At 68.9% G+C, this 57,671-nt stretch carries 50 protein-coding genes and 1 pseudogene (1 of these 51 only partly in view); 37 read left to right on the top strand and 14 right to left on the bottom strand.

Translation table 11 applies throughout. The features are described from left to right. Together J7E25_RS10165 and J7E25_RS10160 are read left to right on the top strand one after the other, a co-directional pair. Positions 1 to 199: the final stretch of a sugar phosphate isomerase/epimerase gene (locus tag J7E25_RS10165; RefSeq protein ID WP_214869993.1), read on the top strand. The gene continues 671 nt to the left of window position 1, outside the view; 199 of the gene's 870 nt are visible here — the last part of the coding sequence; its start codon lies off the left edge, out of view; it ends in the stop codon at positions 197 to 199. Further along, the gene (locus J7E25_RS10160) at positions 196 to 1,233 is read left to right on the top strand and encodes a sugar phosphate isomerase/epimerase (protein ID WP_214869992.1); all 1,038 of its coding nucleotides are present in this window, start codon (positions 196 to 198) and stop codon (positions 1,231 to 1,233) included. The genes J7E25_RS10165 and J7E25_RS10160 overlap by 4 nt, the downstream gene beginning before the upstream one ends. A gap of 31 nt (positions 1,234 to 1,264) precedes the next feature. On the opposite strand, the gene J7E25_RS10155 is transcribed toward J7E25_RS10160, so the two are convergent. After that, complete coding sequence (locus J7E25_RS10155; protein WP_214869991.1) at positions 1,265 to 1,987, bottom strand: amidase domain-containing protein; 723 nt, start codon at positions 1,985 to 1,987, stop codon at positions 1,265 to 1,267. 72 nt (positions 1,988 to 2,059) lie between these two features. Here J7E25_RS10155 and J7E25_RS10150 point away from each other — a divergent pair, with 72 nt between their 5' ends. After that, positions 2,060 to 2,398 carry a cupin domain-containing protein gene (locus tag J7E25_RS10150; protein WP_214869990.1) on the top strand — a complete coding sequence of 113 codons (339 nt, stop codon included), beginning with the start codon at positions 2,060 to 2,062 and terminating at the stop codon, positions 2,396 to 2,398. A gap of 28 nt (positions 2,399 to 2,426) precedes the next feature. Here the strand turns inward: J7E25_RS10150 and J7E25_RS10145 are convergent, their stop codons facing one another. The 4 genes from J7E25_RS10145 to J7E25_RS10130 all read right to left on the bottom strand — a co-directional run bounded on the left by J7E25_RS10145 (position 2,427) and on the right by J7E25_RS10130 (position 6,766). Further along, on the bottom strand, positions 2,427 to 3,185 hold the full coding sequence (locus J7E25_RS10145) for a class I SAM-dependent methyltransferase (RefSeq protein ID WP_214869989.1): 759 nt from the start codon (positions 3,183 to 3,185) through the stop codon (positions 2,427 to 2,429). Positions 3,186 to 3,431: 246 nt separating this feature from the next. After that, complete coding sequence (locus J7E25_RS10140) at positions 3,432 to 4,100, bottom strand: ABC transporter ATP-binding protein (RefSeq protein ID WP_214869988.1); 669 nt, start codon at positions 4,098 to 4,100, stop codon at positions 3,432 to 3,434. 28 nt (positions 4,101 to 4,128) lie between these two features. Further along, entirely contained in the window at positions 4,129 to 5,634 is a 1,506-nt protein-coding gene (locus tag J7E25_RS10135) for an ABC transporter permease (RefSeq protein WP_214869987.1), read from the bottom strand. 199 nt (positions 5,635 to 5,833) lie between these two features. Then, on the bottom strand, positions 5,834 to 6,766 hold the full coding sequence (locus tag J7E25_RS10130; RefSeq protein WP_214869986.1) for a hypothetical protein: 933 nt from the start codon (positions 6,764 to 6,766) through the stop codon (positions 5,834 to 5,836). Between the two features lie 433 nt (positions 6,767 to 7,199). Here J7E25_RS10130 and J7E25_RS10125 point away from each other — a divergent pair, with 433 nt between their 5' ends. The 3 genes from J7E25_RS10125 (at position 7,200) to J7E25_RS10115 (ending at position 10,036) form a co-directional block, all read left to right on the top strand. Continuing rightward, a complete protein-coding gene (locus J7E25_RS10125) occupies positions 7,200 to 7,535 on the top strand; it encodes a hypothetical protein (RefSeq protein WP_214869985.1) in 336 nt (111 codons plus the stop codon). 186 nt (positions 7,536 to 7,721) lie between these two features. Beyond that, positions 7,722 to 8,468 carry a response regulator transcription factor gene (locus J7E25_RS10120; RefSeq protein WP_214869984.1) on the top strand — a complete coding sequence of 249 codons (747 nt, stop codon included), beginning with the start codon at positions 7,722 to 7,724 and terminating at the stop codon, positions 8,466 to 8,468. Then, the gene (locus J7E25_RS10115) at positions 8,465 to 10,036 is read left to right on the top strand and encodes a cell wall metabolism sensor histidine kinase WalK (protein ID WP_214869983.1); all 1,572 of its coding nucleotides are present in this window, start codon (positions 8,465 to 8,467) and stop codon (positions 10,034 to 10,036) included. Before J7E25_RS10120 ends, J7E25_RS10115 begins: the two co-directional genes overlap by 4 nt. Before the next feature lie 48 nt (positions 10,037 to 10,084). On the opposite strand, the gene J7E25_RS10110 is transcribed toward J7E25_RS10115, so the two are convergent. Further along, on the bottom strand, positions 10,085 to 10,594 hold the full coding sequence (locus J7E25_RS10110) for a MarR family winged helix-turn-helix transcriptional regulator (RefSeq protein WP_214869982.1): 510 nt from the start codon (positions 10,592 to 10,594) through the stop codon (positions 10,085 to 10,087). A gap of 9 nt (positions 10,595 to 10,603) precedes the next feature. Next, a complete protein-coding gene (locus tag J7E25_RS10105; RefSeq protein ID WP_214869981.1) occupies positions 10,604 to 12,448 on the bottom strand; it encodes an MDR family MFS transporter in 1,845 nt (614 codons plus the stop codon). Between the two features lie 206 nt (positions 12,449 to 12,654). Here J7E25_RS10105 and J7E25_RS18335 point away from each other — a divergent pair, with 206 nt between their 5' ends. From J7E25_RS18335 to add, 6 genes are all read left to right on the top strand, one after another. Further along, positions 12,655 to 13,422, top strand: coding sequence for a response regulator transcription factor (locus J7E25_RS18335; protein WP_214869980.1), 768 nt, complete (start codon positions 12,655 to 12,657; stop codon positions 13,420 to 13,422). Between the two features lie 285 nt (positions 13,423 to 13,707). After that, a complete protein-coding gene (rplJ, locus tag J7E25_RS10095; RefSeq protein ID WP_130351776.1) occupies positions 13,708 to 14,223 on the top strand; it encodes a 50S ribosomal protein L10 in 516 nt (171 codons plus the stop codon). Between the two features lie 50 nt (positions 14,224 to 14,273). Further along, positions 14,274 to 14,657, top strand: a complete 384-nt coding sequence (gene rplL, locus J7E25_RS10090) for a 50S ribosomal protein L7/L12 (RefSeq protein ID WP_022891542.1) — start codon at positions 14,274 to 14,276, stop codon at positions 14,655 to 14,657. A gap of 214 nt (positions 14,658 to 14,871) precedes the next feature. Further along, positions 14,872 to 15,987 carry a BMP family protein gene (locus J7E25_RS10085; RefSeq protein ID WP_251038905.1) on the top strand — a complete coding sequence of 372 codons (1,116 nt, stop codon included), beginning with the start codon at positions 14,872 to 14,874 and terminating at the stop codon, positions 15,985 to 15,987. Positions 15,988 to 16,059: 72 nt separating this feature from the next. Continuing rightward, positions 16,060 to 16,830: a nucleoside phosphorylase gene (locus J7E25_RS10080; RefSeq protein WP_214869979.1), complete on the top strand. Its 771-nt coding sequence runs from the start codon at positions 16,060 to 16,062 to the stop codon at positions 16,828 to 16,830. A 17-nt stretch (positions 16,831 to 16,847) separates the two neighbouring features. After that, a complete protein-coding gene (add, locus tag J7E25_RS10075; protein WP_214869978.1) occupies positions 16,848 to 17,810 on the top strand; it encodes an adenosine deaminase in 963 nt (320 codons plus the stop codon). Positions 17,811 to 17,844: 34 nt separating this feature from the next. Here the strand turns inward: add and J7E25_RS10070 are convergent, their stop codons facing one another. The 3 genes and pseudogenes from J7E25_RS10070 to J7E25_RS10060 form a co-directional block, all read right to left on the bottom strand. After that, entirely contained in the window at positions 17,845 to 18,624 is a 780-nt protein-coding gene (locus J7E25_RS10070) for a GntR family transcriptional regulator (RefSeq protein ID WP_214869977.1), read from the bottom strand. A 238-nt stretch (positions 18,625 to 18,862) separates the two neighbouring features. Beyond that, positions 18,863 to 19,063: pseudogene (locus tag J7E25_RS18445) on the bottom strand (AbfB domain-containing protein); the annotation flags it as partial. Between the two features lie 291 nt (positions 19,064 to 19,354). Next, a complete protein-coding gene (locus J7E25_RS10060; protein ID WP_214869976.1) occupies positions 19,355 to 20,380 on the bottom strand; it encodes a LacI family DNA-binding transcriptional regulator in 1,026 nt (341 codons plus the stop codon). A gap of 275 nt (positions 20,381 to 20,655) precedes the next feature. On the opposite strand from J7E25_RS10060, the gene J7E25_RS10055 reads away from it, so the two are divergent. From J7E25_RS10055 to J7E25_RS10045, 3 genes are all read left to right on the top strand, one after another. Beyond that, positions 20,656 to 21,996, top strand: coding sequence for an ABC transporter substrate-binding protein (locus J7E25_RS10055; protein WP_214869975.1), 1,341 nt, complete (start codon positions 20,656 to 20,658; stop codon positions 21,994 to 21,996). A 95-nt stretch (positions 21,997 to 22,091) separates the two neighbouring features. Further along, positions 22,092 to 23,063 carry a carbohydrate ABC transporter permease gene (locus J7E25_RS10050; RefSeq protein ID WP_214869974.1) on the top strand — a complete coding sequence of 324 codons (972 nt, stop codon included), beginning with the start codon at positions 22,092 to 22,094 and terminating at the stop codon, positions 23,061 to 23,063. Continuing rightward, complete coding sequence (locus tag J7E25_RS10045; RefSeq protein WP_214869973.1) at positions 23,060 to 24,046, top strand: carbohydrate ABC transporter permease; 987 nt, start codon at positions 23,060 to 23,062, stop codon at positions 24,044 to 24,046. The genes J7E25_RS10050 and J7E25_RS10045 overlap by 4 nt, the downstream gene beginning before the upstream one ends. A gap of 63 nt (positions 24,047 to 24,109) precedes the next feature. Here the strand turns inward: J7E25_RS10045 and J7E25_RS10040 are convergent, their stop codons facing one another. After that, entirely contained in the window at positions 24,110 to 25,348 is a 1,239-nt protein-coding gene (locus tag J7E25_RS10040) for an LPXTG cell wall anchor domain-containing protein (RefSeq protein ID WP_214869972.1), read from the bottom strand. Positions 25,349 to 25,541: 193 nt separating this feature from the next. Continuing rightward, entirely contained in the window at positions 25,542 to 27,065 is a 1,524-nt protein-coding gene (locus J7E25_RS10035) for a LuxR C-terminal-related transcriptional regulator (protein ID WP_214869971.1), read from the bottom strand. Positions 27,066 to 27,277: 212 nt separating this feature from the next. On the opposite strand from J7E25_RS10035, the gene J7E25_RS10030 reads away from it, so the two are divergent. Next, positions 27,278 to 29,215, top strand: a complete 1,938-nt coding sequence (locus J7E25_RS10030) for an ABC transporter ATP-binding protein (RefSeq protein ID WP_214869970.1) — start codon at positions 27,278 to 27,280, stop codon at positions 29,213 to 29,215. A gap of 37 nt (positions 29,216 to 29,252) precedes the next feature. Here the strand turns inward: J7E25_RS10030 and J7E25_RS18195 are convergent, their stop codons facing one another. Together J7E25_RS18195 and J7E25_RS10020 are read right to left on the bottom strand one after the other, a co-directional pair. Then, on the bottom strand, positions 29,253 to 29,912 hold the full coding sequence (locus J7E25_RS18195) for a DUF305 domain-containing protein (RefSeq protein ID WP_308164484.1): 660 nt from the start codon (positions 29,910 to 29,912) through the stop codon (positions 29,253 to 29,255). Then, on the bottom strand, positions 29,909 to 30,586 hold the full coding sequence (locus J7E25_RS10020; protein ID WP_215008836.1) for a DUF3105 domain-containing protein: 678 nt from the start codon (positions 30,584 to 30,586) through the stop codon (positions 29,909 to 29,911). Before J7E25_RS10020 ends, J7E25_RS18195 begins: the two co-directional genes overlap by 4 nt. Positions 30,587 to 30,863: 277 nt before the next feature. Between J7E25_RS10020 and J7E25_RS10015 the strand changes: the two genes are divergently transcribed. From J7E25_RS10015 to J7E25_RS09915, 21 genes are all read left to right on the top strand, one after another. Beyond that, positions 30,864 to 32,231: a cystathionine beta-synthase gene (locus tag J7E25_RS10015; RefSeq protein ID WP_214869969.1), complete on the top strand. Its 1,368-nt coding sequence runs from the start codon at positions 30,864 to 30,866 to the stop codon at positions 32,229 to 32,231. Positions 32,232 to 32,331: 100 nt separating this feature from the next. Further along, a complete protein-coding gene (locus J7E25_RS10010; protein ID WP_214869968.1) occupies positions 32,332 to 33,501 on the top strand; it encodes a cystathionine gamma-synthase in 1,170 nt (389 codons plus the stop codon). Positions 33,502 to 33,643: 142 nt separating this feature from the next. After that, positions 33,644 to 34,435, top strand: coding sequence for a slipin family protein (locus J7E25_RS10005; RefSeq protein WP_214869967.1), 792 nt, complete (start codon positions 33,644 to 33,646; stop codon positions 34,433 to 34,435). Between the two features lie 76 nt (positions 34,436 to 34,511). Further along, positions 34,512 to 36,119: an amino acid permease gene (locus tag J7E25_RS10000; RefSeq protein WP_308164483.1), complete on the top strand. Its 1,608-nt coding sequence runs from the start codon at positions 34,512 to 34,514 to the stop codon at positions 36,117 to 36,119. Continuing rightward, positions 36,116 to 37,054, top strand: coding sequence for a cyclase family protein (locus J7E25_RS09995; protein ID WP_214869965.1), 939 nt, complete (start codon positions 36,116 to 36,118; stop codon positions 37,052 to 37,054). The genes J7E25_RS10000 and J7E25_RS09995 overlap by 4 nt, the downstream gene beginning before the upstream one ends. Positions 37,055 to 37,114: 60 nt before the next feature. Beyond that, positions 37,115 to 37,945: an aldo/keto reductase gene (locus J7E25_RS09990; protein ID WP_214869964.1), complete on the top strand. Its 831-nt coding sequence runs from the start codon at positions 37,115 to 37,117 to the stop codon at positions 37,943 to 37,945. A 67-nt stretch (positions 37,946 to 38,012) separates the two neighbouring features. Continuing rightward, positions 38,013 to 39,479 carry an MFS transporter gene (locus J7E25_RS09985; RefSeq protein ID WP_214869963.1) on the top strand — a complete coding sequence of 489 codons (1,467 nt, stop codon included), beginning with the start codon at positions 38,013 to 38,015 and terminating at the stop codon, positions 39,477 to 39,479. A 109-nt stretch (positions 39,480 to 39,588) separates the two neighbouring features. After that, positions 39,589 to 40,608 carry a LacI family DNA-binding transcriptional regulator gene (locus J7E25_RS09980; protein WP_214869962.1) on the top strand — a complete coding sequence of 340 codons (1,020 nt, stop codon included), beginning with the start codon at positions 39,589 to 39,591 and terminating at the stop codon, positions 40,606 to 40,608. A 240-nt stretch (positions 40,609 to 40,848) separates the two neighbouring features. Next, positions 40,849 to 41,610, top strand: a complete 762-nt coding sequence (locus J7E25_RS09975) for an L-ribulose-5-phosphate 4-epimerase (protein WP_214869961.1) — start codon at positions 40,849 to 40,851, stop codon at positions 41,608 to 41,610. Between the two features lie 184 nt (positions 41,611 to 41,794). Beyond that, entirely contained in the window at positions 41,795 to 42,871 is a 1,077-nt protein-coding gene (gene chvE / locus J7E25_RS09970; protein WP_251038978.1) for a multiple monosaccharide ABC transporter substrate-binding protein, read from the top strand. A gap of 139 nt (positions 42,872 to 43,010) precedes the next feature. Next, the gene (mmsA, locus tag J7E25_RS09965) at positions 43,011 to 44,540 is read left to right on the top strand and encodes a multiple monosaccharide ABC transporter ATP-binding protein (RefSeq protein ID WP_214869959.1); all 1,530 of its coding nucleotides are present in this window, start codon (positions 43,011 to 43,013) and stop codon (positions 44,538 to 44,540) included. A 32-nt stretch (positions 44,541 to 44,572) separates the two neighbouring features. Continuing rightward, complete coding sequence (gene mmsB, locus J7E25_RS09960; RefSeq protein WP_214870067.1) at positions 44,573 to 45,817, top strand: multiple monosaccharide ABC transporter permease; 1,245 nt, start codon at positions 44,573 to 44,575, stop codon at positions 45,815 to 45,817. Between the two features lie 200 nt (positions 45,818 to 46,017). After that, positions 46,018 to 46,773 carry an L-ribulose-5-phosphate 4-epimerase gene (locus tag J7E25_RS09955; RefSeq protein ID WP_214869958.1) on the top strand — a complete coding sequence of 252 codons (756 nt, stop codon included), beginning with the start codon at positions 46,018 to 46,020 and terminating at the stop codon, positions 46,771 to 46,773. Next, complete coding sequence (locus J7E25_RS09950) at positions 46,770 to 48,380, top strand: xylulokinase (RefSeq protein ID WP_214869957.1); 1,611 nt, start codon at positions 46,770 to 46,772, stop codon at positions 48,378 to 48,380. Before J7E25_RS09955 ends, J7E25_RS09950 begins: the two co-directional genes overlap by 4 nt. Before the next feature lie 69 nt (positions 48,381 to 48,449). Further along, positions 48,450 to 49,973 carry an L-arabinose isomerase gene (gene araA, locus J7E25_RS09945; RefSeq protein WP_214869956.1) on the top strand — a complete coding sequence of 508 codons (1,524 nt, stop codon included), beginning with the start codon at positions 48,450 to 48,452 and terminating at the stop codon, positions 49,971 to 49,973. 11 nt (positions 49,974 to 49,984) lie between these two features. Next, on the top strand, positions 49,985 to 51,175 hold the full coding sequence (locus tag J7E25_RS09940; protein ID WP_214869955.1) for a LacI family DNA-binding transcriptional regulator: 1,191 nt from the start codon (positions 49,985 to 49,987) through the stop codon (positions 51,173 to 51,175). Positions 51,176 to 51,449: 274 nt separating this feature from the next. After that, on the top strand, positions 51,450 to 52,427 hold the full coding sequence (locus tag J7E25_RS09935; RefSeq protein ID WP_214869954.1) for an ABC transporter substrate-binding protein: 978 nt from the start codon (positions 51,450 to 51,452) through the stop codon (positions 52,425 to 52,427). 160 nt (positions 52,428 to 52,587) lie between these two features. Then, the gene (locus J7E25_RS09930; RefSeq protein WP_214870066.1) at positions 52,588 to 54,246 is read left to right on the top strand and encodes a sugar ABC transporter ATP-binding protein; all 1,659 of its coding nucleotides are present in this window, start codon (positions 52,588 to 52,590) and stop codon (positions 54,244 to 54,246) included. Further along, complete coding sequence (locus J7E25_RS09925; protein ID WP_214869953.1) at positions 54,243 to 55,289, top strand: ABC transporter permease; 1,047 nt, start codon at positions 54,243 to 54,245, stop codon at positions 55,287 to 55,289. Before J7E25_RS09930 ends, J7E25_RS09925 begins: the two co-directional genes overlap by 4 nt. Before the next feature lie 92 nt (positions 55,290 to 55,381). After that, positions 55,382 to 56,332 (top strand): galactofuranose ABC transporter, permease protein YjfF, encoded by a 951-nt coding sequence (gene yjfF, locus J7E25_RS09920; RefSeq protein ID WP_251007072.1) that lies wholly within the window; start codon positions 55,382 to 55,384, stop codon positions 56,330 to 56,332. Between the two features lie 83 nt (positions 56,333 to 56,415). Beyond that, positions 56,416 to 57,456: a LacI family DNA-binding transcriptional regulator gene (locus J7E25_RS09915; protein WP_214869952.1), complete on the top strand. Its 1,041-nt coding sequence runs from the start codon at positions 56,416 to 56,418 to the stop codon at positions 57,454 to 57,456. Positions 57,457 to 57,671 lie beyond the last annotated feature (215 nt).

Here is a 57,671-nt window from a genome sequence, read left to right as displayed (position 1 = left end):
CGACTGGCCGGCGTTCCTCGACGCGCTCGACGACATCGGATACCCGGGTCCGCTCGGCCTCGAGAGCTTCACCGGCGACAACGACACCATCGCGGTGGCCGGCTCGGTGTGGCGGCCGCTCGCGCCAAGCCAAGACGAACTCGCGGAGCGCAGCATCCGCTATCTCTCTGCTCTGCAAGACGAAAGGGAACGACCATGACGGATGCCGCAGCGCCCGCCACCCCGGCCCCAACTCACCCCGTCACGCTCTTCACGGGCCAGTGGGCCGACCTGCCGTTCGAGGAGGTCGCGCGCCTCGCCGCCGGCTGGGGCTACGACGGCCTCGAGATCGCGGCGTCGGGCGACCACCTCGACCTGAAGCTCGCCGAGGAGGAGCCCGGCTATCTCGACGAGCGCCGCGAGATCCTGAAGCGGCACGGGTTGTCGGTGTTCGCGATCTCGAACCACCTCGCGGGGCAGGCCGTGTGCGACGACCCGATCGACTTCCGTCACCAGGGCATCCTGCGCTCCTACACGTGGGGCGACGGCGACGGCGAGGGGGTCAGGCAGCGGGCGGCCGACGACATGAAGCGCGCCGCGCGAGTGGCCCGCGCGCTCGGTGTCGACACCGTGGTGGGTTTCACGGGTTCGAAGATCTGGCCGTACGTCGCGCAGTTCCCGCCCGTGCCTGCTTCGGTCATCGACGAGGGCTTCGAGGACTTCGCGACCCGCTGGAACCCGATCCTCGACGTGTTCGACGACGAGGGCGTGCGGTTCGCGCACGAGGTGCACCCGAGCGAGATCGCGTACGACTACTGGAGCTCGGTGCGCACGCTCGAGGCGATCGGCCGCCGCCCGGCGTTCGGCTTCAACTGGGACCCGAGCCACATGATGTGGCAGAACATCGACCCGGTCGGCTTCATCCTCGACTTCCAGGACCGCATCTACCACGTGGATTGCAAGGACACGCGGATGCGTCCGGCCAACGGCCGCGCCGGCGTGCTCGGCTCGCACCTGCCGTGGGGCGACCCGCGCCGCGGCTGGGACTTCGTCTCGACGGGGCACGGTGACGTGCCCTGGGAGGACGCATTCCGTGCCCTCGAGTCGATCGGCTACACCGGCCCGATCTCGGTCGAATGGGAGGACGCCGGCATGGACCGCCTGCACGGCGCCGCCGAGGCGGTGGGCTACATCCGCTCGAAGCTGTGGCCGCTGCCGAGCGCGTCGTTCGACGCCGCCTTCTCGAACCAGTAGAGCCGGTAGGGCGGATGCCGCGGGGCCGGCGCTACTCGGGGATGCTCCAGTAGTACGCGGTGCCGCCCGGGTGCAGCTCGGTGATCGCGGTGTCGACGGAGCGGTCGAACGTGGCATCCGTGTGACCCGCGTAGAGGATGGTCGTGGTGCCGTCGGCGTTCGTGGTCACCGAGGTGACGATGCCGGTGTGGTCGCGGTCGCCCGAGTCGTCCCAGTCGAACTGCACGAGGTCGCCGACCTTCACCGAGGCGCGCTCGTCGTCGGTGAGCGCGGTGGCGCGCTCGGGGTGCTCATCGAGGTACTCCATGAGCGCGGTGGAGCTGAGCCACGCGTCGGAGTGGTCGTAGGCGTTGCCCGAATCGGAGTACCACCACTCGTCGTCGGTCGCCCAGCCGCGAGCGAGCAGGGACTGGCTCGCGAAGTTCACGCAATCGGTGTCGCCGAGCACGCCGAACTCTTCGCTCTCGGTGTCGTCCCAGTGCTCACGCACGTAATCGAGCTGCGCTTGCACGGCGGGGGAGGTGGTGACGGCGGCGGGCGCCGCGGATGCCGCGGTGTCGGATGCCGGTGCGTCGGCCTCGGGCGCCCGAGTCGCCGTGTCGGCGTTCGCTGTCGTGACCGGCTCGTCACCGCCGGACGAGGCGACGGCGACGCTGGTCGCGACACCGCCGGCCACCAGGGCGCCGGCGAGGGAGAGAGCGACGAGGCGGACTCGGCGCGCTCGGGGGACGGGGAGTCGGTGCGAGGGGGACATCCATACGACACTATGGAACGAATCTCTGCGCAACCTTGGCGGAAGCTGGGTGCCCGCGGCCTACCATGTGGCATGGACCTCGATCCGGTAGCCACCAATCCCGCCCACTACAAGGTGATTCTCGAGAACGCGTCGGTGCGTGTGCTGGAGTACACCGACCAGCCGGGAGACGCGACCACACCGCACGCGCATCCCGACAGCGTCATGTACACGCTGAGCTCGTTCCGCCGCCGGCTCACGTCGGGAAGCGTGACCCGCGAGGTCGACCTCGCTGCCGGCATGACGATGTGGCTGCCCGCCCAGGAGCACTTCGGCGAGAACATCGGTGACTCGCCGACGCATGTGCTCTTCGTCGAGCTCCGCACGAGCGGCGGCGGCGCGGGGTGGCCCCTCGGCCCAGTCGGCGGGTAACGGCCGGCGGAGCTTCGCACACGCGTGCTCACATCACGCGATCGTGCCCGACGGCGTAGCGGAAGGCATTGCGCAGCAGGTAGCCGCCCTCGGCCGTGCGGAAGGGGTGCGCCGCTTCGATCACGACGTTGCGAACTGCTGCCACCCTCTCCGGAGCGTCGCCCAGGAGCACGCCGCGAACGAGCGTGTCCTCGTCTCGCGCTCGCCACAGCGTCTCGACGAGGCCCGTGGCGGTGACCTCGAGGCCGGCCCTCGCGAAGAGTGATTGCAGGCCGCCCGCCCGCCGGTAGTCGCCACCCGGCACGCGCTTCTCGCCTGCGGCGTCGGCCACGGCGTCCTCGATGGTGTCGAGGTCGTTGAGGCCGGCCTCGGCCCAGTTGGCGATTCCGATGCGACCGCCCGGCTGCAGCACGCGGGTCGCCTCGCGAAGCGCCGCGACCATGTCGTCGGCGAACTGCAGTGCGTTCACGGCGGTGACGACGTCGAAGGTTCCGTCGGGCCAGGGGAGTGCGCTGAAGTCTCCCTCGCGGATGTCGGCGTTCGGAAGTGACCGTCGTGCGATCGCGACCATTCCCGGCGCCGGATCGACCCCGACCGCCTCGGCGCCGAGGTCGGCGAGGAGGGTCAGGAACTCGCCGCTGCCGCAGCCGACATCGAGCACTCGCGTGCCAGGGCGCACGTCGGCATGCTCGATCAGCGCCCGGCGCGCCGGGTCGGCGAAGCCGCCCCAGAGCTCGGCCCAGTTCGCGGCGACGCCCGACCACCGGTCGGGATCAGCCCCGTTCATGCCGCTGATTCATCCGTGTGCCCATGCCGGAAATCTAGCGCGGCCTCGCCTGCATGCGTGGCATCCCATGTCAAGGGGTTTCATGGCTCGAGAAGCACGAGTTACAACTGTTGTGGGTCGTGGGGGACCCATGGCAGACCGGCACTGAGTGGCGCTTTTCGGGCGTCGATCCCAATCGCTCAGGTGCCGGTCTGCCGCTTCTGCGAACGGCGGACCGCGGGCGCGGTCGAGGAAGCGAGAGCGAACTCAGCGCTCCGTCACCGTGCCGTTCTTGATGTGCAGCCGCCGCTCGGCGCGCTTCGCGATCGCGGAGTCGTGCGTCACGATCACGAGCGTGAGGCCCCGGTCGCGCCAGAGTCCCTCGAGCAGGTCCATGATCTCGTCACGGGTCTCCTCGTCGAGGTTGCCGGTGGGCTCGTCGGCGAGCAGCACCTCGGGCTCCTTCACGAGCGCGCGTGCGATCGCGACCCGTTGCTGCTGCCCGCCCGAGAGCTCGCCGGGCACATGGCCGGCGCGATCGGCAAGGCTCACCGAGGCGAGCGCCGCGAGTGCGCGTCGCCGTCGCTCCTCCCCGCTCACGCCGAGCGGCTCGAGGGCCGTCTCCACGTTCTCCTGGGCGGTGAGCGTGGGGATGAGGTTGAAGCCCTGGAAGACGAAGCCGATCTCCTTCGCACGGATGCCGCCGAGCTTCCGGTCGGGCAGGTGCGAGAGCTCCGACTCACCGAGCGTGATGCTCCCGGTGCTCGGCCGGTCGAGCGCGCCGAGCATCTGCAGCAGCGTCGACTTGCCGCCGCCGGTGGGCCCCTGGATCGCGACGAGCTGCCCCGACGGGATCGTGAGGCTCACGTCCTTCAGTGCGGCGACCTGCCGCTTCGATTGCGTGTAGGTCTTCGAGACGTGTTCGAGCCTGTACATGGTGGTTCCTTTCGAGGAGTGGTGGTTCTCAGGCGACGCTGCGGAGCGCCTCGGCCGGGCGGAGCCGTGCGGCGCGCCATCCGCCGATGGCGCCGGCGAGCAGTCCGCCGAGAACGGCGAGTCCGATCGCGATCGCGATGACGCTCACCGTTACCGGTGCGTTCAGCACGACCTCGGTGGCGGCCGCGGTGTCGAGCCGCCCGCCGAAAGGTCCGCCGGCGGTCGCGCCGTCGCCGCCCTGCGGCCCTGCTGCGAGGACGCCGGGCGCTGCGCCGTCGCCGGCGCTGCCGCCGAGCGTCGGCGCGATGAAATTCACGACCCAGATGCCGGCGAGGCCGAGCGCAAGGCCCGCCGCGCCGCCGATGAGGCCCTGCACGAGGGATTCGCCCGTGACCTGGCCGACGATGCGCCGGTTCGACCAGCCGATCGCCTTCAGCGTGCCGAACTCTCGCGTGCGGCGCGTGACGCCCTGGATCGTGAAGAGGATCGCGATGAGGAAGGCCGCGACGAGCACGGCGAGCGAGAGCCAGAGTCCGAGGTTCGCGATGAGGCTCGAGGCCGTCGCGAGCGACCCCGACACCGATGCGGCGAGGTCGGCTTGCGTCGACACCGTGGCATCCGGCAGCGCCTCCTCGAGGTCGGCCTGCACGGCGTCGATCCGGTCTGCCGACTCGGCCTGCACGTAGATGTCGCTCACCTGGCCATCGAGGCCGGCGATCTGCTGCGCGAGGTCGAGCGGGATGTACACGTCGGCCGCGGTTGCCGCGTCGGCCGACGTCGAGGTGACGGTGCCGACGATCTCGAACTCGGTGCCGCCCACGTCGATCGTGTCGCCGACGGCGAGCTCAGCGCTCGTCGCGTAGCTCGCGTCGAGCACGGCAACGGCCTGGCCTGCGTCGGATGCCTCGAGCCCGCGCCCTTCGTCGAGCTCCACCGACGAGAGCGGGCCGACCGCAGCGGCCGCGGGGTCGAGGCCGAGCACCGAGAAGCTGTTCACGTCGAAGGCGCTGCCGCCCGCACCGTCGAAGCCACCGGCCGGCGGGCCCCCGGCCTCGCCGCCCTCGGCGACCTCGTCGCTCGGCCCGCCCTCGACCCGCTGCGCGAAGTCGGGCAGCTCGCCCTCGAAGGTCGTGTTGGTGAGCGCGAGAGTGGCGGATGCCGCGGAAACGCCGTCGATGCCCTGCACGGTCTCGAGCGCCGACGCGTCGAACGTCGATGCGCCGAACCCCGCCGTGAGCCGGGACTGGCTGATCGCGGTGGAGTCGCCCTCGGTGGTGCCGGCGTCGGCGCCGAATTCGAAGCGTCCTGGGCCGGCGGCCTCGCCCTCGGCCGGCGCTGCCGGTTCCTCGGACACGGTGAGGTCGGTGCCCACGCCGTAGACGGAGTCGAGCACGGAGGCCTGCGCGTCGCGCACGCCGCTCGAGACGGAGCTCACGATCATGACGAGCGCGATCGCGAGCGCCATGCCGATCGCGATGATCGCGGTCTGCCTGCGCCGCCCGGCGAGCTCGCGCCGGAGGTAGGTGATGAACATGGTGGTCCTCTTGGTCGGTGGCGGCTCACCCGGCGGTGGGCCGATTGCGACGGTAGGCTCGCGGGCTTTGGGTACGCCATGTCCACCCCATGAGCTCGCCATGAGCGGTTCAAGGAGCTCGCACGGTCGTCTCACGACCGTGCCGACATGCCGACGAGCGGGCGGCGCCCGCGGATGTCGCGCGCGAGGATCGTGCGCGCTATGCGACGTCGCGGTCGTCGTCGGCGACCCCTGCGACCATGTCGACCCAGCGCGAGAGGAACGCGGCACCGGCCTCGTCATGGATGAGCTCGTCGGCGGTCAGCACCGGGTACGGCTTCTCGGGAACGCCGTCGGCCGGTCGCACGTCGACGTGCGCGACGTCGAAGCCGTGCTCGTGCAGCCAGTCGGCCATTGCATAGTCGGTGCGTGAATCGCCCACGGTGCGCCACGCGACCGGCAGGGTGCCGTGCCGTTCGAGCCACTCGATCGCCCGGTGCGCGCCGAGGTCCTTGCCGAGCAGCACGGACTCGATGTCGGTCGAGATGATCGTCGCGTCGATGCGGAAGTCGACGGAGCCGTCGGATGCCGCCGCCTTGCGCTCGCCGTCGGTCACACCGAGTCCGTGCCGCTCGAACTCGGCGAATGCGAGCGCGTCGAACTCGCGCTGCACGGGCCGGTACTGCTCGCTCGTGATCTCGGTACGCTGCTCGACCGAGACCATCGCGTGCTTCGTCTCGTCGAAGAAGACCTGCCCCGCGAAGCGCTCGGTGACGAGCGTCTCGATCGCGCGGCCGTACGCGGCCGGCACGGCGAGTTCCTCGGCGACGTGCACCTCGCCCATGCCCGCAGCGGTGATCTCGAACCAGACGGCGCCCTTCTCGCAGACTGCGAAGACCCTTGCATGCTCGGGAAGCCCGGCCTCGAGGAGCGGGCCGACGACCTGCTCGCGCAGGAACGCCTCCGAGCGGCCCGTGTTGAAGACGATCGGCACGCCGGCCGCGGCGAGCCGAACGAGGTCGCGCGTGATCGTCGGAATCGCGATCGAGCGGCTGACCGGGCTTGCGATGGGTCCGTCGACATCGAGCAGCAGTCCGAGCGCCGGTGCGTTCGGCTGCGTGTGCGGGCGCGCGGTTTCACTCGGCCGGGTCATCCGTCAAGGGTAGCGACGGACGGATGCCTCGGATGACGCGGTCGTCATCGGGCGCCAGCGATTTCAATAGGTGCCGTCCTGGCCACGACGAGAGGATTCGATTGATCACGCCCGCTTGGGCCGCGATGATGCCCGGGCGGCGGCGAGTGAGTAGGTAGGCTCCGCTGGGGCGGGGCGAGCAGCGAAGGAGATGCGGTGGGGTCGTTGGAGTTACATCACTACTACGAGCGACGCGGCGGACCCTTTCGGAACCTCTCGGACCTGCCGGCCGAGGTTGCCGAGACGGTCTTGGAGCGCCTCCGTGATCGAGGTGATGTCTTCGCAAGTCGCCGTTCCGACGACTATCTGACCGTGCGATGCGAACTTGAGGATCGAGCGCGGGACTTGTTCGTCCGCAAGGGGCGGCAGACCGGTCAGGGCCCGGCCGCACTACATGACCCTCGGGGCATGCGACTGGCTCGTGGAGTGGTACCGCGAGGGGCGCGAGCTGGCGATCGGGCTCGATCAGTTCGATCCATCGACGATCAACTTCACCTACGGTGACCTGTTCCCCGCGTTGCGCCTAGCTGACGAGCGGCCCTACTGGGGGCAGGCCTTCACGCTCGACGAAATCCTGGCCCTCATCGACCAGTACGGGCTGCCCCAGGTGTGGAACGCCGATGGTTCCCGGGGCCCCGAGCGCTACATCGAAGCGCAGATCTGGGACGACGCGCCGCTGGCCGGACACCGCAAAATAGACCTCATCGATGACATGGACGGACGACTCTAGGTCGTCGCCTACCGCCTCTGCAAGGTTCGGCTTGCCGGTCTTGAGGTTCACGCCGGCGGCGGGTCCAGGCTTCCGGCGGCGCTGCGGGTTCGGCGCCGCGGTCGCGGCTGCGGCGCCGCACCCGTGCGCGGCATCCGCTCATCTCAGTCATAGGAAACGCAAAGGCAGCTGCGGATACTTGGAGATATGAGCACCACGTCGACCACCGCGCACCGGGCCCCGCAGATCACGAAGGGCGACGGCTCGATGGTGCGCGTGCTCGTCGTCGACGACGAGCACTCGCTGACCGAGCTGCTGAAGATGGCCCTGCGCTACGAGGGCTGGGACGTGCGCACGGCCGCCGACGGGTTCAGCGCCGTGAAGGTCGCGCGTGAGTTCCGCCCCGACGCGATCGTGCTCGACATCATGCTCCCCGACATCGACGGCCTCGAGGTGCTCCAGCGGGTGCGCGCCGACGGCACGGAGACGCCTGTGCTCTTCCTCACCGCGAAGGACTCGCTCGACGATCGCATCTCGGGGCTCACGGCGGGCGGCGACGACTACGTGACCAAGCCCTTCAGTCTCGAGGAGGTCGTGGCGCGCTTGCGCGGACTCATCCGCCGCTCGACCCTCACCCTTGTTCATGCGAAGGACCCGGTGCTCACCGTCGGCGACCTCACCCTCGACGAGGACTCCTACGAGGTCGCCCGCGACGGCACGCCGATCGAGCTCACCGCGACCGAGTTCGAGCTGCTGCGCTTCCTCATGCGCAATCCGCGCCGCGTACTCTCGAAGGCGCAGATCCTCGATCGCGTCTGGAGCTACGACTTCGGCGGCAAGGAGTCGGTCGTCGAGCTCTACATCTCCTACCTGCGCAAGAAGATCGACGCGGGCCGCGAGCCCATGATCCACACCGTGCGCGGCGCCGGCTACATGCTGAAGGCCACCGGATGACGCGGCCGGGCGACCCCGGCTACGCCGCGGCGGCGCGCGAGGAGGCGCGGGTGCACGAGACCGAGTCGGTCGCGCCGGACGGTGCGGTTGCTCCGGATGCCACGAGCCGTCGCCGACCGTGGACGCTCCGCCGCCGCCTGCTCGTCATCGTCGCGGGGCTCCTCGTGGCGGTGAGCGCCGTCATCGGCATCGCCACCGTGCTCGTCTTCCACACGTCGTCGGTGGAGCGGCTCGACTCGAGCCTTCGCGCCACGGCCGCCCGGGCCACCGACGTCGCGCCGCCCGGTGTCCCCGCTGATCCTGAGGCGGCCGTGGTCCAGTTCCTGCGCGTTCCCGGCCAGCCCGTCGGCACCATCGGCGTGGTCGTTGTGGGCGACGTCGTCGGCGGGGGGTACATCAGCGAGACCGGCGAGCTCCTGCAGCCCAGCGGCGATGCGATGGCGGCGCTCGCGGCCGTGCCGCCCGACGGCAGACCGCACACCGTGTCCGCCGGATCCCTCGGCGACTATCGGGCACTCGCCCTCCAGACCCAGCCGCAGGTGCGCAGCGTGCTCGCGCTCCCGCAGGCCGACGTGAACGCACAGACGGCGCAGCTCGCCTGGACGGTTGCGATCGTCGCCGTCGCGGGGCTGTTGCTCGCCATCGGGGTCGGATGGTTCGTCGTCGGCAGAGCGCTCGCCCCGCTCGCCCGCGTGACGGCAACCGCGAAGGCAGTCTCGGAGCGTCCGCTCGACCGTGGCGACGTCGATCTCACCGAGCGCGTCGCCGAGGCCGACGAGGTCACCGAGGTCGGCCGGCTCGGCACGGCGTTCAACCGCATGCTCGGCCACGTGGCATCCGCCCTCACCGCCCGTGAGCACAGCGAGCAGAAGGTGCGCCGCTTCGTCGCCGACGCGAGCCACGAGTTGCGCACGCCGCTCGCCTCGATCCGCGGCTATGCCGAGCTCACGAGGATGCACGGCGGCGACCTGCCGCCAGATGTGATCCACGCGATCGGCCGCATCGAGTCGGAGTCGGTGCGCATGACCGAGCTCGTCGAGGACCTGCTGCTGCTCGCCCGGCTCGACGAGGGGCGCGAGCTCGCGTCGCAGTCAGTCGACCTCGGCCGGGTCGTCGGCGAGGCGGTCGGCGACGCGCAGGCCGCCGGCCCCGATCACGATTGGGAGGTGCGGATGCCGGATGCCGCCCCGCTCGTGATGGGCGACGAGCCCCGCTTGCGGCAGGTCGTGTCGAACCTGCTCGCGAACGCGCGCATCCACACGCCCGAGGGCACCGAGGTGGTCGCGACCCTCAATCGTGACGGCGACGAGGTCGTGCTCACGGTCGAGGACGACGGTCCCGGCATCCCGCCGCCCCTGGCCGAGTCGCTCTTCGAGCGCTTCGCGCGCGGCGACTCCTCGCGCTCGCGTCTCGCGGGCAGCACCGGGCTCGGCCTCGCGATCGTACGGGCGGTCGTGGAAGCGCACCACGGCACCGTCGACGTCGAGAGCGAGCCGGGTTCCACTCGCTTCACGGTGCGGCTGCCCGCCGCCGCAGACGACGGCGCCGGCCCGATCGCGCTGGAGTGACGGTGTTCCGGCTGAGTGCCGCGGTTCACATCCTCCGCGCGAACACGGTCACTCCAGCGTGTCGGCGGGAGTCGGCGGCGAGCTCGCGGCGGGCCCGACGACCTCGGACGTGAGGCGGCCGAGCAGTCGCGCGAGCTCGTCGACGTCGTGCCCGGGCCACGTGCGCAACTGTGCGTAGAGCTGCTGCTGCATCCGCGATCCCCGCTGGCTCATTGTCTCGACCGCCGCCGGCGTCGCCTCGAGGATGCGGGCGCGTCCGTCGGCGGGGTCGACGCGCACCTCGGCGAGGCCGAGGGTCTCGAGGTGCTTCAGCTGGCGGCTGACGACGCTCTTGTCGATGCCGAGCATGTCGGCGAGAGCGCCGGCCTGCATGGGGCCACGGCGCACGACGGCCGCGAGGATCTTGTAGCCCACGGGCTGCAGGTCGGGGTGCACCGCCGCCGCGGCCTCCTTCCACACCGCTCGCACGCGCACGAAGAGCAATCGGAGCTGCTCCTCGACCGCGGCGATCTCGGTGTCGGTGGCCGTACGCGCGGCCGGCGCTGCGGTGGCGGTCATGCGGGCATCCTATTCGTCGCGCGATCCGGCGGAAGGGCCGGAGTCGCGGTTCGCGCCCACGCGCTCGCCGTCGGCGCCGTCGGGGTGCGCGAGGCCGACCGGAGCGAGGGCGACGGATGCCGCGGCGACATCGATCGCGGCATCCTCCGCGTCCTCGACCTCGCGGTGATGGCGCGCCTCGGCGTCGGACCGGGCGTCATCGGACGACGGGCTCGCTGCGGCATCCGCGCCATCCGCTCGTTCCGTTCGGACCCGCTCGGCCTTCGCGCGCTGGATGGCGCTCAGGGTGCCGAGGTCGGTGTTGGGCAGGAGGATCACGGCGATGAGCGTGACGATCGCGAGTGGCACGGCCACGAGGAAGACGTTGCCCACGCCGGTGCCGTACGCCGACTCGACGACGACGCGCAGGTAGTCGGGAAGCGCGCTGATCGTCGGGATCGTGCCCGAGCCGAGCGTCTGCGCGGCGACGGCCTGCTGCTCGGGTGCGAGCCCCCCGATGCCGGTCTTGATCTGCTCGGCGACGACCGTGCCGAGCACCGACCCCATCACGGCGACGCCGACCGTGCCGCCGAGGCTGCGGAAGAAGGTGACGGCGCTCGTGGCGACGCCGAGGTTCTTCACCTCGGTGGTGTTCTGCACGACGAGCACGAGGTTCTGCATGACCATGCCGACGCCAGCGCCGAGCACGAACATCGAGACGCCCACGTACCAGAAGTCGGTGTCGTAGTGCAGCCGCGACAGCAGCAGGCTGCCGGCGACGATCAGCGCGCCGCCGGTGACCATGAAGGCCTTCCACTTGCCGCGCCGGCTGATGAGCCCGCCGACCACGGTGGAGGCGATGAGCAGCCCGCCCATCATCGGGATGGTGAGCAGGCCCGACTCGGTGGGCGTCGCGCCGCGAGCGAGCTGCATGTACTGGCTGAGGAACACAGCCGTGCCGAACATCGCGACGCCCACTGAAATGCTCGCGATGACCGCGAGCGTGAACGTGCGGTTCTTGAACAGCCCGAGCGGGATGACGGGCTCCTTCGCCTTGAGCTCGACGAAGACCGCCACGAGCAGCAGCAGGGCGGCGCCGCCGACCATGAGGTAGCTCTCGAGTGAGTTCCACTCGAACTGGTTTCCTGCGAAGCTCACCCAGAGCAGCAGCAGCGAGACGCCCGCCGTGATGAGCACGATGCCGAGGTAGTCGATCGAGACCTTGGTCGTCGGGCGCTTCGGCAGGTGCAGGGTGCGCTGCAGCAGGATGAGGGCGACGATCGCGATGGGGAGCCCGACGAAGAAGTTCCAGCGCCAGCCGAGCGTGTCGGTGATGACGCCGCCGAGCAGCGGGCCGCCGACGGTGGCCACGGCCATGACCGCGCCGAAGAGGCCGGCGTACTTGCCGCGCTCACGCGGGCTGATGATGTCGGCCATCACGATCTGGCTGAGCGCGGCGAGGCCGCCGGCGCCGAGGCCCTGGAACACGCGCATCGTGATGAGCATGCCGGGGTCTTGCGAGAAGCCGGCGATGGCCGACGCCGCGACGAAGATCACGAGCGCGAGCTGCAGCAGCAGCTTGCGGTTGAAGAGGTCGGCGAGCTTGCCCCAGATGGGCGTCGACACCGTGGTCGCGAGCAGGGTCGCCGTGACCACCCACGTGAACGAGGCCTGGTCGCCCTCGAGGTCGGCGATGATGAGCGGCAGCGATGTGCCGACCACCGTCGTGGCGATCATCGAGACGAACATGCCGAGCAGCAGGCCCGAGAGTGCGGAGAGCACCTGACGGTGCGTCATGCCGCTTTCCGTGAGCTCGACGGATGCCGCGGCATCCGGCTTCTTCGTGCGCGTGGTCGTGCTTGGGGCGGTGGCCATGGAACTCCCGTTATTGATTGACGATGGTCAACTATATTCGGATAGTGGACTTTCGTCAACTAATGGAATGCCCCGCATTCGATGGGGAGCAGAAAGCCGCCGTTCACGTCGAGTTCATCGAGACGTCCTTCTATGGATAGGTCGGCGCACGCCGGCAGCACATTCGTCTGAACGAGGCGATCGTCTCGCGGGAGGGATCACACGGCGTGCTCGTCGAGTCCGGCAACACGGCGGCCGCGGGCGACCGTGCCCACGCGCACGACGGAGCGCCGAAGATCGCCCTCGCGGCGCCTCGCTGGCCCGCGCGAGTGCTCTTCATCGAGTCGCGATCCGCCCCGGGGCATCCGGTCGACTCGTTCGAGACCCACGGATTCGAGATCCACGGATACCGCGACGCGATCGGTGCGCTGCTCGCGGCAAGGTCGGCTGAGCCGGCGGCGATCGTGGCTCCGACCGACATGGTCAATGTGGACTTCCTCAGCTTCATCGAGGCGATGGCCGCATCGAGCGACGTGCCGGTGATCGTCGGCCTCGCGACGCACGAGAACGCCACCGAGCTCGCGTACCAGGCCATCGCGCGGGGCGCGCGATCGATCCTCGCCCTCCCGTGCCGAGCCGAGCAGCTGATCGCGGCGGTTCGAGCCTGCGGCATCCGGATGGAGCCCTCCGCACGCCCGCTCAGAGTGGGCGAGCTCATCCTCGACCCGCAGGCGTTCAAGGTGTCCATCGGCGACGCGACCGTGACGCTCACGCCGCGCGAGTTCCTGCTCGTGCACTGCCTGATGCGGGCCAGCCCGCGCGTCGTGGGCGTCGAGGAGCTCGCGAGCGCGCTGGCCGTCCACGACGACGGAAGTGTCGCCGCGACGCGAGTGCTCGTCACTCGCGTGCGCAAGAAGTTCGAGACCGCTGCGCCGGAGTCGAGCCACCTCCTCGAGACCGTTCGCGGCATCGGCTATCGCATCAACGACGGCTGAGGCCCTCGGCGACGGTCGCGCCGATTTGCGAGGGGGCGAGGCATCCGTTAGCCTTGTTGGAGCCGAAGACCGCTGGTTGTTCGTGCGCGCGCTGTGAAAGCAGGGCGAACACGACCGAAGTCTTGCGAAAGCAAGGGCCCGCGCAGGTGTGACGAAGACTTCCCGAGGTATCCGGGCCGAGCTCCGCGCAACTGCGCCGGAGCTTTTTTCTTTCTCCCCAGGTTTCCAGCGGCTCCAGGCCGTGCACCGCTTCCGCGATGCACGTTGAAGACACAAGGAGTGGCCATGGCGAACAAGGAAGCCTCGGTTGCCGAACTCACGAACCTGTTCGAGAGCTCGACCGCCGTTCTGCTGACCGAATACCGCGGCCTCACTGTTGCCCAGCTCAAGACGCTGCGCAAGTCCATCAGTGAGGACGCGAGCTACGCCGTGGTGAAGAACACGCTGACCAAGATCGCGGCGAACAACGCCGGCATCTCGTCGTTCGATGACGAGCTCGCCGGTCCCTCCGCGATCGCATTCGTGCACGGTGACCCGGTCGCCGTCGCGAAGGCACTGCGTGACTTCGCCAAGGCGAACCCCCTCCTCGTGGTCAAGGGCGGCTATTTCGATGGCAAGCCCCTGACCGCAGAAGAGGTAGGCAAGCTCGCCGACCTCGAGTCCCGCGAAGTGCTGCTGGCGAAGCTCGCCGGCGCATTCAAGGCCTCGCTGTTCGGAGCCGCATATCTGTTCAACGCACCGCTGTCGAAGGCCGTTCGCACGGTCGACGCGCTGCGTGAGAAGCAGGAGTCCGCTGCGTAGGCGAGAGCCTCTCAAGCGGTGAGTAACCACAGAATCTAAGGAGAAGAATCATGGCGAAGCTGTCCACTGAAGAACTGCTCGAGCAGTTCAAGGGCCTGACCCTCATCGAGCTCTCGGAGTTCGTCAAGGCGTTCGAGGAGACCTTCGAGGTCACCGCGGCTGCCCCTGTCGCCGTTGCCGGCGTTGCCGGCCCCGCGGCTGCTGCTGAAGAGGTCGAGGAGCAGACGGCGTTCGACGTCGTGCTCGAGGCCGCTGGCGAGAAGAAGATCCAGGTCATCAAGGTCGTGCGCGAGCTCACCTCGCTCGGCCTCGGCGAGGCCAAGGCCGTCGTCGACGGCGCTCCCAAGGCTGTGCTCGAGGGCGCAACCAAGGAAGCCGCTGACAAGGCGAAGGCCGCTCTCGAAGAGGCCGGCGCCACCGTCACCCTCAAGTAATCGCGGCCCTCGCGAGAGGGTCTCAGCTTGAGGTGACCTGCGTCACCTGAAACGCACGGATGCCCCGTGGCTCACGAGCCACGGGGCATCCGTCGTTTCCGGCGAGCGCGGCCGACTCCGTTGACGTTTGCTGTCCCGGGTCACGAGGTATAATGTCATACTGCACGCGTTTGGGAGTCCGAAGCGTGCGACTCCGCCCACAGACAAGGACGTCATGATGCGAAGCAGTTCCCAACCCGCGCTCGCGACCGGCCTCACCGGCGTCACCGTCGTCGCCTCGAGCCTCCTGCTCGCGGGATGCGCCGCGGCACCCGCCGCGCCCGCAGGCGCCTCATCGGACGCGAGCAATTTCACCCCGTGCGCCGTCTCCGACATCACCGGCTTCGATGACAAGGATTTCAACCAGCTCACCTACGAGGGGGTGCAAGCCGCTGCAGATCAGCTCGGCACCGAGACCTTCACGGCTGACTCCGCTTCCGAAGACCAGTACGCCGGCAACATCCAGGGACTCGTCGAGCAGGACTGCGACCTCATCGTCACCGTTGGTTTCGCCCTCGCCAACGCCACGCGCGATGCCGCCGAGCGTTCGCCCGACGTGGACTTCGCGCTCATCGATAGCATCGTCACCGACTCCGAGGGCGCGCCGATCGAAGTCGGCAACGTCAAGCCGGTGCTGTTCGACACGGCACAGGCCGCGGCCTTGGCCGGCTATCTGGCGGCCGGGGTGTCGAAGACAGGCGCGGTCGGCACTTACGGCGGCATGCCGTTCCCCTCGGTCACCGTGTTCATGGATGGCTTCACCGACGGCGTCGCCCACTACAACGAGGTTCACAGCGCGGACGTGAAGGTGCTCGGCTGGGACAAGGCGGCCCAGAACGGGCTCTTCGTCGGCGGGTTCGATGACCAGATCAAGGCCCGCACGCTCACCTCGGGGCTACTCGATCAGGGCGTCGACGTGATCATGCCCGTCGCCGGTCGGTTGTTCGAGGCATCCGCTGCCGTCGCCGATGAGCAAGGTGCAGATCTCGCGATCATCGGCGTCAACGGCGATGTGTACGACGCCGTGCCGACGTACCGCTCGTACTGCCTGACCTCGGTGCTGAAGAATCTCACGACCGCCGCCGAAGAGGTTACCCTCGCGGCCGCCGAGGGCGACTTCTCGAGCACCCCCTACGTCGGCACTCTCGAGAACGACGGCGTCGGCATCGCGCCGACGCACGACTGGGAGTCACGGATCGATCCCGCCCTTCTCGACGAGGTCGAGGACCTGCGCCTGCAGATCATCTCGGGCGACTTCGTCGTCGAGTCGCCCTCATCGCCGAAGGCGTGACGCGCCGCGACCGAGCCCGGCGCCGCGCGTCGAAACGAACCGAACCAACGCTCCAGAAGGGGTCAGCATCAGATGACGATCAACGCCGTCGACAAGTCCAGCGCCGGAATCGGCGAACGCCAGTACCACATCGGCGTCGCGCCGGGCGAGGTCTCGACCGTGGCACTGCTGCCGGGCGACCCGTTCCGGGTGCCGATGATCGCCGAGTTCCTGAGCGACGTGCAGACCATCGCGCACCAGCGCGAGCATCTCACGATGACCGGCAGGTACAAGGGACGGCTGATCACGGCGACCTCGACCGGCATGGGGTGCCCCTCGGCCGCGATCGCGGCCGAGGAGCTGATCCGCGTCGGCGTGACATCCTTGATCCGGGTGGGGTCCTCGGCTGCGCTGCAAGCCGGGATCAAACCCGGCGACCTGCTCGTGAGCGAGGGCTCGCTCCGCAACGACGGCACGACCGCGGCGTACGCTCTGCCGGGGTATCCCGCGGTGCCCGACTTCGCGATCACCTCTGAGCTCACGAAGGTGGCCCGGGAACTCACCGCGGGCAGCGAGACGGACGTGCACGCGGGCTTCAGCGTGAGCGACGATGCGTTCTATGCAGAGACGCCGGAGTGGATCGCGCAGCTGCACGACCTCGGCATCACCAACGTCGAGATGGAGGCATCGGCGATCTTCGTCGTCGCGCGCATTCGAGGTGTGCGGGCCGGCATGATCTGCTCGACCTCGAGCAACCTCTACGACGGCACCAGCCTGTACTCGGGAGTCAAGGATGCGCTCAAGGAAGGCTGGATGCTCAGCATCGAGGCCGCGCTCGAGACCGCAGTCCGCCTCGAGCTCTGAGCCACGCCGGAGCGTCGATGCTAATCAACCTGCACAGCCATCTCGAGGGCCGGGTGCGACCGTCGACCGCGGCCGAGCTTGCGAGTGGGTTCGGTCTGCCCGAGCCGCCGGAAGGCTGGAAGCGTGCCTTCCGACTTGATCGGCCGGGGGATCTCACCGTATATCTCGCGAAGGTCGCCGCCAGCTATCCGTTCTTCCGGCGGCTCGACACGCTCGAACGCATCGCCCGCGAGGCCGTGGAGGACGCGGCGGCCGCCGGACAGGACTACCTCGAGTTGCGCTTTGGTCCTGCCACCCATGCTGACGACGAACGCGGACTGGCCGAAGTGATCGCCGCGGTCTGCCGGGGAATGGCGGCCGGCAGTGTCGCGAGCGGGATGCCGTCTGGTGCGGTGGTTGCAGCGCTGCGCCACCATGACGCCGACACCAACCTCGCGCTTGCACGAGCGGCGGCCGGGGCCGGGGTCTGTGGCTTCGATCTCGCCGGCGACGAGTCTCGATTCCCACGGCTCGACGTGCACGTGCCGGCGTTCGCTGTGGCACGGGCCGCCGGGCTCGGCATCACCTGCCATGCAGCCGAGGCCGGACCTGCCTCGGCTGTGCAGGACGCGGTCCGGCTGCTGGGCGCGACTCGGATCGGCCACGGCGCTCACCTCGTCGACGCCGCCGAGGTGCTGGCCTGGGCCGCGGCAGAGGGTGTGTTCGTCGAGGTGTGCCCGACTTCTAACTGGTACACAGGCGCGATCCCGGCGATCGCCCGCCATCCGGCGCCGACGATGCGCGAAGCGGGGGTGCGCGTGGTGCTCGGCGACGACAACCCCATGCAAACCGGAAGCGATCTCGCCGGTGAACGCGCGGTGCTCGTCGCCCAGCTCGGCTGGGGCGCCCCGGCGCTCGCGGCGCTCGACCGTGCGGGCGTCGATGCGGCCTTCCTCGAACCCGAGGTGCGCCGCGGGCTCCTCGCCCGACTCGACGACTGATTCGCCGGGTCGCTGCGAGCTGCGACGACCGGGGCTACCCGCCGCTCGACTGCCGCACCGAAAGGTGGCCGACGGATGGCGCCACCGCGACCTTGGCGAGATACGCAGGTCGGCCGTCGAGATCGGCGGTCTGCGTGAGCAGCATGACGGGATCGGCGGCCTTCAGGTCGAGCTGCCTCGCGCGGGTGGCGCCGGCCACGCTCACGCTGATGCGACAGATGCCGGAAATGAATGCGAGCCCGGTGCGATCGACGATGCGCATCAGCACGGTCGAGTCTGCCTCGGCCACGTCGGAGAGCACATCGGCGACCGCGCCCCCGAAGCCCGCACGGTCATCATCGGCCGGCAGGTACTCCTGCACGACCGCGATCGGCTCGCCGTCGCGGAACGCGATCGCCTCACGAAACCAGAATCGGGCGTCCTCAGGGACCTGGAGGTACGTCGTGACGAAGTCGGTCGCCGCCTGCCGCGTGAGTTCGACGTGACGGAACGTGATGGCCGCCCCCGGCTCGGCGAGCACGAGGTCGAATGGCCGAAACTCTTCGAGTCCTGCGTGAGGCACCGCCTCGGCGACGAATCGCCCGACGCCTCGGCGGGTGCTGATCAGTCCGTCTTCCTCGAGCAGCATGAGGGCCTCGCGAACGACCGTGCGGCTCACCCTGAGCGCGACGCCGAGCTCAGTCTCACGCGGCAGTGCTGTGCCGAGTGGGAAGACTCCGGTGCGGATCCCGTGGGCGATGCGCGAGTACACGGCCACGCGAAGGGGCTGACCGGGGGAGGTGAGCAGGGGTTGCTCGAGATAGCTGGTGCTCACCTGTGTCCCTTCATCCCGTCCGGCGCCGACGGGCGCAACAGACCCATTCTCCAAGCTCCGGCGGGTCGCGGCGTCATGCGAGACATCCGATTCGAGTCATAGCTAGGCTATCCATTCTCTACTCAGCCACATCGTGGCGTCGATGTCGTGCATTCGGCTCGGCGGCGCGCCGGGACACAGCATTCGGACGCCTCGTGCCGCACGCTCGGCAGGAGGCATTCGGCGCCTGCATTGCGTGTCAGTCGACCATTCGGAACGTCGCGTCGGCGCGGTCGAGGTCGCTCGAGACCGCGTCGAGCCGGAGGCCGTAGTTGTGGTGGCGGATGTAGCGGTCGGGGAAGTTGTGCGCCCGGAACGACGTGAATCGCGAGTGCGCGACCCCGGTGACCGGAAGGAAGCTGGAATCAGCAGCGAACTGCGTCGAGCCGTCGTTCCGGACGAGGCCGAGCGCGCCTTGGCGGGCGCCGTGCCCTTGATGCGCGGAGCTCGCCGAGCGCGCTCATCGGGCGGTTCTCCGGCGCACGGGCCCGGGGTCGCCCGAACCGTACGTCATCGGCACGAATGCCATGTGCTGCCTCCAGTCATCCGCGTTGATCACCGTGCTGAGAAAGCGCTATCTCGCCTGCCCGCACCTTTTGTAGCAGTCCATGGAGGCGCGCGCAAGCGAATCCCGGAAATCCAACGATCGCAGCTCCCTGTGACGTGAGAAAGGGGTTTCTCGAGAAGGGGTTCAATGCGGCGCAGAAGTCGTGCTCGAACGCACCACGAGCCGCGTCGGGAGGGGAGCCCCGGAATCGGGGAGCGGGTCGGCCTCTTCCCCCTCGCCGAGCAGGCGCAGCACGACGTCGACCGCCAGCCTGCCCTGCTCGCCCGGGTACTGCTCCACCGTCGTGAGACCGAACATCTCGCTGTACTCGTGGCCGTCGATGCCGATGATCGACAGTTCGCCCGGAATCGTGATGCCCAGGTGCTCGGCCGCGCGGAACGCGCCGAAGGCGACCTCGTCGGACACGGCGAAGAGCGCGGTCGGTCGCCGCCCGGGGTGGCCGAGGAGCTGCAGCGTGCCCGTGTACCCGCCGGGCATGGTCATCTCGGTCTCGTGGATGTGCGCCCGCCCGCCGGGCGCGAGCCCTGCCGCGGTCATCGCCTCGAGGAATCCGTGCCGTCGTCGCCCGTGAACGCTGTTCGGCATCGGCGCCGCACCCGTGCCCGCGAGGTGCGCGATCCTCGTGTGCCCGAGGTGCAGGAGGTGCTCGGTCGCGAGCAACCCGACCGCCCGGTCGTCGATCGTCAGGCTCGGCACGCCCGCATCGGCGCCGCCGAGCGCCACGATCGGCTTGCCGCGTTGCTCGAGCGACGCGATCTCGCGCTCGGAGAGATCGACCCCGATGGCGATGACGGCGTCGACGCGCTTCCGGGCGAGGAAGAAATCGAACACGCGCGCCCGCTCGGGCCCGTCGTCGGCCAGGTTGTAGAGCGTGAGGTCGTAGCCGGCGGCGAGCAACGCCCGCTCGATGCCCTCGAGCACCTCGCCGAAGAACCAGCGATTGACGAACGGGATGATGACGCCCACGTTCATCGAGCGGCCGGTGACGAGGCTCGCGGCGGCGGGTGAGGCGATGAAGCCGATCTCGGCAGCTGCGGCCTCGACGCGCCGGCGAGTCTCGTCGGCCACGGCGCCGCGGCCGCTCAGCGCGCGCGATGCCGTCGCCTTGGAGACGCCCGCGAGGCGCGCGACGTCGCTGATCGCGGCCATAGCGCCTCCCTTCGTCGGGCAGCTCCGTTGCAGAGTGTAGTCGCGAACGGGACATGAGTGGAACCGGTTCCGACGAGTCGACCCGCGACGGGGGGCCTCAGGCCAGTTCGTCGTGAGAGCGCTCTCCCCGCGCGACGGCCCGATTGACTCACGGATGCGGGCAGTGTCCGTTTCGTGACCATGGATATCTTGTGGCCGGGAGGCGTCCTGTCCTACGTTGGAGGCTGGAACCGGTTCCCGGCTTCCCCTGCACCACACTCAACGAGGAGAGAGATATGCGTTCAACACGGCATCGCCGTCTGCTGATACCATTCGCAGCGGCCGCAACCGTGGGCCTCGCCCTTACCGGATGCACGGGGGACGCCCCCGAGACATCCGATGCGGACTGTGGGCCCTACGAGACCTACGGCACCTTCGACGAGGGCACCGAGGTGAGCATCTACGGCACGATCAGCGACGTCGAAGCCGATCGCCTCAACGAGTCCTGGGCCGACTTCGAGTCCTGCACCGGCATCGATGTGGTCTACGAGCCCAGCAAGGAGTTCGAGACCCAGATCAACGTGCGCGCGCAGGGCGGCAACCCGCCGAACCTTGCGATCTTCCCGCAGCCCGGTCTCATGGCCGCGCAAGCGGACGCCGGATACCTCACGCCGGCGCCCGACTCGGTCGTGGCCAATGCAAAGGAATTCTGGTCCGAGGACTGGCAGAACTACGGCATCGTCGACGGCACGACCTACGGCGCGCCGCTGATGGCGAGCGTCAAGGGCTATGTCTGGTACTCGCCGTCGATGTTCGAGGAGAACGGCTGGGAGGTCCCCGAGACGCTCGACGAGCTCACCACGCTCTCCGAGGAGATCGCCGGATCCGGCACCGTCGACAAGCCATGGTGCGTCGGCTTCGCCTCCGGCGACGCCACCGGATGGCCCGGCACCGACTGGGTGGAAGACTTCGTGCTCCGGCAGGCCGGACCCGAGGTCTACGACCAGTGGGTCACCAACGAGGTGAAGTTCACCGACGAGCCGATCACGACCGCGTTCGACTCCGTCGGCGCGTTCATCCGTGAGCCGGCCATGGTGAACGGCGGCCTCGGCGACGTCAACTCGATCGCGACGACCGAGTTCGGCGACGGGGGTCTCCCGATCCTCGACGGCACGTGCGCCCTGCACCACCAGGCGACGTTCTACGAGGGCTTCTGGCCCGAGGGCACCAAGGTCGCTGAAGACGGCGACGTCTGGGCGTTCCTCCTTCCCGGCACCGAGGCCGGCGCCAACGCCGTCACCGGTGGTGGCGAGATCGTGGCCGCGTACAGCGACGCCGAAGAGGTCGCAGCCTTCCAGACGTACCTGTCGAGCGACACCTGGGCGAACATCCGGGTCAAACTCGGTGGTGTGATCAGCGCCAACAAGGGCCTCGACCCCGAGAACGCGTCCAGTGCGCTCCTGTCGAACGCCGTGTCGATCCTGCAGGACCCCGAGACGACGTTCCGATTCGACGCCTCCGACCTCATGCCGGGTGCCGTCGGCTCCGGGTCGTTCTGGAAGGGAATGGTCGACTGGATCGGCGGAAAGTCCACCGCCGACACCACGAAGTTCATCCAGGACAGCTGGCCGCAGTAGTCGTAACGCGACCACTGCTCTAGCATCAAGACCAGTGGGGCCGCGCGGCTCGCCGCGCGGCCCTGCTGCCACCCCTCAACGGAGAGGAGCTCCGCATGACGACCGCTGATCTCATCGGCAAGATCGTCCAGCTGGTTGCCGGTATCGCGGTGTTCGTCGCCGTCATCGGCCTCATCCTGTTCTTCATCGACAAGGCGCCAAAGCGCGGCCGTGACGTGCTGCAACTGCTGCTCTTCCTCCTTCCCGCGGTCATCCTGCTCGCGGTCGGACTGGTCTACCCGGCCATACTCACCGCCGTCGCCGCCTTCGCCAACAGGGCCGGGGAGTTCGTCGGGTTCGACAACTTCGTCTGGATGTTCACCCAGCCCGAAGCGCTCATCACGCTGCGCAACACGGTCATCTGGGTGCTCCTCGTGCCGACGATCTCCACGATCATCGGCCTCGCGTATGCGAACTTCATCGACCGGTCACGCGGTGAGCGCATCTACAAGTCGCTCATCTTCATGCCGTTCGCCATCTCGTTCGTCGGCGCCGGCATCATCTGGAAGTTCGTCTACGAGTTCCGTCCGGCCGGCCGCGACCAGATCGGCCTCCTCAACCAGATCCTCGTCTGGCTCGGTCAGGAGCCGGTGCTCTGGCTGCAGTCGCCACCCGCGAACACCCTGCTCCTCATCGTCGTGATGATCTGGGTGCAGACCGGATTCGCCGTGGTCGTGCTCTCCGCCGCGATCAAGGGAATTCCCGCCGAGCAACTCGAAGCCGCCGAACTCGACGGCACGAACGGCTGGCAGCGCTTCACGAACGTCACGCTCCCGGGCATCCGCGGGGCGCTCGTCGTGGTCGTCACCACGATCTCCATCGCCACGCTGAAGGTCTTCGACATCGTGCGCACCATGACGGGCGGCAACTTCGAGACGAGCGTCGTCGCGAACGAGATGTACACCCAGGCCTTCCGGGCGCTCGAGCCGGGGCGCGGTTCGGCGCTCGCGCTCGTGCTGTTCGTGCTGGTGCTGCCCATCGTCGTCTACAACGTTCGAGTGCTCCGGCAGCAGAAGGAGATCCGATGACCTACACACCGATCGAGATCCCGGTCGATTCCACGACCAAAGCCGAGCTTCGCCGCGGGTACAACGCCGACGGCACGAAAGCGACTCGCGTCAAGAAGCGACTGACCTCGCGCACGGCCACGGTCGTCTCCCTGGTCATCGCGATCATCTGGGTCATCCCGACCTTCGGCCTGCTCATCTCGTCGTTCCGGCCAGAGGAGCTCATCAAGACCACCGGCTGGTGGACGGTCTTCGAGAACTGGGGCTGGACCCTCGACAACTACAGCGAGGTGCTGTTCTCGTCGTCGTCGTCGGCGCCCCAGCTCGGGTCGTACTTCGTGAACTCGATCGCGATCACCGTGCCCGTGGTCGTGTTCGCGACGGTGCTCGCCGCGATGGCGGCCTACGCACTGGCGTGGATCCCGTTCAAGGGCGCGAGCATCCTCTTCATCGCGATCTTCGCGCTGCAGATCGTGCCGCTGCAGATGGCGCTCATCCCGCTGCTGCAGATGTTCACGACGTGGCTGCTGCCGATCCAGCGGGCGATCCACGACGTGATCCCCATCATTCCCGACCAGAGCTACATCCAGGTCTGGATCGCGCACACGATCTTCGGCCTCCCGCTCGCGATCTTCCTGCTGCACAACTTCATCTCGGACATCCCGAACGAGCTCGTCGAGGCAGCACGCGTCGACGGCGCCAACCACGGGCAGATCTTCCTGCGGATCATCCTCCCGCTCTCGGTGCCGATCCTCGCGTCGTTCGCCATCTTCCAGTTCCTCTGGGTCTGGAACGACCTGCTCGTCGCCCTCGTCTTCTCAGGTGGCACCGCGGATGTCGCACCGCTGACCCAGCGATTGGCGGAGCTGACCGGAAACCGCGGTCAGGAGTGGCAGCGCCTCACGGCCGCCGCCTTCATCTCCCTGATCATTCCGCTCATCGTGTTCTTCAGCCTGCAGCGCTACTTCGTGCGCGGCCTGCTCGCCGGCTCGACGAAGGGGTAGTTCCTCCAGACAGAGTGATGGCGGGTGCCCGTGAGGGCACCCGCCATCGTTGCAGGATCTCGACTACTCAGAGCGCGAGGTTCCCCAGCGGCGGCGGTTCGCTGCAATCAGCGCCGCCCCGCCCATCAGCAGCATGATCATGCCACCTGCCATGAGCGGCCCAGCCGTCTCGGTGCCCGTCGCTGCGAGCGTCTTCACGGGAACCACGGGTGCCGGTGCCGGCGGTGCTGCCGGGCAGGCGCCGATCGTGAAGGCCTGCTCAGCGAGCACCACGAACGGATCGTTCTCCGCGAGCTGGAACGTGTAGTTGCCCGGCGGCAGCGCGATCGAGCCTCCGGCCGTTCCAGTCAGACCGCTGACCAGTTGGCTGTGGGCGGTCCCGCCTTGCGAGTTGAGGACCGTCACCCGGTAGGTGGCGTTCTGCAGTGATGCGAGCGAGTACGTCACGGTTCCGGTGCCACCGTGGACCGGGCACGCGTTGGACGTGAGCGAGAGCACCGGGGGGGCCGGGGGGGCCGGAGGCGGGATCTTGCAGTCGTTCGCGAAGATCGCCTGTCCTTCGGCAGACCAGTTCAGGCCAGGGAAGGATCCACCATCGTACGTGAACGGCGGGATGATGTCTCCCCACTCCTCCTCGATGCCGGGGAACCAGATCGGTCCGTCGTGATCGGCGTGTCCTGAGACATCGCCGTCCGCAGCCGGCTCATTGATCACGTACGGGTTCTGGTGCGACCCCGTGGAGTGACAGATCTCGACCTTGTCGACTTCCACATTCGGGTCAGGCGGTACGAGGAACAGCTCGACCGGACCGTCGAGCTCCTCGGCCTTCTTGGAGCTTTCCTCCTCGGCTGCCTTATTGGCGTTCTCCGCTTCGGTTGCTTGCAACGCGGCGGCCGCGGCGGCGGCGGCCTCGTCGGCTGCCTTCTTGGCGTTCTCCGCTTCGGTTGCTTGCAACGCGGCGGCCGCGGCGGCGGCGGCCTCGTCGGCTGCCTTCTTGGCGTTCTCCTCCTCGGTTGCTTGCAACGCGGCGGCCGCGGCGGCGGCGGCCTCGTCGGCTGCCTTCTTGGCGTTCTCCTCCCCGGCGCCTTGCAACGCTGCGGTGGCGGCCGCAGGCGGGGTGGCCTCATCGGCCGCTGCGGGTGAGGCCACCAAGGCACTCATGCCGCCGACGGCAAGGGCTGAAATGGCGATGGCGGCGAGTGTTCGCCGCCACCTCTGACGGTCTTCGGTCGTCGTCTGATTGTCTTGGAACGATTCGGGTCGTCCCTCATGTCGCTCAGCGAGACCCTTGCGTGAATGCATCGGTGTCCCCCTCCTTCTGACAGGATCGATGGCTCGGGTGGCCATACTGGGCTCATGCAAGCACCACCCGACGGGTGACCTGTGAGAGCTTCGAATGGTGACCGGGGGGTGAACCTGTGATGATCCTGAACGGGTGAACCGAAAGTTCCGAGCGCGCGAGCCCGCCGAAACAGCGCGGTGGGCGCGAGACGTGTCAGCCGATGATTCCGAGGGTACGCGCGCGCTGCACCGCGCCGTCCCGGGTGGTCACTCCGAGCTTGCGGTAGATGCTGCGCAGCTGCGTCTTCACGGTGTTAGGCGACACCGAGAGCTCGAAGGAGATGCGCTGCTGCGTGTCGCCCTCGACGAGTCGCTCGAGCACGATGTGCTCCCGCGGGCTCAGCACGGCAGCGCCATCCGCGTGATCGTCGGTGAGCCTCGCAGAGATCTGCTCGAGCATCCGCCGCACGTGCTGCGGCTGCGTCATGCTCTTGGCCCGCTCGACGAGCTGGGTGAGATGCTGTCGTGGCAGGAAGCCGAACGGTCGCACGAGCCCGGCAGAGGAGGCGAGCAGGAGGGCGCGCGCGAAGAGCGTGTCGGCGGTCTTGATGTCACCGAGCAGGTCGTGCGCGGCCGCGTTCGCGAGGTTCGCGAGCGTCGCCGTGCGGGGCGCATGCGTGTCGCCCATCGCGAGGCACGGGGTGGTGAGCTCGATCGCACCGGCGTAGTCGCCCGTGTCGAGCGCGATTCGCGCCGACCAGGCAGCGGGGCACCGGGAGTGGGTGGCATCCGGTTCGAGTCGTGTGAGCTGCGCGCGTGCGGTCGCCGTCTCCTGGTGCCGCACGAGGAGCCCCACTCGCCCGTAGTCGTGCAGCGTGCGGGGAAAGCTCGGCGACTCCCAGTCGCGGATCACGAGCTGCAACTCCTGCAGGTCGTCCATCGCCTCGTCGTCGGCGCCGACGGACTCGTGGAAGACGCTGGTCACGGCGAGCACGAGCGGTTCGTACTCGGTGCCGGCGGTGTCCCGGGCGAGTTCGGCGAGGCGATCGCCCACGCCCTCGAGTTGTCCGCGCTCGATGGCCAGGGAGGCCTGCGCGAGCCTCGCGGGTGCCGTGCACGGCTCGTTCCCGAGTTCGGCGGATCGGGCGATGTCGAGCGCTCGGGTGATGGTCGCCTCGGCGTCGCGGAGACTGCCGGTGCGCAGTTCGATGAGCGCGGTGCATCCGTATCCCTCGGCGAGCAGGGCGGGCGCGGTGCGGTCGCCGGCCAGACGCAGGCCGCGCACGAGCGTTCTGCGTGCCGAGTCGAGGTCGCCTCGCTGCAGCTCGCAGAAGCCCTCGTGCATGACGACGAGGGCACTCAGTTCGATCCGGTCGCTGAACGAGAGCTCGGCCGTTGCGAGCGAGGCGCTGGCCGTTCGCAGGAGGCTGCGCGCCGCGGAGTGGCGCCCGAGCTCGCGCATCGTGACCGACCGCAGCACCGAGGCGAGCACGCCGAAACCCGGGTCGGCGGCGCCATCCGCCAGCAGCGCGTCGGCAGCGTCGAGGTACGGCTCGGCTGCATACGGGTTCGATGCCCCGGCGGCGCGGAAGCCGCCCGCGAGTGCGAGCAGCTTCGCGGGGTCACGGGACCAGGACTGCTCAGGTTCCGCACTGATGCGCGTGCGCAGGGCCGATCCGCATTCGCGGGCGATCGTTCGCCATGAGATCCCAGAGGGGTCTTCGGGTGACTCCTGCATGGGCCTCCTTACCGGGGAGGCGTCGTCGGTGAACCTCGGATGGCTCTCTGACGAAACGGGTATGAGTTACGGGTGATCGGGGGCGGGCTGTCGCCGTGTCGAGATTTCTTCGGGTTCTGCCCAAGCTACTCCCGTCACGCGGAGAGCGAACGGCCCCATTCGGGGTACTTTCCCCCGGCCGTCACCCTCGTTCACCGGCTTAGGGTGAATCCATGAGCAATGTCGACGGGCGTGGCGGCGGCGGCCGCGGCGGCGGTGCCGCGACGCATGGCCCGGGCGGCCCGGGCGGCGGTGGCGTCCCCGGCGGCGGACGCCGGATCGGCTCGGCCGACGAAGAGGCGCAGCGCGCGGCCAACGCCGAAGCGCCGAAGATCCCGAACCTGCTGCGCCGCATCAGCGAGCTGTTCGCCCCGCACAAGGTCGCGCTCATCACCACGGGCGTCCTCGTGCTCGTGGGCGCGGCGCTCAGCGTCGTTCCGCCGCTCCTCACACAGCGCGCCTTCGACGACGGGCTGTTCCCCGAGGGCGGCCCGAACGTGCCGGTGCTCACGGGCCTCGTCACCGCGATGATCAGCGTGTACATCGTCTCGGCGCTGCTCGGAGTGTGGCAGACCTGGCTCACCGCGACGATCGGCAACAAGGTGATGGGGGCGCTGCGCGTGCGCCTGTTCACGCACCTGCAGTCGATGGAGCTCAGCTTCTTCACGCGCACGAAGACGGGCGTCATCCAGTCCCGCCTGCAGAACGACGTCGGCGGGGTCGCCAGCGTGCTGACGAACACCGTCTCGAGCGTGCTCGGCAACACCGTCACGGTGATCTCGGCGTTCGTCGCGATGGTGATCCTGAACTGGCAGCTCACGGTGATCGCGCTCGTGCTCATGCCCATCATGGTGATCGCGCAGCGTCGCGTGGGGCAGGTGCGGGCGCGCATCGCAGGCAAGACCCAGGAGTCGCTCTCCGAGATGACGGCGATCACGCAGGAGACTCTCTCGGTCTCGGGCATCCTGCTCTCGAAGAGCTTCACCCGGCAGGGCAGCGAGATCGATCGTTATGCCGGCGAGAACCGCAACCAGATCGCCCTGCAGGTCAGGCAGCAGATGACCGGCCAGTGGTTCTTCGCGATGGTGAACATCTTCATGTCGTCGATCCCGGCGATCGTCTACCTGGTAGCGGGCTGGCTCATCACGGGCGGGGCAGCGGATGTCACGGCGGGAACGATCGTCGCGTTCACGACCGTGCAGGCTCGACTCCTCTTCCCCCTCATGGGCCTCATGCGCGTCGCGCTCGACCTGCAGACGTCGAGCGCGCTCTTCGCGCGGATCTTCGAGTACCTCGACCTGAAGCCGGCGATCATCGACCGCCCCGACGCCCGCGAGGTTCCCGCCGACGGATCGCTCGGGCGCGTCGAGTTCCACGACGTCAGCTTCCGCTACCCCGACACCGATGGCGACTCGCGTCCGACCCTCGACAGCGTGAGCTTCGCGATCGAGCCCGGCCAGTTCGCGGCGTTCGTCGGACCGAGCGGAGCCGGCAAGACGACGGTCTCCTACCTCGTGCCGCGGCTGTACGAGGCATCCGCCGGCTCGGTGCGCTTCGCCGGGGTCGATGTGCGAGAGCTCCGCCAGGAGTCGCTCATCTCGAACATCGGCATCGTGAGCCAGGAGACCTACCTCTTCCACGCCACGATCGGCGAGAACCTGCGCTACGCGAAGCCCGACGCGACCGACGCCGAGGTCGAGGCCGCCGCGCGGGCCGCCAATATCCACGAGACCATCGCCTCGTTCCCCGACGGCTACGACACCGTGGTGGGCGAACGCGGATACCGGCTCTCGGGCGGCGAGAAGCAGCGCATCGCGATCGCCCGAGTGATGCTGAAGGATCCCGCGGTGCTCGTGCTCGACGAGGCGACGAGCGCGCTCGACACGATCTCGGAGCGCGTCGTGCAAGAGGCGCTCGACGACGCCGCGCGCGGGCGCACGACCATCGCGATCGCGCACCGCCTGTCGACGGTCGTGGCCGCCGACGTGATCTTCGTCATCGCCGGAGGCAGGATCGTCGAACGGGGTACGCACGCCGAGCTCGTGGGGGCCGAGGGCGTCTACGCCTCGCTCTACCGCCAGCAGGCCGAGCGACCAGTGCTCGAGACCTGAGTCCCGCGCTGGGGCAGTGAGGAGCGCCCGGCGAGGCTCAGCTGCGCTCGTGGAGCATGGCCTCCATGAGTTCGATCTCGGAGGTCTGGCTGGCGACGATCGAGGTCGCGAGATTCACCACCACGTCGCGCGAGGAGCGCGCGAGCACGGCCTCGGCCATCTCGACCGCGCCCTGGTGATGCACGATCATCAGCTCGAGGAACCGGCGTTCGGCGTCGACGCCGGTCGACGCGCGAAGCTCCTCGATCTGCGCCGGGGTCGCAAGTCCGGGCATCGGTGCGCCGGCCGGGTGCGTCGCCGCATGCGAGTCGTGCTCTTGGCCCTCGGCGGGTCGCGACATCCAGGTCATCGACGACGCTCCGCCGGCTTGCGACAGGCCCCATGTGCTGAGCCAGCCGTACATCTGCCCGGCCTGCTGCGACTGGGTCGTCGCGATGTCGTAGGCGAGCAGCCGCACCTCAGGGTCGTCGGTGGCGTCGCGCACGATCATCGCGAGCTCGACGCCCTGCAGGTGATGCACCTGCATGTCGCGAGCGAACCCGGCTTCGGCGCTCGAGTCGACGGGTGTCGGGTCGGCGAGGGTCGAGAGCCGGCCGATCGAGAAGGCCACGATCGCCACGACGGCGAGGGCGACGGATGCCGCGACGAGCACGGCCACGCGAGCGCCCCGGCCCGCGCGGCCCGCGGGTTCGGTCACGCCTTGCCGGGCCCGTCGATGCCGCCCGTGCAGAGGGCGCCGGGCTCGGGCACGTTCTGGCTCTTCCAATACTCCTCGAAGAACGCGGCGATGCGCTCGTCGTCGGCATCTTCGACCTGCAGCTGGGTGTTCCAGCCGCTCAGCACGATCGGCGAGGGCAGGCCCTCGAACGGCGAGAGGATCACGTAGGTCGACGGCAGCTTCGCGCGCAGCGCGGCAAGCTCGTCGTCGGCGAGCGACGGGTCGTAGGTGACCCAGATCGCGCCATGCTCCATCGAGTGCACGGCGTTCTCGTTCGGCACGGGCTCGGTGTAGATGCCGCAGTTCAGCCACACCTGGTTGTGCTCGCCGCCGGTCGGCGGTGTCTGCGGGTAGTCGACGACCCCCTCGACGTGCGCCGACTCGTTCTCGAAGGTCTGAACACCCTCGACCTCGGCGCCCGTGCCGCCGGCGCTGTAGGCGGCGGGCTGCGGCGTGAGCACGATCGACGTCACGAGCAACGCGACGACGGCGAGTCCGCCGACGATCGCGGCCCCGATGCCGATGCGACGGTTGCGCTTCGAGCGCTCCTCGCGCTTGCGGTACTCCTCGAGCTTCTTCGCGCGCTGTTCGGCGCGCTGCTGCTTGACGCTGAGGTTCTTGGCGGACGGGGGAACGGGCGGGGTCGCGCTCACGCGGAGGCCTCTCTCGATCGTGGGGATGCAACCATACGAACGTATGCCACCTCGAATCTCCTCCGCGACGGGCTTTCTTCACAGTGCATTCCCAGTCGCCCGGCCGTTCCGGGTCGAGTGACAGCGCGCGGGCCCCGCGACTAGAGTTGGCGGCGTGGTCCTCTCGCTGTGTTGTCGCTGACGCCGAAGTCGCCCGACCCCGCACGCCCGACCGCTCGCCCGTATCCGCCACGCCGCCGGATGGGCGGCGCGCGAGTCGACTACCGAAGGACACCGCATGAAGTACGCAGAGACCATCGTCGACCTGGTCGGCGACACCCCGCTCGTGAAGCTCCATCGGGTGACCGAGGGGGTCACGGATGCCACGGTGCTCGTGAAGCTCGAATACTTCAACCCCGGCGGCTCCTCGAAAGACCGCATCGCCGAGCGCATCATCGACGCGGCCGAGGCGGAGGGCAAGCTGAAGCCCGGCGGCACGATCGTCGAGCCCACCTCGGGCAACACCGGCGTGGGTCTCGCGCTCGTCGCGCAGCAGCGCGGCTACCGTTGCGTGTTCGTGTGCCCCGACAAGGTCGGTGAAGACAAGCGCAACGTGCTCACGGCCTATGGCGCCGAGGTCGTCGTGACGCCCTCGGCGGTCGCGCCCGACAGCCCCGAGTCCTATTACGGGGTCTCCGACCGGCTCGCGCGCGAGATTCCCGGCGCATTCAAGCCCGACCAGTACTCCAACCCCAACGGCCCGCGCTCGCACTACGAGACCACCGGACCAGAGATCTGGCGCGACACCGACGGCAAGGTCACGCACTTCGTCGCCGGCGTCGGCACGGGCGGCACGATCACCGGCGCCGGGCGCTACCTGCGCGAGGTGTCGGGCGACTCGGTGCGCATCATCGGCGCCGACCCCGAGGGCTCCGTCTACTCGGGCGGCACCGGTCGGCCCTACCTCGTCGAGGGCGTCGGCGAGGACTTCTGGCCGGCGGCCTACGACCCCACCGTGCCGCACGAGATCATCGCGGTCAGCGACGCCGAGTCGTTCGAGATGACGCGTCGCCTCGCACGCGAGGAGGGCATCCTCGTGGGCGGCTCGAGCGGCATGGCCGTGGTCGCGGCGCTCAAGGCCGCCGCATCCGCTGGGCCCGACGATGTCTTCGTGGTGCTGCTGCCCGACGGCGGCCGCGGCTACCTCGGCAAGATCTTCAACGACAAGTGGCTGCGCGCCTACGGCTTCTCGAACGCCCCCGCAGGGCACACGATCGCACAGCTCCTCGGCGCCAAGGCCGATCGGATGCCGCCACTCGTCTACGTGCACCCGAACGACACGATCCGCGAGGCCATCGACACGATGACCGCGTCGGGGGTCTCGCAACTGCTCGTGCTGTCGGCGGAGCCGCCCGTCGTGCTCGGCGAGATCGCCGGCGCGCTGCATGAGGAGGAGCTGCTCGAGCTCGTCTTCTCGGGGCAGGCGAAGCTCACCGACAAGGTGTCGAGCGTCGTGGGGGAGCCGCTGCCGCTCATCGGCGTGAACGAGCCCGTCGCCGCGGCGCGCAGCGCCTTCACGACGACGCCCGCGATGCTCGTCACCGACGGCGGCAAGGCGCTCGGCGTCATCACCCGCTCCGACCTGCTCACCTACCTCTCGGCCTGACCGAGTTTCAGAATTCAGGAACGGATGCCGCTCGCCGCTCGATTCACCCGCTGAATCAACCTTCCAAGCTTCACAACTGACGAGAAAGTGACGACAACGCATGACCGCTCCTGAATTCTGGAAGGGGTTCGACACCCGCGCGATCCACGCGGGGCAGGAGTTCGACCCCACGACCGGCGCGGTGATCCCGCCCGTCTACCTGACCTCCACGTATGTGCAAGACGGCATCGGCGGGCTCCGCGGCGGCTACGAGTACTCACGCGGCGGCAACCCCACGCGCACGGCGCTCGAGACCCAGCTCGCCGCGCTCGAGGGCGGCGCGCATGGGCTCTCGTTCGCGTCGGGCCTCGCCGCCGAAGACGCGCTGCTGCGCACCGTGCTCGTGCCGGGCGATCACGTCGTCATCGGCAACGACGTGTACGGCGGCACGCACCGGCTCGTCCGCAAGATCTTCGGCGCATGGGGCATCCGTCACACGACCGTCGACACGAGCGACCTCGGCGCCGTGCGCGACGCGATCGAGCTCGGCACCACGAAGGTGCTCTGGGTCGAGACGCCGTCGAACCCGCTCATGAAGATCTCCGACATCGCCGCGCTCGCCGAGCTCGGCTCCGAAGCGGGGGTGCTCGTCGTCGTCGACAACACGTTCGCGTCGCCGGCGCTGCAGCAGCCGCTCGCGCTCGGCGCCGACGTCGTCGTTCACTCCACGACGAAGTACCTGGGCGGCCACTCCGACATCATCGGCGGCGGCCTCGTCTTCGGCGTAGGGCAGGACGAGCTCGCCGAGCGCGTGACCTTCACGCAGTTCGCCGCAGGTGCGGTCTCCAGCCCGTTCGACGCGTTCCTCACCTCGCGCGGCATCAAGACCCTCGGCATCAGGATGCAACGGCACAGCCAGAACGCGCTCGCGATCGCGCGGCGACTCGAGGAGCACGCCGGCATCGAGCACGTCTACTACCCGGGCCTCGAGTCGCACCCCGGGCACGAGCTCGCCGGGCGGCAGATGTCGGGCTTCGGCGGCATGATCTCGATCGCGCTCGCGGGCGGCGGCGAGGCCGCGCGCAGGTTCGCCGAGTCGACCGAGGTGTTCCAGCTCGCCGAGTCGCTCGGCGGCGTGGAGTCACTCGTGAACTACCCCGCGGAGATGACGCACGCGTCGGTGCGCGGCACCGAGGCCGAGGTGCCGGAGTCGGTCGTGCGCCTCTCGGTGGGCATCGAAGACGTCGACGACCTGCTCGACGACATCGATCGCGCGCTCGAGCGGCTCTAGCCGCCCGGTGATCGAGTAGCGCCGCGCGCAGCGCGGCGCTACTCGACCACCGGGGTACACGCTGAGCGGCGCTACTCGACCACCGCGGTGGGAGAATGGGAGTGGCGTACGGCACGTCACCGGCGCCCGGGAGGTGGGTCCGATGACGGCCCTCATCGTCACCCTGATCATCGTCGGCGTGCTCGCGATCGTGCTGTTCTTCATGTCGGTCCGCATCGTCAGGCAATACGAGCGAGGCGTGGTGCTGCGCTTCGGCCGATTGCACAACGTGCGTGAGCCCGGCATCCGCTTCATCATTCCCATCGTCGACGTGATGATCAAGGTGTCGCTGCGCATCGTCACGCTGCCGATCCAGTCGCAGGGGATCATCACTCGTGACAATGTCAGCGTCGGCGTCTCCGCGGTCGCGTACTACCGGATCGTGGATCCGGTGAAGTCGGTGATCGCGATCGAGAACGTGAAGTCGGCGATCGACCAGATCGCGCAGACCACGCTCCGCAAGGTCGTCGGCCAGCACCACCTCGACGAGACGCTCGCCGAGACCGCGAAGCTCAATGCGGACATCAAGCAGTTCCTCGAGTTGATCACCGCGGAGTGGGGCGCCGAGGTGACGCTCGTCGAGCTGAAGGACATCCTGCTGCCCGACTCGATGAAGCGCGCCATGGCAAAGCAGGCCGAGGCGGAGCGCGAGAAGCGGGCGAAGATCATCGCCGCCGAGGGCGAGGCGCTCGCGGCGTCGCAGCTCGGTGTCGCGAGCGACACGATGATGGCGCATCCGCTCGCCCTGCAGCTGCGCACGCTGCAGACGCTCGTCGAGGTCGGGGTCGACAAGAACACCCTCGTGCTCTTCCCCGCGCCGCTCATGACCTCGATCGGGGAGCTCACGAACTTCCTCGACCGTGAGGCCGCGGTGGCGCAGGTTCGCGGGCATTGACAGACTGGCAGGATTTCGACGAACACTGTCAATCCTGCCATCGCCGCATGTCCGAGGGATGCGGCAGAGTGAGCGGGTGACCTCGAATCAGCCCGCCACCGCCACCGCGACCGCCGCCGCGACGGCTACCGACGGCGGCGGCGCGAAGACGCACGGCGGCACCCTCGGCCTCGGCCAGGGCACGGCGCTCTACATCGGAAGCGTGCTCGGCACCGGCATCCTCGTGCTGCCCGGGCTCGCGGCCGCCGCGGCCGGCCCGGCGTCGATCCTCGCGGTGGCTGCCGTGCTCGTGCTGTCCATCCCACTTGCCGGCACCTTCGCGGCACTTGCCGCGCGCTATCCCGATGCCGGGGGCGTGGCGAGCTTCGTGCGGCGTGCCCTCGGCGGCACCGCTGCGCGCATGACCGGATACTGGTTCTACTTCGGCGTATGCGTGGGCGCACCGGTGCTCGCGATCCTCGGCGGCGAGTACGTGGTCGCAGTGCTGGGTGTCGACCGTTCCGCCGTGCCGATCATCGGCTTCGCGGTCTTCGTGCCGCCGTTCATCGCGAACTGGTTCGGCGTGCGCGTGGCCGGATGGGTGCAGTTCGTGCTCACGGGCCTGCTGCTCGCGGTCGTCGTCGGAGTCGTGGCCGTCACCTTCCCGGCGGTCGAAACGTCGAACTTCCAGCCGTTCCTGCCGAACGGCTGGACCGGTGTCGGCCTCGCGATCAGCCTGTTCGTCTGGGCCTTCGCCGGCTGGGAGGTCGGCACCCACATCGCGGGCGAGTTCAAGAATCCACGGCGCACCATCCCGCTCGCCACGGGAATCGCCATCGTCGTCGTCGGCGCCGGTTACCTCGCGTTGCAGTTCGTCACCGTGGCCGTGCTCGGCGACCGTGCCGGCGACGGGCAGGCCCCGCTCGTCGACCTCGTCGAGACCACGATGCCCGGTGTCGGGCCGGTGCTCATCGCGATCGTCGCCGCGATCGTCACGTTCGGCGTGATGAACGCCTACCTGCCGGCCTTCGGCAAGCTCGGGGCCGCGCTCGGCCGTGACGGCGACCTGCCCCGGTTCTTCGCGAAGGGCGCTGCCGACGGCGAGATCCCGCGTCGTGCGCTCGCGCTCACGGGCGTGCTCATCACCGTGTACTTCGGCCTCATGCTGCTGAACGACCTCGACCTCACGGGCTTCATCCTCATCCACACGAGCAACATGGTCGCGATCTACGCCCTCGGCATGCTCGCGGCCACGCTCCTGCTGCGCCGCTGGAGCCTCGGCTGGTGGCTCGCCGTGGTCGCCACCATCATGACCGCCGGCCTCCTCGTGCTCGCCTGGGCGAACCTCGTGGTGCCGCTCGTGCTCGCCGTCGCGGCCGTGATCGTGTCGCTCGTGCGCCGCGTCCGCAGGGGCGGCAGTGGGCGAGCGGATGCCTCGAGCGATGCGTCCTCGATCGCGGCTCCGTCTGAACGCGCCACCGCGGGTAATCTCGATACGCGTCGCGCTTCGCGCGGCGCTACTCGATCACCGGATGCGGCCGCTTCGCGCGGCGCTACTCGATCACCGGGGGCGGCCGCTTCGCGCGGCGCTACTCGATCACCGGGGGCGCGCGGCGCTGCTCGATCACCCGACGTGACCGTGCTCGCGGGCGCCACCTCCGCCACACCTGCCGCAGCATCCGCCACCCCAGAGGAGACCGAGTGACCGAGTACCGCGCCCGTTTCGACGCCGAGATCGAGTTCGTGAACGGGGGCGGGCTGCGCGCCCACGGCTTCCGCCTCGACCTGCCGTCGGCGAGCGTCACCGAGGCCGAGATCGCCGAGCTCCTCGTGCGCCATCTCGGGCTCGCGCTCGTGGGCCGCGTCGAGCTCGCGAACCTCGAGATCGTCGAGGAGGCGCACCGTGGTTCGCGCGGCGTGGCCGGCGACGCGGGCGCCGCAGCCGCGGCATCTGCTGTGCCAGCCGCCCGGCGCGGCGAACTCGTCGACCTCAGCCACACGATCCGCGCAGGGCTCGTCACCTATCCCGGCCTGCCCTCGCCCACGATCACGCCGCACCTCACCCGTGAGGCGTCGCGCAGCGTCTACGCGCCCGGCACCGAGTTCGCGATGGACATCATCACGATGATCGGCAACACCGGCACCTACCTCGACAGCCCGTTCCACCGCTACGAGGGCGGCGGCGACCTCGCGAGCCTCGAGCTCGACACGCTCGTGGGCGTTCCCGCCGAGGTCTTCCGGCTGACGGATGCAGCGAGCCGCGGCATCCCGGCCGAGGTCTTCTTCGATCGTGAGCTCGCCGGCACGGCCGTGCTGCTGCACACCGGCTGGAGCCGCCACTTCGACCGCCCCGAGTATCTGCACGGGTCGCCGTTCCTCACCGAGGCGGGCGCGCGGCACCTCGCCGACGCGGGCGTGCTCATCGTGGGCATCGACGCGCTCAACATCGACGACACCGAGAGCGGCGGCGAGCGGCCTGCGCACTCGATCCTGCTCGAGGCCGGCATCCACGTCGTGGAGCACCTCACCGCGCTCGATCAGGTGCCCGTGCGGGGCGCGACCTTCACGGCGGTGCCGCCGCGGATCGAGGGCTTCGGCACGTTCCCGGTGCGGGCGTTCGCGGAGGTTCCCGCGTCCTAGCCGACCCGCCGCGCGCGGTGCCTGCTGGCATCAACAGCGCGGGTGGGTGAGGATGGAACAATGACTGCTCCCGCGTACTCCCTTCGCGACGGCAACTCGATTCCGGCCATCGGCCTCGGAACATTCGGGTTGAACGACCAGGCGGGCATCGACGCGATCACGGCGGGCATCAGCGCCGGCTACCGGCTCATCGACACGGCCTACAACTACGGCAACGAGGAAGAGGTGGGCGAGGCGATCCGTCGCTCGGGCGTCGACCGCAGCGACCTCGTGATCACGACGAAGCTCCCCGGCCGCCATCACGGGTTCGACGAGACGCTCGCGAGCTTCGAGCAGTCGCGCTCCCGCCTCGACCTCGACTGGGTCGACCTCTACCTCATCCACTGGCCGCTTCCGCGCGTCGACAAGTACCTCGAGAGCTGGCGGGCGATGATCTCCCTGCGCGAAAAGGGGCTCGTGCGTTCGATCGGCGTCTCGAACTTCACGCCGGCGATGCTCACGAGACTCATCGATGAGACCGGCGTCACACCGGTCGTGAACCAGGTGGAGCTGCACCCCTACCTGCCGCAGGCTGAGCTTCGCGCGTTCCACGACGAGCATGAGATCCGCACCGAGAGCTGGACCCCGCTCGCGAAGGGCCGCGACCTGTTCGCGGAGCCTATCGTCGCCGAGATCGCGGCCCAGCACCACGTCTCGCCGGCCCAAGCGGTGCTGCGCTGGCACCTCGAGCTCGAGACCGTGCCGATTCCGAAGTCGGCTGATTCCGCGCGCCAGCGTGAGAACTTCGACGTGTTCGGGTTCGAGCTCACGAACGACGAGGTCGAGGCGATCTCGTCGCTCGCCCGCGGCCGGCTCTGGGGCGCCGATCCCGACACGCATGAGGAGTTCTGAGCTTGTGCTCACACCATTCGACCTCGAGCACGGTTGAGGTTCTCGCCTCGATCGAGTGAGTGAACCGATGACGGAACCGAACCCGCGCACGGCTGAGCTCCGCGTCAACGACGACGCGGAGCCGCTCGGTTCCGCCACCGCGACAGACCCGTCGACACGCCCGTCGACACGCCCCGCCGGGCATGGCAGCGGGCCGCTCTCCCTGCCCTACCGGTGGCTGTCGATCGGCATGTTCTCGCTCATCTTCCTCGCCGCGTTCGAGGCGATGGCGGTCACCACCGTGATGCCCCTCGTCGCCCGTGACCTCGACGGCATGGAGTTCTTCGCCCTCGCGTTCGCCGTGCCGCTCGCGGCCGGCATCATCGGCATGGTGCTCGCCGGCAACTGGACCGACCGGTCGGGGCCGTTGCCGTCGCTCGTCGTCTCGGCGCTGCTCTTCGTGGTCGGCCTGCTGATCGCGGGCACGGCGGCCGAGATGGGTGTGTTCATCGTCGGCCGGTTCGTGCACGGCTTGAGCGGCGCCGCCGTGATCGTGCCGCTCTACGTCATCGTCGCGCGGGTGTATCCCGAGGAACTTCGGGCACGGGTGTTCGCCGGGTTCGCGGCGGCCTGGGTCATCCCCTCGATCATCGGCCCGGCGCTCGCCGGCATCGTCGCCGAGACCGTGAGCTGGCATTGGGTGTTCCTCGGCGTGATCGGGCTCATGCTGCCCGCCGCCGCGATGATGCTGCCGCCGATCCTGCGCGTGCGCGACCAGGTGCAGGGCGATCCGACGGTGCGCTGGAGTCTCGGCCGGGTCGGCTGGTCGGCGCTCACCGCGGTCGCGGCCCTCGCGCTCTCACTCTCGAAGGAGTTCGCCGAGCCATGGCGCTGGAACATCGCGGTCATGGCGATCGGCCTCGTCGTGGTCGCGGCGCGCCCGCTCATGCCCGTGGGCACCCTGCGTGCCGTGCGGGGCATGCCCGCCACGGTGCTGCTGCGGCTCATCGTCGCGGGTGCGTTCTTCGGCTCCGAGATCTACCTCCCGTACCTCTTCATCGAGCGGTACGAGTTCTCGCCGAGCCTCGCGGGCGCGGTGCTCACCGGGGCGGGCGTCAGCTGGGCAGCCGCCTCATGGCTGCAGGGTCGCCTGGGCGACCGGGTGTCGAACACGCAAGCGGTGCAGATCGGAGCCGCGCTGCTCGCCGCATCGCTCGTCGTGGTGCTCCTCGTCGCCGCATTCATGCTCACGCCGGTCATCGCCTTCGCCGCGTGGACCCTTGCGGGTGGCGCGATGGGCTTCATGTATCCGCGCTTCTCGGTGGCCGTGCTGAGCCTCTCGCCCGTGTCGTCGCAGGGGTTCAACAGTGCGGCGCTCTCGATCGGCGAGTCGCTCGGGGCATCCGTCGCGCTCGCGATCACGGCACTCGCGGCGAGCGCCGTGGTGGGTGGTGCATTCACGGCGGAGTTCGCCGTCAGCGTCGCCATCGCGGTGGTGGCGGTCGTGCTCGCGCAGCGCGTGCGGCCGGGGGCCGGGGCATCCGCCGGCTCATAGCGGCGATGTGACGTCACATGTGTGACAGTCACATTCCGTTCGGAACTGTGCATAATGGTCACGCCGGCGTGTGTGACCGTGAACATGCCGAAATCCGAACGAGGTCGCCGTGACAGTGGAGCCGCAGCGGGGGCGTGCCCCGAGCATCCGCGATGTCGCGCGACTCGCGGGCGTCTCGCACCAGACGGTGTCGCGCGTGCTGAACCATCACCCGAGCATTCGGCCCGAGACGAAGCAGCGCGTGCTCGACGTCATCGCCGACATGCAATACAAGCCCAATCGCGCCGCCCGTGCGCTCGTCACGAGCCGCTCCCGAACGATCGGCATCCTCTCGGCGTCGAGCACGCAATACGGCCCGGCGTCGAGCATCGCGGCGATCGAGGAGGCGGCCCGGGCCTCGGGCTATTGGGTGAGCACCGCCAACATCGAGTCGTCGGATGCCCGCTCGATCGCCGACGGGCTCGCGCACCTCGCCGCCCAGGGCATCGAAGGACTCGTGGTCATCGCACCGCAGGTGCGGGTGTTCGACACCCTCGCTCAACTGTCGATCGACGTACCCTACGTGAGCCTGCAGTCGACCGGACGAGACCCCGACCACGCGCTGTCCGTCGACCAGATCGCGGGCGCCCGCACTGCCACCCGGCACCTGATCGAACAGGGCCACCGCAGCATCTACCACCTGGCCGGCCCGCAGGACTGGATCGAAGCCGAGGCGCGGATGCGCGGATTCCTCGAGGAGATGAGCGCCCAGGACGTGCCCACCACCGCGCCGATCCTCGGCGACTGGACGGCCGACTTCGGCTACCACGCCGGCCGTGAGCTGCTGACGGTGCGGGACTTCACCGCGATCTTCGCGTCCAACGACCAGATGGCGCTCGGACTCATGCACGCCATACGCGACGCCGGGCTGGAGATCCCGCGCGACATCTCGATCATCGGATTCGACGACATCCCCGAGGCGGCGCACTTCTGGCCGCCGCTCACGACCGTGCGGCAGGACTTCGCCGAGTTGGGCCGCCGCTGCGTGGCCTTGCTCCTCGGCGACCTCGACCCCGCAGCGCCCGATTACCGCGGCACGATCACGCCGGAACTCGTGGTGCGCGGCACCACCGGCGCACCGGCGTTCTGACGGCGACCTCGGTTGCCGAACGCTCGTCTCGGGCCGTCGTTACCGATCCGTGATGACTCGGAGTTGACAGAAGCTTCAATGATGTGGCTAACATGAGTGTCGCCATGTGAACGGTCACATTGACTGGCACATGGAACGCCCCAACCTGATCGACGAAGGAGTCTCCGTGCTGACAGCGCCCACCTCGCACGACCGCCGCTGCAGTTCCGGCCGGTCCAGCGCGAGCTGCGGAGCAGCGCGTTGAGCACGTTCGGGCCGCAGGTCGAGGTCGCCATCGCACGAGTGCGGGCGGAGGTGGCACGGCTGCACGGGGAGCTGACCCGGTATGGCCTGGTGGTGTGGACGGGCGGAAACGTCTCGGGCCGCGTGCCGGGTGCGGACCTGTTCGTGATCAAGCCCTCGGGCGTGTCGTACGACGAGCTCGCACCCGAGAACATGATCCTGTGCGACCTCGACGGGAACGTGGTGCCGGGCACGCCGGGCAGCGATCGGGCCCCCTCGTCGGACACCGCGGCGCACGCCTACGTGTACCGGCACATGCCGGAGATCGGCGGCGTCGTGCACACGCACTCCACGTATGCGACGGCGTGGGCGTCGCGGGGTGAGGAGATCCCGTGCGTGATCACGGCGATGGCGGATGAGTTCGGTGGACCGATCCCGGTCGGTCCGTTCGCGATCATCGGTGACGACTCGATCGGTCAGGGCATCGTCGCGACGCTCACGGGTCACCGGTCCCGCGCGGTGCTGATGCAGAACCACGGCCCGTTCACCATCGGCGCGAACGCGAAGGATGCGGTGAAGGCGGCGGTGATGGTCGAGGATGTCGCCCGCACGGTGCACCTGGCTCGAGACTCGGGCCCGTTGGTCCCGATCCCGCAGGACGCGATCGACCGGCTCTACGACCGCTACCAGAACGTGTACGGGCAGCAGGGCGATGCCCGCCTGACAACCGCAGACGGGCAGACGAACGACGCCCGCCGAAAGAAAGTCGACCGGCGATGAACGATCGCTCGGTCACATGGAGCTTGCGCACCCCAACCCCCGGGCGGGCGCGAGGGAGACGGCTGGCATGGACGCAGCCGCATCCGACTGTCACCAAGACAACGACGTCCAGACGGACACAGTGAAAGGAAACACCGTGAAGAACACGAAGAAGGTGCTTCTCGCGACGCTCGCAGCGGGCTCCATGCTCGCGCTCGCGGCGTGCGCAGGCGGCAGCGGCGGCGGCGACGCCGGCGAAGGCGACGGCGGCCTCATCGGCGTCGCGATGCCCACGAAGAGCTCGGAGCGCTGGATCCAGGACGGCAACGCCGTCAAGGAGCAGCTCGAGGACCAGGGCTTCAAGGTCGACCTCCAGTACGCAGAGGACGACATCCCCACCCAGGTCTCGCAGATCGAGAACATGATCACCAAGGGTGCAGAGGCCCTGATCATCGCGTCGATCGACGGCACGACGCTCTCGCAGGTGCTGCAGGATGCCGCTGACGCGGACATCCCCGTCATCGCCTACGACCGCCTCATCCGCGACTCGGAGAACGTCGACTACTACGCGTCGTTCGACAACTTCGTCGTCGGCCAGCAGCAGGCGTGGTCGGTGCTGAACGGCCTCGGCCTCACCGAGCTCGACGGCACCGCGATCGACGGCGCGCCGACCGGTCCGTTCAACATCGAGCTGTTCGCCGGTTCGCCCGACGACAACAACGCCACGTTCTTCTGGAACGGCGCGATGGACGTGCTCCAGCCGCTCATCGACGACGGCACGCTGGTCGTGAAGTCGGGCCAGACCGAGTTCGAGCAGGCGGCGACGCTCCGCTGGGACGGCGAGGTCGCGCAGAGCCGCATGGAGGACATCCTCACGGCGAACTACTCCGACGGCTCGAAGGTGAACGCGGTGCTCTCGCCGTACGACGGCCTGTCACGTGGCATCATCTCGGCGCTCACCGACGCCGGCTACACGGTCGGCGCTGAGTGGCCGGTCATCTCCGGCCAGGACGCCGAGCTCGACTCGGTCAAGGCGATCAACTCCGGCGAGCAGTACGCGACCATCTTCAAGGACACGCGCAACCTCGCGAAGGTCGCCGTCGACATGGCGTCCGCGATCCTGAAGGGCGACAAGCCCGAGGTGAACAACACCGAGGACTACGACAACGGCGTGAAGGTCGTGCCGTCGTACCTGCTCGAGTCGCAGATCGTGGTCAAGGACAACATCACCGAGGTCCTGGTCGACAGCGGCTACTGGACCGAAGAGGAAATCAAGGGCTAGTCACCACCGGCACACGTTGGTCGGATGACGGTCCACCCCTGCGTGTCGGGGCCTGAGCGGGAGTACTCTCGGCTCAGGTCCCGACCGCGGCGGCATCCGTCATCCGGCCGGCTCACCCGGCAACGAAGCAGGAGCAAGGATGACCACCAACATTCTCGAGATGCAGAGCATCACGAAGACCTTCCCCGGCGTGAAGGCTCTCTCCAACGTCACCCTCGGCGTCGCTCGCGGCGAAGTGCACGCGATCTGCGGTGAGAACGGCGCGGGCAAGTCGACCCTCATGAAGGTGCTCTCGGGTGTCTACCCGCACGGTACCTACGACGGCGACATCGTCTTCGAGAACGAGACGGTTGAGTTCAAGGACCTCACCGACAGCGAGGCCAAGGGCATCGTCATCATCCACCAGGAGCTCGCCCTGAGCCCCTACCTGTCGATCGCCGAGAACATCTTCCTCAACAACGAGCAGAAGGGCCGCGGCGGCCTCATCGACTGGAACAAGACGAACTTCGAGGCCTCGAAGCTCCTCGCCCGGGTCGGCCTCCGCGAGAACCCCACGACGAAGATCATGGACATCGGCGTCGGCAAGCAGCAGCTCGTCGAGATCGCGAAGGCGCTCTCGAAGCGCGTGAAGCTGCTCATTCTCGACGAGCCGACCGCGGCCCTCAACGACGAGGACTCCGATCACCTGCTGAACCTCATCCTGCACCTCAAGGAGCAGGGCATCACGTCGATCATCATCAGCCACAAGCTCAACGAGATCAAGAAGGTCGCCGATTCGGTGACGGTGATCCGCGACGGCAAGACGATTGAGACCATCGCGAAAGCGGATGTCACCGAAGACCGCATCATCAAGGACATGGTCGGCCGCGACCTCGAGCACCGCTACCCCGACCACACGCCGCACATCGGCGAAGAGCTGTTGCGCGTCGAGGACTGGACGGCGCATCACCCGCAGGACACTTCACGTGTCATGGTCGACAAGGTCAACCTCCACGTGCGCGCGGGCGAGATCGTCGGCATCGCAGGCCTCATGGGCGCCGGCCGCACCGAGTTCGCGATGAGCCTCTTCGGCCACTCCTACGGGTCGAAGATCTCGGGCAGCGTGTTCCTGCGCGGCAAGGAGATCAAGACGCGCTCGGTCGCCGAGGCGATCGACCACGGCATCGCGTATGCAACCGAAGACCGCAAGACGTACGGCCTCAACCTCATCGAGGACATCAAGCGCAACATCTCGATGGCGTCGCTGAAGAAGCTCGAGAAGTACGGCCTCGTGCACGACAACGAGGAGTACAAGGTCGCAAACGAGTACCGGCACTCGATGAACATCAAGGCGCCGAACGTGCTCGTGAAGACCGGCAAGCTCTCGGGCGGCAACCAGCAGAAGGTCGTGCTGTCGAAGTGGATCTACTCGGATCCCCAGGTGCTCATCCTCGATGAGCCCACCCGCGGCATCGACGTGGGCGCCAAGTACGAGATCTACTCGATCATCAACCGGCTCGCCGCCGAGGGGAAGGGCATCATCGTCATCTCCTCGGAGCTGCCCGAGCTGCTCGGCATCTGCGACCGGGTGTACGCCCTCTCCGAGGGACGCATCACGGGCGAACTGCCCGTCGCCGAGGCGACGCCCGAAGCCATGCTGAAGCTCATGACCATGGAAAAGCCCCGCTAACGCCGACGCGAGCGGAACACACAGGAGACATGATGTCGAATCCCAATCCCACTGAGACCACCGAGTCGCATGCCGTCGGCGGCACCATCAACCCCGTCGAGAACAGATTCACCGAGCGCCTCAGCCACATCCTCGCCGACCTCGGCAAGAACGGCATCTTCATCGCCCTGATCGCGGTGGTCGTGCTGTTCTCGTTCCTCACCGACGGCATCCTGCTGCGCCCGCAGAACATCTCGAACCTCGTGGTGCAGAACGGCTACATCCTCGTGCTCGCGATCGGCATGGTGATGGTCATCATCGCCGGCCACATCGACCTCTCGGTCGGATCGGTCGCGGCGTTCGTCGGCGCGTGTTCGGGCGTCTTCGCGGTGCACTGGGGCATGCCCTGGTGGATCGCCGTCATCCTCTCGCTCGCGATCGGTGCGGCCGTCGGCGTCTGGCAGGGCTTCTGGATCGCCTTCGTGGGCATTCCGGCGTTCATCGTGACACTCGCAGGAATGCTCATCTTCCGCGGTCTCGCGCTCGTCGTGCTCGGCAACGCGAACATCGGCTCGTTCCCCACCGAGTACCGAGGCCTCGGCAACGGCTTCCTCACCGACCTGCTCGGCGAGTTCGAGATCGATCCGCTCACGCTCGGCATCGGCGCCATCGCGATCATCGCCCTCGTCTTGCAGCAGGTGCGCACCCGTCTCGGTCGCCAGAAGTACGGCCAAGAGGTCGAGCCTCTCATCTGGTTCATCACGAAGCTCGTGCTGGTCGGCGCGGGAATCACCTTCTTCGTCTACTCGCTCGCGTCGTACAAGGGCATCCCGGTCACCCTCATCATCCTCGCCGTGCTCGTGCTCGTGTACGGCGTCGTGATGAACCGATCGGTGTTCGGCCGCCACATCTACGCGATCGGCGGCAACCGCCACGCGGCTGAGCTGTCGGGCATCAAGACGCGACGCGTCGACTTCTGGCTCTTCGTCAACATGGGTGTGCTCGCCGCGCTCGCGGGCCTCATCTTCACGGCGCGATTGAACCTCGCCGGCCCGAAGGCCGGTGACGGCTTCGAGCTCGAGGCGATCTCGGCGGCCTTCATCGGCGGCGCTGCGGTGCAGGGCGGCGTCGGCACGATCGGCGGCGCGATCATCGGTGGTCTCATCATCGGTGTGCTGAACAACGGCATGTCGATCATGGGCATCGGCATCGAGTGGCAGCAGGCCGTCAAGGGCCTCGTGCTGCTGCTCGCCGTGGCCTTCGACGTCTACAACAAGCGCCGCTCCGGCGGCCGCTAGGCAGATCGACCGAGGGGGCGGATGCAACGGCATCCGCCCTTTTCGTCGTGCTCTCGATCACTCGGGGTGGAGAGGCGAGCCCGGCTTGAAGCTTGGCTTCGTTAGCGCTAACATCTTGCTTCGTTAGCGCTAACGAAGCGCCATGACGAAGGAGTCCCCGTGCCGGACCAAGAGCAGAGCGTGAAGTGGGCGGTGTCGACATGAGCGGCACGGCCCCCGAGTTCGAACCCGAGATCGAGGCGGTGATCGCGCAGGTGCGCGACGACGTCGCGAACCTGCACGGCGAACTGACCCGCAACGGGCTTGTCGTCTGGACCGGCGGAAACGTGTCGGGCCGCGTGCCCGGCGCCGACCTGTTCGTGATCAAGCCCTCGGGCGTTTCGTACGACGAGCTCGCACCCGAGAACATGATCCTCTGCGACCTCGACGGCAACGTGATCCCGGGCACGCCCGGCTCCGACCGCAGCCCGTCGAGCGACACCGCAGCGCATGCCTACGTCTATCGGCACATGCCCGAGGTCGGGGGCGTCGTGCACACCCACTCGACCTTCGCGGTCGCCTGGGCCGCGCGCGGCGAGGAGATCCCGTGCGTCATCACCGCGATGGCCGACGAGTTCGGCGGACCGATCCCGATCGGCCCGTTCGCGATCATCGGCGACGACTCGATCGGCCGCGGCATCGTCGAGACCCTCACCGGCCACCGTTCTCGCGCCGTGCTCATGCAGAACCACGGGCCGTTCACGATCGGCAGGAACGCCAAGGACGCGGTCAAGGCCGCCGTCATGGTCGAGGACGTGGCCCGCAGCGTGCACTTCGCCCGCGAGGCCGGACCGCTCATCCCGATCCCGCAGCACGCGATCGACCGCCTCTACGACCGCTACCAGAACGTCTATGGGCAGACTGGGGATGCACATCGAGAAGGCGCAGCCGAACAGAGTGGAGATGCACGCCGATGACCGAGACCGCCAATACACCGGATGAAGCGCGGGCTGCGATCCTCGAGGGACGCACGTCGCTCGGCATCGAGTTCGGGTCGACCCGCATCAAGGCGTGCCTCGTCGGAGAGGACCCCACCGTCGTGCTCGCGGTCGGCAGCCACGAGTGGGAGAACCGATTCGTCGACCGCGTCTGGACCTACTCGCTGGAAGACGTCTGGTCGGGCCTCCAGGAGGCGTACGCCGAGCTCGTCGCCGACGTGCGACGCCGCTACGACGTGCAACCACAGACGTTCGGGGCGATCGGCGTGTCGGCGATGATGCACGGCTACCTCGCGTTCAACACGAACGACGAACTGCTCGTACCGTTCCGCACGTGGCGCAACACGTCGACGGGCGTGGCCGCCGCCGAGCTCAGCGAGCGGTTCGAGCTCAACATCCCGTTGCGCTGGTCGATCGCCCACCTGCACCAGGCGATCCTCGACGAGGAGGCGCACGTCCCCGACATCCGCTTCGTCACCACCCTCGCCGGATATGTGCACTGGCGGCTCACGGGCCGCAAGGTGATCGGTGTCGGAGACGCCTCGGGGATGTTCCCGATCGACTCCGCGACGAACGACTACGACTCGCCGCTGATCGGGGTGTACGACGGGCTCGTCGCCGACCGCGCGCCGGGCCTGAAGGTCGCCGAGCTGCTCCCCGAGGTGCTGGCGGCCGGGCGCGAAGCCGGTCGCCTGACCGCCGAGGGCGCCGCCCTCCTCGACCCGTCGGGCGCGCTGCAGCCCGGCGCGCCGCTGTGCCCGCCCGAAGGCGATGCCGGCACGGGCATGGTCGCGACCAACGCGGTCGCGCCCCGCACCGGCAACGTGAGCGCAGGCACGAGCATCTTCGCGATGGTCGTGCTGGAGCGGCCACTGTCGGAGCCGCATCACGAGCTCGACCTCGTCACGACGCCGGCGGGCGACCCCGTCGCGATGGTGCACTGCAACAACGGGGCGAGCGAGCTCGCCGCGTGGGTGGGCGTGTTCGGGCGGTTCGCGGAAGCGGCCGGCACCGACTTCGACAGCGATGCGGTCTTCGAGCTGCTCTTTCGGGAGGCCCTCGACGGCGAGGCGGACGCGGGCGGGCTGCTCGCGTACAACCACCTCGCCGGAGAACCCATCGCGGGGCTCGCCGAGGGCCGGCCCATGGTCGTCCGCACCCCCGACAGCCGGCTCACGCTCGCGAACCTCATGCGCGCGCAGCTCTACGGCGTGTTCGGCACGCTCGCGCTCGGCATGCGGGTGCTCGACCGTGAGGGCGTCGAGCTCGACCGGATGTTCGCGCACGGCGGCATCTTCCGCACCGCCGGCGTCGCCCAGCGGCTCCTCGCCGGCGCGCTCGACGCGCCGGTCGCGGTCGGCGAAACCGCGTCGGAGGGCGGCGCCTGGGGTATCGCGGTGCTCGCGTCCTACCTGTCCTCGGCCTCTGAGATCGACCTCGGCCGATACCTCGACGAGCGCGTCTTCGCGAATGCCGAGTTCGACACCGCGCAGCCCGTCCCCGAGGACGTGGCCGGGTTCTCGGCGTTCCTCGAGCGCTATCGGGCGGGCCTTGCCGCCGAGGCCGCCGCCGTCGAAGCGCTGTGACCGAGCGCACCTGATCCACCTCACATCGCACAGACCAGATATCGCAAGACCTCGCATTAGGAGACACACATGACCCGCACGCCCCTCCAGACGAGCCTCGACGGCTACGAGGTCTGGTTCCTCACCGGCAGCCAGCACCTCTACGGTCCCGAGACCCTGAAGCAGGTCGCCGACCAGTCGCGGCAGGTCGCCGAGACGCTCGACGCGGCATCCGACGTGCCGGTGAAGGTGGTGTGGAAGCCCGTGCTCACCGACTCCGACGCGATCCGCCGCACCGCCCTCGAGGCGAACGCGGCCGACAACGTCATCGGCCTCGTCGCGTGGATGCACACCTTCAGCCCCGCGAAGATGTGGATCGGCGGCCTCGACGCCCTGCAGAAGCCGCTCGCGCACCTGCACACGCAGGCGAATGTCGAGCTGCCCTGGGGCGAGATCGACTTCGACTTCATGAACCTCAACCAGGCCGCGCACGGCGACCGCGAGTTCGGGTACATCCAGACCCGGCTCGGCGTGCCCCGCAAGACGATCGTCGGCCACGCGAGCGACCCGCGCGTGCAGCAGGAGTTCGGCACGTGGCAGCGGGCCGCGGCGGGCCTCGCGGCATCGCGCAGCATGAAGCTCGCCCGGTTCGGCGACAACATGCGCTACGTCGCCGTGACCGAGGGCGACAAGACGGAGGCCGAGCTGCGGCTCGGCGTGCAGGTCAACACGTGGGGCGTCAACGAGCTCGCCGAGGCGGTGGCCGCGGCATCCGACGCCGATGTCGACGCGCTCGTCGCCGAGTACGAGGAGCTCTACGAGGTCGTGCCCGAGCTGCGGAACGGCGGCGAACGGCACCAGTCGCTGCGCGACGGTGCAGCGATCGAGCTCGGCCTGCGCTCATTCCTCGAGGAGGGCGGCTTCGGCGCGTTCACCACCTCGTTCGAAGACCTCGGTGCCCTGAAGCAGCTGCCGGGCCTCGCGGTGCAGCGGCTCATGGCCGAGGGCTACGGCTTCGGCGCAGAGGGCGACTGGAAGACCGCCGTGCTCGTGCGCATCGCGAACGTCATGGGCTCGGGGCTCCCCGGCGGGGCGTCGCTCATGGAGGACTACACGTACGACCTCACGCCCGGCGACGAGCTCATCCTCGGCGCGCACATGCTCGAGGTCTCGCCGTCGCTCACGACAGCGAAGCCGTCGCTCGAGATCCACCCGCTCGGCATCGGCGGCAAGGACGACCCCGTGCGCCTCGTGTTCACGGCCGATCCGGGCCCCGCCGTCGTCGTTGCGATGAGCGACATGCGCGACCGGTTCCGCCTCACGGCGAACGTCGTCGAGAACGTCGAGCTGCGGCATCCGCTGCCGAAGCTCCCCGTGGGGCGCGCCGTCTGGAAGCCCGCCCCCGACTTCGCGACGAGTGCCGCCGCCTGGCTCACCGCCGGCGCGGCGCACCACACGGTCATGTCGACCGCCGTGGGCGTCGAGGTGTTCCGCGACTTCGCCGACATGGCGAAGCTCGAGCTGCTCGTCATCGATGAAGACACGACGACCCGCGACTTCCAGCGCGAGGTGCGCTGGAACCAGGCCTACTACCGACTCGCGCAGGGTCTCTGATCGGAGCACGCGTGGGCGCGACGGATGCCTCGGGTCGGCCGGATGCGGCCGAGCCCGGGCACGAGTCGCCCGAGCCCGCCCCGCCGGAGCCGGCACCCGAGCCGGCGCCCGCTTCAGCCCGACCGGAGCCCGCCGGCGTGCCGACGATGTTCGACGTCGCGCGTCGGGCGGGCGTGTCGCACCAGACGGTCTCCCGCGTGCTCAACGACCTCACCGGCGTGGCCGCCTCGACGAAGCTTCGGGTCGAGCAGGCGATCGCCGAGCTGAACTACACGCCGTCGCCCGCGGCGCGTGCCATGGCCAAGCGCCGGTCGGGATCGATCGGGCTCATCCAGGCCGGGCGACCCGACTACGGACCGTCGAGCGCTGCGCTCGGCTTCAACGAGGCGGCCCGCGCCGCTGGGTTCACCGTGAGCCAGACGAGCATGCGCACCCTCGACGCCGACACGCTCACCCAGGCGGTGCATCGGCTCGCGCTCCAGCGCGTTGAGGCGATCGTGCTCATCACGGGGGAGCGCGAGGGCGTCGAGGTGCTGCACGGCATCGATGCCGGCGTGCCGCTCATCGCCGTGGCATCCGAGAACGAACCCGGCATGCATCGGGTCGCGCTCGACCAGTACACCGGCGCGCGACTCGCGACGCAGCACCTCATCGATCTCGGCCACCGCGAGATCCGCCAGGTCGCGGGCCCCTCGGACTCGATGGATGCCGCTGAGCGGCGCCGCGGGTTCGCCGATACGATCCGCGAGCACGGCCTCGTGCTGCACGACCCGATCGTGGGGGACTGGATGCCGCCGTCGGGGCATGCGGCGGGCGAGCTCCTGCGATCCGACCCGGAAATGACCGCCGTGTTCGTGGCGAACGACCACATGTCGCTCGGCCTGCTGGCGGCGTTCCGCGGCGCCGGCCTCCGGGTGCCCGAAGACGTCAGCGTCATCGGGTTCGACGACATCCCCGAGGCGGCATACTTCGCGCCGCCGCTCACGACCGTGCGGCAGGACTTCGACGGTCTCGGCCGCGACATCATGGCGACCGTGCTCGACGTGCTCCGCGACGAGCCGACTGCACCCGATCGCACGGCACGCGTGCCCGAGCTCGTCGTGCGCGAGAGCACGGCGCCTCCGCGCGGTGCTGTTCCTGGAATCGGGCCGAGCTCGGGGCTCGGCGCGACTCGCGCACGCCGCACGCGAACCTCGATTTGAGCGCTCACATTCGCGCACGCCCGTGCACGCACACGTCGTGGCCGTACAGCCCGAACCCCGAGTTTCCCAGCTCCGAGGCGCCGATCGGCGCCGATCGGCGCGGCGGCGGGCGTGCCATTCGTCCGTGATGCATTCGTTACCGAACTCGGACTTGTGAGCGCTAACAAGTGAGCGCTAACATCCTGAATGCGGCCAGGATGACTTGGCCGCCCGGCGCACCAGGAACCCAGCAACGCAGACCCCGCCGGCCCATTGAACAAGGAGGTTCATCCAGATGAAGAAACTCATCGGAATCGCAGCGGCCGGCGCAATGCTCGTCGCACTCGCAGGTTGCGCCAACGGCGCCGGCGAGGCATCCGGTCCCAAGCCCCTCGACGAACTCGTCGTCGGCTTCTCGCAGGTCGGCTCCGAGAGCGGATGGCGCACCGCGAACACGAAGGACATCCAGGCCGCGTTCGAAGACGCCGGCATCGAGCTCAAGTTCTCCGACGCGCAGCAGAAGCAGGAGAACCAGATCAAGGCGATCCGCTCCTACATCCAGCAGCAGGTCGACGTGATCGCCTTCTCGCCGGTCGTCGAGACCGGCTGGGACGCCGTGCTCAACGAGGCGAAGGCCGCCGGCATCCCTGTCGTGCTCACCGACCGCGCGGTCGACTCGAAGGATGACTCGCTCTACGAGTCGTTCCTCGGCTCCGACTTCGTCGTCGAGGGCGAGAAGGCCGGCGCGTGGGCGGTCGCAGAGTTCGCCGACGCGACCGAGCCGGTCGAGATCATCCAGCTCGAGGGCACGACGGGCGCCGCTCCGGCGATCGACCGCGCCGAGGGCTTCGCCGAGGCCATCGCCGAGAACCCCAACCTCCAGGTCGTTGCCAGCCAGACGGGTGACTTCACCCGCGCCGGCGGCAAGCAGGTCACCGAGGCGCTCCTGAAGTCCAACCCGGGCGTCGACCTCATCTTCGCGCACAACGACGACATGGGTCTCGGCGCGATCGAGGCCATCGAGGCGGCCGGGCTCGTTCCGGGCGTCGACGTCAAGATCCTCACGATCGACGCGGTGAAGGACGGCATGCAGGCCCTCGCCGACGGCAAGATCAACTACATCGTCGAGTGCTCGCCCCTGCTCGGCAAGCAGCTCGTCGACATCGTGAAGCAGATCAACGACGGTGAGACCCCCGAGAAGCGCATCATCACCGAAGAAGGCGAATTCAACCAGGAGCAGGCCATCGAGGCCCTGCCCGACCGGCAGTACTGATTCCGAGCCGGCGGATGCCTCGGGGCATCCGCCGGCCGGATCGTCGGGCGGGTGCGCGGGGTCCATGCCGCGCACCCGCACCCCGTATTCTCAGAACCGTGTCGGCCCCGGCGGCCGCATCCGACGCCGGATGCCCCGTGACCGGCCCGCCGACGACTCGATGGAGAGCACCGTGACCAACCACACCGACCCGCCCACGGCGGTCGTCGAGATGCGTGGCATCTCGATCACCTTCCCGGGCGTCAAGGCACTCGACGACGTCGACTTCCGGATGTTCCCCGGCGAGGTGCACTCGCTCATGGGTGAGAACGGCGCAGGCAAGTCCACGCTCATCAAGGCGCTCACCGGTGTGTACGGCATCGACGCGGGCACCATCACGCTCGCCGGCGACCAGGTGTCGTTCAGCGGCCCGGCGCAAGCACAGGCCGCGGGCATCTCGACGGTGTACCAAGAGGTGCACCTGCTGCCGAACCTGTCGGTCGCCGAGAACATCATGCTCGGCCGGGAGCCGCGCCGGTTCGGCTCGATCGACTGGCGGGCGATGCGCCGCCGCTCGGCGCAGCTGCTCGCGGGGCTCAACCTCGACATCGACCCGGGCTCGCTGCTCGGCGACCACTCGCTCGCAGTGCAGCAGCTCATCGCGATCGCCCGCGCGATCGACGTGCAGGCCAAGGTGCTCATCCTCGACGAGCCCACCTCGAGCCTCGACACCGACGAGGTGGCCGAGCTCTTCCGCGTCATCCGCTCGCTCAAGGAGCAGGGCGTCGCGATCCTCTTCGTCTCGCACTTCCTCGACCAGGTCTACGAGATCTGCGACCGCCTCACGGTGCTGCGCAACGGCAAGCTCGTGGGGGAGTACCTCACCGAAGAGCTGCTGCGCATCGACCTCGTGCAGAAGATGATCGGCAAAGAGCTCACGACGCTCGACGACCTCGAGCAGCGCGCTCGATCGGTCGTCGTCGACGAGTCGGATGCCTCGAACTTCGTGAACGCCGCACGGCTCGGCCGCCGCGGCGCGATCAACCCGGCCGACCTGCCGATCGCCGTGGGCGAGGTCGTCGGTCTTGCCGGCCTCCTCGGCTCGGGTCGCACCGAGCTCGCGCGCCTGCTCGGCGGCATCGACCGTGCCGACTCCGGCGAGCTCACGATCCGCGGCAAGGCCACCAAGCTGCGCACCCCGCGCCAGGCGATCTCGAACCGCATCGCGTTCTCGTCCGAGAATCGCCGCGACGAGGGCATCGTCGGCGACCTCACGGTGCGCGACAACATCGTGCTCGCCCTGCAGGCCGACCGCGGGTGGTTCCGTCCGATCCCCAAGAAGCGTCAAGACGAGCTCACGCAGAGCTACATCCAGGCCCTCCACATCCGCCCGGGCAACCCCGACGCGCTCGTGCGCAACCTCTCGGGCGGCAACCAGCAGAAGGTGCTGCTCGCGCGCTGGCTCGCCATCGCGCCCGGGCTGCTGATCCTCGACGAGCCCACGCGCGGCATCGACATCGGCGCGAAGGCCGAGATCCAGAAGCTCGTCTTCAACCTCGCCGAGAACGGCATGAGCGTGCTCTTCATCTCGGCCGAGCTCGAAGAGGTGCTGCGCCTCAGCCACCGCGTGGTGGTGCTGCGCGACCGTCACGTCGTCGCCGACCTCGAGAACGACGGACTCACCGTCGACGCGTTGCTCGCCCTCATCGCCGACGGTTCCGTCGAAGCCGATGACGCGGATGCCGCGAGCGGCACGAGCGGCGCACGCGACGCGGTGCTCGGGGCATCCGAGACATCCGACCCCCTTACCATCGACAATGTTCCAGGAGGCCGCCGATGAGCGCCCTGTTCGCTCGGGTCGTCGCGCACCGGCTGTTCTGGCCCGTCGTGATGCTCCTCGTGCTCTTCTTGATCAACCTGATCGCCTTCCCCGGGTTCTTCACCGTGACCATTCGCGACGGACACCTGTTCGGGAGCCTCATCGACATCCTGCGCAACGGCGCGCCGACGCTCATCATCGCGATCGGCATGACGCTCGTGATCGCCACCCGCGGCATCGACCTCTCGGTCGGCGCGGTGTGCGCGATCTCGGGGGCGGTGGCGTGCTCGATCATCCTCGGCTCGTCGGAGCCCGGGAGCCTCTCGACCGTGGCCGTCGCGGTGGCGGTGGCGCTGCTCATCGCGCTCGTGCTCGGCGTCTGGAACGGCTTCCTCGTGGCCGTGGTCGGCGTGCAGCCGATCATCGCGACCCTCATCCTCATGACGGCCGGCCGCGGCATCGCGATGCTCATCACCGAGGGGCAGATCCTCACGGTGAACAGCCCGCCGTTCAAGTTCCTCGGGTCGGGTTTCTGGCTCGGTGTCCCGATCGCGGTGCTCATCGCCGCGGTGGTCTTCGCGGTCGCCGCGCTCGTCACCCGTCGCACAGCGCTCGGCATGTTCATCGAGTCGGTCGGCATCAACCCCGAGGCGAGCCGCCAGGCCGGCGTTCGGGCGCGCGGGCTCCTCGTCGTCGTCTACACGTTCAGCGCGTTCTGCGCCGCGATCGCCGGACTCATCCTCACCGCGAACACCGCCGCGGCCGACGCGAACAACACCGGGCTGTTCATCGAGCTCGACGCGATCCTCGCGGTCGTCATCGGCGGCACGTCGCTCGCCGGCGGCCGGTACTCGCTCGTCGGCACCCTCGTCGGGGCGCTCGTGATCCAGACGCTCGTCACCACGGTCTACACCGTCGGCATCCCGCCGATTGCGACCATGGTCTTCAAGGCTGCGGTCGTCACCGCGGTGTGCCTGCTGCAATCGCCCACGACGGCCGAGGCGTTGCGCGGGTTCCGAGAACGGCTCGCCGTTCGAGCCGGAAAGGGCATCGCTGCATCATGACGAAGCTCCTCGACGCCCCACAGCAACCGAAGCTCCCCGTTCGCCCGAGCATGCCGCCAGCGCGACGGCTGGGGGCCACGATCCGAAACCTCATGACGAGCCCGAAGTACGGGCCGGTCATCGTCACCGCCGTGCTGTTCATCGCCGTGTTCGTCATCGGCGGCGTGCGCTACCGCGGGTTCTTCTCGGGTCAGGTGTTCCTCAACCTCCTCGTCGACAACTCGTACCTCATCGTGCTCGCCGTGGGAATGACGTTCGTGATCCTCACGGGCGGCATCGACCTGTCGGTCGGGGCAGTGGTGGCATTGAGCGGCATGATCGCCGCGAGCCTGCTGCAGACGGGCTGGTCGCCCTCCGTCGTGATCCCGCTGCTGCTCGTGCTCACGAGCGTGCTCGGCCTGCTCGTCGGCCTCATGATCCACGTCTTCAAGGTGCAACCGTTCATCGCCACATTGGCGGCGATGTTCCTCGCACGCGGGCTCTGCTACATGGTGAGCCAGAGCTCGATCTCGATCACCGACCCGGTGTTCGTGTCGCTCGCGCAGACCCGCATCCCGCTCGGCGGCAACCTCTCGATCACGCCGAGCGTGATCATCGCCCTGATCGTCGTCGCGATCGCGGTGTGGGTGCTGCACTCGACCCGGTTCGGCCGCACCGTGTACGCGATCGGCGCCGGCGAGCAGAGCGGCCTGCTCATGGGCCTGCCCGTGGCGCGCACGAAGGTGCTCGTCTACGTGATCTCGGGCTTCTGCTCGGGCCTGGCCGGCGTGCTGTTCACCTTCTACACGCTCTCGGGGTATCCGCTCACCGCGATCGGCACCGAACTCGACGCGATCGCCGCGGTCGTGATCGGCGGCACCCTGCTCACGGGCGGCTACGGCTTCGTGCTGGGGTCGGTGCTCGGCGTGCTCGTGCTCGGTGTGATCCAGACCATCATCACCTTCGAGGGCACCCTCTCGTCGTGGTGGACGAGGATCTTCATCGGGGCCCTGCTGCTCGTGTTCATCATCTTGCAGAAGGTGCTTACCGCCCGAAGGCGCTGAGCCTCCCGGGCCGGGGGAACCGTGGGCAGCATAATCGACGGTAGTGAACGCGCCGGGGGCGCGAGGCAGGAGCGCAGCAGCGAGTGAGCGACCGGGACGACAAGGGGCGCGTCGCGACGATCTTCGACGTCGCGCGACTCGCAGGTGTGTCGCATCAGACCGTGTCGCGTGTGCTCAACGACCTGCCGAACGTGCGCCCCGCGACGCGCGCGCGAGTCGAACAGGCGATCAAGCAGCTGCGCTACGTGCCCTCGCCGGCCGCCCGTGCGCTCGTCACGCGCCGCACCCGCACCCTCGGGCTGATCGTCACCGGCGCGCCCGACTACGGTCCGTCGAGTACCGCGCTGCACTTCAACGAGGCCGCGCGCGACGCCCGGTACTCGGTGATCACGGCGAGCATGCTCGAGACGGATGCCGCGGTCATGCGCTCCGCGGCCGAGCTGCTCGTGCGGCAGAACGTCGAGGCGATCGTGCTCATCGCGGCGCAGCGGGCAGCGCTCGACGCGCTCGACGGCATCGAGCTCGGCGTGCCGGTCATCGCGGTCGCCTCCGAGGATCGCGGCGGCATGCACCGGGTCTGGCTCGACCAGTACGCGGGCGCGCGCCTCGCCGTCGACCACCTTGTGAGCCTCGGCCACCGGGAGATCCGGCATCTCGGCGGACCGCCCAACGCGATGGACGCCGCCGAGCGGGTGCGCGGCTGGTCGGCCGCCCTCGCCGAGCACGGCCTGCCCGCCCGTGAGCCGTTGCTCGGCGACTGGACGCCCGGCAGCGGCTACGTGCACGGCCGCGTGCTGGCGCGCGACACCGAGATGACCGCGGTGTTCGTGTCGAACGACCAGATGGCGATCGGCGTGATGCACGCGCTCGCCGAGGCGGGCCTCTCCGTGCCCGATGACGTGAGCATCGTCGGCTTCGACGACATCCCCGAGGCGGCATACGTCGCCCCGCCCCTCACGACCGTGCGCCAGGACTTCGACGCGCTCGGTCGTGCCGCGATGGCCGGGGTGCTCGGCGTGCTCGGCGACGACGAGCGGCTCGTTCCCGAGCCGAGCGTGCCCGAGCTCGTGGTGCGGGCGAGCACGGCCGCCCCGAGCCGGGATCGCGTCGCGCTCACCCCCTGAGGCGGGCCGCTCGGCGCCGTCCGGCGCCGCCCGGCGCCGCGAGCGCGTCAATTCGCGACATCCGGAGCCCGATCTGGGCCGCCGTTGTCGCGAATTGACGCGCTCGTCTCCGGAGAGAAGGTCCCCAGGGCGTCGGCTGAACCCGGTGGTTGAGTAGCGCCCGGCGGAGCCGGCCGCGTATCGAAACCACTCGCGTGCTGCAAGGTCGAGACGAG

The organism is Agromyces sp. ISL-38, from assembly GCF_018613935.1.
Lineage (GTDB): Bacteria > Actinomycetota > Actinomycetes > Actinomycetales > Microbacteriaceae > Agromyces.
The sequence above is the reverse complement of the archived record's forward strand: the minus strand, read 5'-3'. Positions and strand labels throughout refer to the sequence as shown.

Coding starts and splice junctions, on each gene's coding strand:
- yjfF (WP_251007072.1), top strand. CDS start 55,382: ATGACGAGCCCGAAGTACGGGCCGGTCATCGTCACCGCCGTGCTGTTC.
- J7E25_RS09955 (WP_214869958.1), top strand. CDS start 46,018: ATGAGCGGCACGGCCCCCGAGTTCGAACCCGAGATCGAGGCGGTGATC.
- J7E25_RS10085 (WP_251038905.1), top strand. CDS start 14,872: ATGATGCGAAGCAGTTCCCAACCCGCGCTCGCGACCGGCCTCACCGGC.
- J7E25_RS10050 (WP_214869974.1), top strand. CDS start 22,092: ATGACGACCGCTGATCTCATCGGCAAGATCGTCCAGCTGGTTGCCGGT.
- J7E25_RS10110 (WP_214869982.1), bottom strand. CDS start 10,594: ATGACCGCCACCGCAGCGCCGGCCGCGCGTACGGCCACCGACACCGAG.
- J7E25_RS10120 (WP_214869984.1), top strand. CDS start 7,722: ATGAGCACCACGTCGACCACCGCGCACCGGGCCCCGCAGATCACGAAG.
- J7E25_RS10115 (WP_214869983.1), top strand. CDS start 8,465: ATGACGCGGCCGGGCGACCCCGGCTACGCCGCGGCGGCGCGCGAGGAG.
- add (WP_214869978.1), top strand. CDS start 16,848: ATGCTAATCAACCTGCACAGCCATCTCGAGGGCCGGGTGCGACCGTCG.
- J7E25_RS10005 (WP_214869967.1), top strand. CDS start 33,644: ATGACGGCCCTCATCGTCACCCTGATCATCGTCGGCGTGCTCGCGATC.
- chvE (WP_251038978.1), top strand. CDS start 41,795: ATGCTCGCGCTCGCGGCGTGCGCAGGCGGCAGCGGCGGCGGCGACGCC.
- J7E25_RS10055 (WP_214869975.1), top strand. CDS start 20,656: ATGCGTTCAACACGGCATCGCCGTCTGCTGATACCATTCGCAGCGGCC.
- J7E25_RS10105 (WP_214869981.1), bottom strand. CDS start 12,448: ATGGCCACCGCCCCAAGCACGACCACGCGCACGAAGAAGCCGGATGCC.
- J7E25_RS10160 (WP_214869992.1), top strand. CDS start 196: ATGACGGATGCCGCAGCGCCCGCCACCCCGGCCCCAACTCACCCCGTC.
- J7E25_RS09985 (WP_214869963.1), top strand. CDS start 38,013: ATGACGGAACCGAACCCGCGCACGGCTGAGCTCCGCGTCAACGACGAC.
- J7E25_RS10035 (WP_214869971.1), bottom strand. CDS start 27,065: ATGCAGGAGTCACCCGAAGACCCCTCTGGGATCTCATGGCGAACGATC.
- J7E25_RS10125 (WP_214869985.1), top strand. CDS start 7,200: ATGACCCTCGGGGCATGCGACTGGCTCGTGGAGTGGTACCGCGAGGGG.
- J7E25_RS10010 (WP_214869968.1), top strand. CDS start 32,332: ATGACCGCTCCTGAATTCTGGAAGGGGTTCGACACCCGCGCGATCCAC.
- J7E25_RS10040 (WP_214869972.1), bottom strand. CDS start 25,348: ATGCATTCACGCAAGGGTCTCGCTGAGCGACATGAGGGACGACCCGAA.
- J7E25_RS10015 (WP_214869969.1), top strand. CDS start 30,864: ATGAAGTACGCAGAGACCATCGTCGACCTGGTCGGCGACACCCCGCTC.
- J7E25_RS09950 (WP_214869957.1), top strand. CDS start 46,770: ATGACCGAGACCGCCAATACACCGGATGAAGCGCGGGCTGCGATCCTC.
- J7E25_RS10150 (WP_214869990.1), top strand. CDS start 2,060: ATGGACCTCGATCCGGTAGCCACCAATCCCGCCCACTACAAGGTGATT.
- J7E25_RS09990 (WP_214869964.1), top strand. CDS start 37,115: ATGACTGCTCCCGCGTACTCCCTTCGCGACGGCAACTCGATTCCGGCC.
- J7E25_RS10045 (WP_214869973.1), top strand. CDS start 23,060: ATGACCTACACACCGATCGAGATCCCGGTCGATTCCACGACCAAAGCC.
- mmsB (WP_214870067.1), top strand. CDS start 44,573: ATGTCGAATCCCAATCCCACTGAGACCACCGAGTCGCATGCCGTCGGC.
- J7E25_RS10080 (WP_214869979.1), top strand. CDS start 16,060: ATGACGATCAACGCCGTCGACAAGTCCAGCGCCGGAATCGGCGAACGC.
- J7E25_RS10130 (WP_214869986.1), bottom strand. CDS start 6,766: ATGACCCGGCCGAGTGAAACCGCGCGCCCGCACACGCAGCCGAACGCA.
- J7E25_RS10140 (WP_214869988.1), bottom strand. CDS start 4,100: ATGTACAGGCTCGAACACGTCTCGAAGACCTACACGCAATCGAAGCGG.
- rplL (WP_022891542.1), top strand. CDS start 14,274: ATGGCGAAGCTGTCCACTGAAGAACTGCTCGAGCAGTTCAAGGGCCTG.
- araA (WP_214869956.1), top strand. CDS start 48,450: ATGACCCGCACGCCCCTCCAGACGAGCCTCGACGGCTACGAGGTCTGG.
- J7E25_RS09930 (WP_214870066.1), top strand. CDS start 52,588: ATGGAGAGCACCGTGACCAACCACACCGACCCGCCCACGGCGGTCGTC.
- mmsA (WP_214869959.1), top strand. CDS start 43,011: ATGACCACCAACATTCTCGAGATGCAGAGCATCACGAAGACCTTCCCC.
- J7E25_RS10145 (WP_214869989.1), bottom strand. CDS start 3,185: ATGAACGGGGCTGATCCCGACCGGTGGTCGGGCGTCGCCGCGAACTGG.
- J7E25_RS09925 (WP_214869953.1), top strand. CDS start 54,243: ATGAGCGCCCTGTTCGCTCGGGTCGTCGCGCACCGGCTGTTCTGGCCC.
- J7E25_RS10135 (WP_214869987.1), bottom strand. CDS start 5,634: ATGTTCATCACCTACCTCCGGCGCGAGCTCGCCGGGCGGCGCAGGCAG.
- J7E25_RS10155 (WP_214869991.1), bottom strand. CDS start 1,987: ATGTCCCCCTCGCACCGACTCCCCGTCCCCCGAGCGCGCCGAGTCCGC.
- rplJ (WP_130351776.1), top strand. CDS start 13,708: ATGGCGAACAAGGAAGCCTCGGTTGCCGAACTCACGAACCTGTTCGAG.
- J7E25_RS10030 (WP_214869970.1), top strand. CDS start 27,278: ATGAGCAATGTCGACGGGCGTGGCGGCGGCGGCCGCGGCGGCGGTGCC.
- J7E25_RS09935 (WP_214869954.1), top strand. CDS start 51,450: ATGAAGAAACTCATCGGAATCGCAGCGGCCGGCGCAATGCTCGTCGCA.
- J7E25_RS10060 (WP_214869976.1), bottom strand. CDS start 20,380: ATGGCCGCGATCAGCGACGTCGCGCGCCTCGCGGGCGTCTCCAAGGCG.